45 protein-coding genes and 11 pseudogenes (1 of these 56 running past the window's edge) are annotated in these 56,699 nt (G+C 68.6%); 31 read left to right on the top strand and 25 right to left on the bottom strand.

The genetic code is table 11. The annotated features are described in order from the left end of the window. The 6 genes in view from AB0I23_RS27785 to AB0I23_RS27760 are tightly spaced (at most 51 nt apart) and all read right to left on the bottom strand, a layout consistent with a single transcriptional unit that may run on beyond the window. Window positions 1-1,021, bottom strand: partial view of a hypothetical protein gene (locus AB0I23_RS27785; RefSeq protein WP_359113304.1) — the 5' portion only. 914 nt of this gene lie to the left of the window's left edge; 1,021 of the gene's 1,935 nt are visible here — the first part of the coding sequence; the start codon lies at window positions 1,019-1,021; its stop codon lies beyond the left edge, outside the window. A gap of 51 nt (window positions 1,022-1,072) precedes the next feature. Next, the gene (locus tag AB0I23_RS27780) at window positions 1,073-2,863 is read right to left on the bottom strand and encodes a heparinase II/III domain-containing protein (protein ID WP_359113255.1); all 1,791 of its coding nucleotides are present in this window, start codon (window positions 2,861-2,863) and stop codon (window positions 1,073-1,075) included. After that, window positions 2,851-3,615, bottom strand: coding sequence for an SDR family NAD(P)-dependent oxidoreductase (locus tag AB0I23_RS27775; protein WP_359113253.1), 765 nt, complete (start codon window positions 3,613-3,615; stop codon window positions 2,851-2,853). Before AB0I23_RS27775 ends, AB0I23_RS27780 begins: the two co-directional genes overlap by 13 nt. Before the next feature lie 45 nt (window positions 3,616-3,660). Continuing rightward, entirely contained in the window at window positions 3,661-4,584 is a 924-nt protein-coding gene (locus AB0I23_RS27770; protein ID WP_359113251.1) for a carbohydrate ABC transporter permease, read from the bottom strand. Further along, window positions 4,571-5,548: a carbohydrate ABC transporter permease gene (locus AB0I23_RS27765; protein ID WP_359113249.1), complete on the bottom strand. Its 978-nt coding sequence runs from the start codon at window positions 5,546-5,548 to the stop codon at window positions 4,571-4,573. Before AB0I23_RS27765 ends, AB0I23_RS27770 begins: the two co-directional genes overlap by 14 nt. Window positions 5,549-5,560: 12 nt before the next feature. Further along, a complete protein-coding gene (locus AB0I23_RS27760; RefSeq protein WP_359113247.1) occupies window positions 5,561-6,829 on the bottom strand; it encodes an ABC transporter substrate-binding protein in 1,269 nt (422 codons plus the stop codon). Between the two features lie 226 nt (window positions 6,830-7,055). Here AB0I23_RS27760 and AB0I23_RS27755 point away from each other — a divergent pair, with 226 nt between their 5' ends. Then, a complete protein-coding gene (locus tag AB0I23_RS27755) occupies window positions 7,056-8,126 on the top strand; it encodes a LacI family DNA-binding transcriptional regulator (RefSeq protein WP_359113245.1) in 1,071 nt (356 codons plus the stop codon). A gap of 127 nt (window positions 8,127-8,253) precedes the next feature. Here the strand turns inward: AB0I23_RS27755 and AB0I23_RS27750 are convergent. After that, window positions 8,254-8,444: pseudogene (locus AB0I23_RS27750) on the bottom strand (endo-1,4-beta-xylanase); the annotation flags it as partial. A 248-nt stretch (window positions 8,445-8,692) separates the two neighbouring features. On the opposite strand from AB0I23_RS27750, the gene AB0I23_RS27745 reads away from it, so the two are divergent. Then, window positions 8,693-9,328, top strand: coding sequence for a LysE/ArgO family amino acid transporter (locus tag AB0I23_RS27745; RefSeq protein WP_359113244.1), 636 nt, complete (start codon window positions 8,693-8,695; stop codon window positions 9,326-9,328). Window positions 9,329-9,389: 61 nt separating this feature from the next. Here the strand turns inward: AB0I23_RS27745 and AB0I23_RS27740 are convergent, their stop codons facing one another. Further along, window positions 9,390-11,240: a serine hydrolase gene (locus tag AB0I23_RS27740; protein WP_359113242.1), complete on the bottom strand. Its 1,851-nt coding sequence runs from the start codon at window positions 11,238-11,240 to the stop codon at window positions 9,390-9,392. A 182-nt stretch (window positions 11,241-11,422) separates the two neighbouring features. On the opposite strand from AB0I23_RS27740, the gene AB0I23_RS27735 reads away from it, so the two are divergent. Beyond that, a complete protein-coding gene (locus AB0I23_RS27735; RefSeq protein WP_359113240.1) occupies window positions 11,423-11,668 on the top strand; it encodes a hypothetical protein in 246 nt (81 codons plus the stop codon). A gap of 230 nt (window positions 11,669-11,898) precedes the next feature. On the opposite strand, the gene AB0I23_RS27730 is transcribed toward AB0I23_RS27735, so the two are convergent. After that, complete coding sequence (locus tag AB0I23_RS27730) at window positions 11,899-12,033, bottom strand: hypothetical protein (RefSeq protein WP_359113238.1); 135 nt, start codon at window positions 12,031-12,033, stop codon at window positions 11,899-11,901. A gap of 326 nt (window positions 12,034-12,359) precedes the next feature. Here AB0I23_RS27730 and AB0I23_RS27725 point away from each other — a divergent pair, with 326 nt between their 5' ends. The 6 genes and pseudogenes from AB0I23_RS27725 (at window position 12,360) to AB0I23_RS27700 (ending at window position 17,606) form a co-directional block, all read left to right on the top strand. Continuing rightward, a complete protein-coding gene (locus AB0I23_RS27725; protein ID WP_359113236.1) occupies window positions 12,360-12,515 on the top strand; it encodes a DUF6131 family protein in 156 nt (51 codons plus the stop codon). A gap of 488 nt (window positions 12,516-13,003) precedes the next feature. Continuing rightward, window positions 13,004-13,333, top strand: coding sequence for a hypothetical protein (locus AB0I23_RS27720; protein WP_359113234.1), 330 nt, complete (start codon window positions 13,004-13,006; stop codon window positions 13,331-13,333). A gap of 124 nt (window positions 13,334-13,457) precedes the next feature. Continuing rightward, window positions 13,458-14,303, top strand: a complete 846-nt coding sequence (locus tag AB0I23_RS27715; protein WP_359113232.1) for a histone protein — start codon at window positions 13,458-13,460, stop codon at window positions 14,301-14,303. Window positions 14,304-14,309: 6 nt separating this feature from the next. Then, window positions 14,310-15,362, top strand: a complete 1,053-nt coding sequence (locus AB0I23_RS27710) for an SRPBCC family protein (protein ID WP_359113230.1) — start codon at window positions 14,310-14,312, stop codon at window positions 15,360-15,362. 4 nt (window positions 15,363-15,366) lie between these two features. Beyond that, window positions 15,367-15,598: pseudogene (gene gvpJ, locus AB0I23_RS27705) on the top strand (gas vesicle protein GvpJ); the annotation flags it as partial. A gap of 901 nt (window positions 15,599-16,499) precedes the next feature. After that, window positions 16,500-17,606, top strand: coding sequence for a calcium:proton antiporter (locus tag AB0I23_RS27700; protein ID WP_359113229.1), 1,107 nt, complete (start codon window positions 16,500-16,502; stop codon window positions 17,604-17,606). 85 nt (window positions 17,607-17,691) lie between these two features. On the opposite strand, the pseudogene AB0I23_RS27695 reads toward AB0I23_RS27700, so the two are convergent. Then, window positions 17,692-18,750: pseudogene (locus AB0I23_RS27695) on the bottom strand (penicillin acylase family protein); the annotation flags it as partial. Between AB0I23_RS27695 and AB0I23_RS27690 the strand changes: the two are divergent. Then, window positions 18,716-18,844, top strand: a pseudogene (locus AB0I23_RS27690) (transposase); the annotation flags it as partial. The pseudogenes AB0I23_RS27695 and AB0I23_RS27690 overlap by 35 nt on opposite strands. Before the next feature lie 83 nt (window positions 18,845-18,927). On the opposite strand, the gene AB0I23_RS27685 reads toward AB0I23_RS27690, so the two are convergent. From AB0I23_RS27685 to AB0I23_RS27670, 4 genes are all read right to left on the bottom strand, one after another. Continuing rightward, complete coding sequence (locus AB0I23_RS27685) at window positions 18,928-19,440, bottom strand: hypothetical protein (RefSeq protein WP_359113308.1); 513 nt, start codon at window positions 19,438-19,440, stop codon at window positions 18,928-18,930. 193 nt (window positions 19,441-19,633) lie between these two features. Then, window positions 19,634-25,900, bottom strand: coding sequence for a DNRLRE domain-containing protein (locus AB0I23_RS27680; protein ID WP_359113302.1), 6,267 nt, complete (start codon window positions 25,898-25,900; stop codon window positions 19,634-19,636). Between the two features lie 234 nt (window positions 25,901-26,134). Then, window positions 26,135-26,788 (bottom strand): response regulator transcription factor, encoded by a 654-nt coding sequence (locus AB0I23_RS27675; protein ID WP_359113227.1) that lies wholly within the window; start codon window positions 26,786-26,788, stop codon window positions 26,135-26,137. Then, window positions 26,785-27,741: a HAMP domain-containing sensor histidine kinase gene (locus tag AB0I23_RS27670; RefSeq protein ID WP_359113226.1), complete on the bottom strand. Its 957-nt coding sequence runs from the start codon at window positions 27,739-27,741 to the stop codon at window positions 26,785-26,787. The genes AB0I23_RS27675 and AB0I23_RS27670 overlap by 4 nt, the downstream gene beginning before the upstream one ends. A gap of 549 nt (window positions 27,742-28,290) precedes the next feature. On the opposite strand from AB0I23_RS27670, the pseudogene AB0I23_RS27665 reads away from it, so the two are divergent. Beyond that, window positions 28,291-28,344, top strand: a pseudogene (locus tag AB0I23_RS27665) (hypothetical protein); the annotation flags it as partial. A gap of 180 nt (window positions 28,345-28,524) precedes the next feature. Then, window positions 28,525-28,794, top strand: coding sequence for a hypothetical protein (locus tag AB0I23_RS27660; protein ID WP_359113306.1), 270 nt, complete (start codon window positions 28,525-28,527; stop codon window positions 28,792-28,794). Window positions 28,795-28,809: 15 nt separating this feature from the next. Here AB0I23_RS27660 and AB0I23_RS27655 read toward each other — a convergent pair. Further along, window positions 28,810-29,142, bottom strand: a pseudogene (locus tag AB0I23_RS27655) (penicillin acylase family protein); the annotation flags it as partial. A 151-nt stretch (window positions 29,143-29,293) separates the two neighbouring features. Between AB0I23_RS27655 and AB0I23_RS27650 the strand changes: the two are divergent. Further along, window positions 29,294-30,799 carry an acyl-CoA synthetase gene (locus AB0I23_RS27650; RefSeq protein ID WP_359113224.1) on the top strand — a complete coding sequence of 502 codons (1,506 nt, stop codon included), beginning with the start codon at window positions 29,294-29,296 and terminating at the stop codon, window positions 30,797-30,799. Window positions 30,800-31,035: 236 nt separating this feature from the next. On the opposite strand, the gene paaK is transcribed toward AB0I23_RS27650, so the two are convergent. Continuing rightward, on the bottom strand, window positions 31,036-32,325 hold the full coding sequence (paaK, locus tag AB0I23_RS27645) for a phenylacetate--CoA ligase PaaK (protein WP_359113222.1): 1,290 nt from the start codon (window positions 32,323-32,325) through the stop codon (window positions 31,036-31,038). 177 nt (window positions 32,326-32,502) lie between these two features. Between paaK and AB0I23_RS27640 the strand changes: the two are divergent. Beyond that, window positions 32,503-32,927 (top strand): annotated as a pseudogene (locus AB0I23_RS27640) (alpha/beta fold hydrolase); the annotation flags it as partial. A gap of 34 nt (window positions 32,928-32,961) precedes the next feature. Here AB0I23_RS27640 and AB0I23_RS27635 read toward each other — a convergent pair. After that, window positions 32,962-34,590 carry an FAD-dependent oxidoreductase gene (locus AB0I23_RS27635; RefSeq protein WP_359113221.1) on the bottom strand — a complete coding sequence of 543 codons (1,629 nt, stop codon included), beginning with the start codon at window positions 34,588-34,590 and terminating at the stop codon, window positions 32,962-32,964. 268 nt (window positions 34,591-34,858) lie between these two features. On the opposite strand from AB0I23_RS27635, the gene AB0I23_RS27630 reads away from it, so the two are divergent. The 7 genes from AB0I23_RS27630 (at window position 34,859) to AB0I23_RS27600 (ending at window position 40,163) form a co-directional block, all read left to right on the top strand. Beyond that, complete coding sequence (locus AB0I23_RS27630; protein ID WP_359113219.1) at window positions 34,859-35,977, top strand: SchA/CurD-like domain-containing protein; 1,119 nt, start codon at window positions 34,859-34,861, stop codon at window positions 35,975-35,977. A gap of 76 nt (window positions 35,978-36,053) precedes the next feature. Further along, window positions 36,054-36,488 (top strand): cupin domain-containing protein, encoded by a 435-nt coding sequence (locus tag AB0I23_RS27625; protein WP_359113217.1) that lies wholly within the window; start codon window positions 36,054-36,056, stop codon window positions 36,486-36,488. After that, entirely contained in the window at window positions 36,485-37,753 is a 1,269-nt protein-coding gene (locus AB0I23_RS27620) for a beta-ketoacyl-[acyl-carrier-protein] synthase family protein (RefSeq protein ID WP_359113215.1), read from the top strand. The genes AB0I23_RS27625 and AB0I23_RS27620 overlap by 4 nt, the downstream gene beginning before the upstream one ends. Next, window positions 37,750-39,000: a ketosynthase chain-length factor gene (locus tag AB0I23_RS27615; RefSeq protein ID WP_359113213.1), complete on the top strand. Its 1,251-nt coding sequence runs from the start codon at window positions 37,750-37,752 to the stop codon at window positions 38,998-39,000. The genes AB0I23_RS27620 and AB0I23_RS27615 overlap by 4 nt, the downstream gene beginning before the upstream one ends. Before the next feature lie 15 nt (window positions 39,001-39,015). Beyond that, window positions 39,016-39,273 (top strand): acyl carrier protein, encoded by a 258-nt coding sequence (locus tag AB0I23_RS27610; RefSeq protein WP_266989585.1) that lies wholly within the window; start codon window positions 39,016-39,018, stop codon window positions 39,271-39,273. A 1-nt stretch (window position 39,274) separates the two neighbouring features. Next, window positions 39,275-39,754 carry an SRPBCC family protein gene (locus AB0I23_RS27605; RefSeq protein WP_359113211.1) on the top strand — a complete coding sequence of 160 codons (480 nt, stop codon included), beginning with the start codon at window positions 39,275-39,277 and terminating at the stop codon, window positions 39,752-39,754. A gap of 76 nt (window positions 39,755-39,830) precedes the next feature. Then, a complete protein-coding gene (locus AB0I23_RS27600; protein ID WP_359113209.1) occupies window positions 39,831-40,163 on the top strand; it encodes a TcmI family type II polyketide cyclase in 333 nt (110 codons plus the stop codon). Between the two features lie 69 nt (window positions 40,164-40,232). On the opposite strand, the gene AB0I23_RS27595 is transcribed toward AB0I23_RS27600, so the two are convergent. The 3 genes and pseudogenes from AB0I23_RS27595 to AB0I23_RS27585 form a co-directional block, all read right to left on the bottom strand. Beyond that, window positions 40,233-41,291 carry a methyltransferase gene (locus AB0I23_RS27595; RefSeq protein WP_359113207.1) on the bottom strand — a complete coding sequence of 353 codons (1,059 nt, stop codon included), beginning with the start codon at window positions 41,289-41,291 and terminating at the stop codon, window positions 40,233-40,235. 33 nt (window positions 41,292-41,324) lie between these two features. Next, on the bottom strand, window positions 41,325-42,398 hold the full coding sequence (locus AB0I23_RS27590; RefSeq protein WP_436847009.1) for a right-handed parallel beta-helix repeat-containing protein: 1,074 nt from the start codon (window positions 42,396-42,398) through the stop codon (window positions 41,325-41,327). A gap of 147 nt (window positions 42,399-42,545) precedes the next feature. Continuing rightward, window positions 42,546-42,743 (bottom strand): annotated as a pseudogene (locus AB0I23_RS27585) (acyl-CoA synthetase); the annotation flags it as partial. A 143-nt stretch (window positions 42,744-42,886) separates the two neighbouring features. Between AB0I23_RS27585 and AB0I23_RS27580 the strand changes: the two are divergent. The 6 genes and pseudogenes from AB0I23_RS27580 to AB0I23_RS27555 form a co-directional block, all read left to right on the top strand. Continuing rightward, the gene (locus AB0I23_RS27580; RefSeq protein ID WP_359113203.1) at window positions 42,887-43,129 is read left to right on the top strand and encodes a DUF397 domain-containing protein; all 243 of its coding nucleotides are present in this window, start codon (window positions 42,887-42,889) and stop codon (window positions 43,127-43,129) included. 291 nt (window positions 43,130-43,420) lie between these two features. After that, window positions 43,421-43,851 (top strand): annotated as a pseudogene (locus AB0I23_RS27575) (ABATE domain-containing protein); the annotation flags it as partial. 39 nt (window positions 43,852-43,890) lie between these two features. Then, window positions 43,891-44,322: an ACT domain-containing protein gene (locus AB0I23_RS27570; protein WP_359113200.1), complete on the top strand. Its 432-nt coding sequence runs from the start codon at window positions 43,891-43,893 to the stop codon at window positions 44,320-44,322. Between the two features lie 23 nt (window positions 44,323-44,345). Then, complete coding sequence (locus tag AB0I23_RS27565) at window positions 44,346-44,846, top strand: hypothetical protein (RefSeq protein WP_030928952.1); 501 nt, start codon at window positions 44,346-44,348, stop codon at window positions 44,844-44,846. A gap of 28 nt (window positions 44,847-44,874) precedes the next feature. Continuing rightward, a pseudogene (locus tag AB0I23_RS27560) lies at window positions 44,875-45,219 on the top strand (hypothetical protein); the annotation flags it as partial. Between the two features lie 64 nt (window positions 45,220-45,283). Next, window positions 45,284-45,877, top strand: a pseudogene (locus AB0I23_RS27555) (glycosyl hydrolase family 95 catalytic domain-containing protein); the annotation flags it as partial. Here AB0I23_RS27555 and AB0I23_RS27550 read toward each other — a convergent pair. Further along, entirely contained in the window at window positions 45,853-48,066 is a 2,214-nt protein-coding gene (locus tag AB0I23_RS27550; RefSeq protein ID WP_359113198.1) for a terpene synthase family protein, read from the bottom strand. The pseudogene AB0I23_RS27555 and the gene AB0I23_RS27550 overlap by 25 nt on opposite strands. Before the next feature lie 386 nt (window positions 48,067-48,452). On the opposite strand from AB0I23_RS27550, the gene AB0I23_RS27545 reads away from it, so the two are divergent. Continuing rightward, window positions 48,453-49,787 (top strand): N-acetylmuramoyl-L-alanine amidase, encoded by a 1,335-nt coding sequence (locus tag AB0I23_RS27545; protein WP_359113196.1) that lies wholly within the window; start codon window positions 48,453-48,455, stop codon window positions 49,785-49,787. Window positions 49,788-49,958: 171 nt separating this feature from the next. On the opposite strand, the gene AB0I23_RS27540 is transcribed toward AB0I23_RS27545, so the two are convergent. After that, window positions 49,959-51,095 carry an aminoglycoside phosphotransferase family protein gene (locus tag AB0I23_RS27540; protein ID WP_359113194.1) on the bottom strand — a complete coding sequence of 379 codons (1,137 nt, stop codon included), beginning with the start codon at window positions 51,093-51,095 and terminating at the stop codon, window positions 49,959-49,961. 231 nt (window positions 51,096-51,326) lie between these two features. Between AB0I23_RS27540 and AB0I23_RS27535 the strand changes: the two genes are divergently transcribed. Continuing rightward, a complete protein-coding gene (locus AB0I23_RS27535; RefSeq protein WP_359113192.1) occupies window positions 51,327-52,823 on the top strand; it encodes a DNA-binding protein NsdB in 1,497 nt (498 codons plus the stop codon). A gap of 137 nt (window positions 52,824-52,960) precedes the next feature. On the opposite strand, the gene AB0I23_RS27530 is transcribed toward AB0I23_RS27535, so the two are convergent. After that, window positions 52,961-54,403, bottom strand: coding sequence for a PP2C family protein-serine/threonine phosphatase (locus AB0I23_RS27530; RefSeq protein ID WP_359113300.1), 1,443 nt, complete (start codon window positions 54,401-54,403; stop codon window positions 52,961-52,963). Window positions 54,404-54,722: 319 nt separating this feature from the next. Further along, a complete protein-coding gene (locus AB0I23_RS27525; RefSeq protein ID WP_359113190.1) occupies window positions 54,723-55,016 on the bottom strand; it encodes a hypothetical protein in 294 nt (97 codons plus the stop codon). A 287-nt stretch (window positions 55,017-55,303) separates the two neighbouring features. On the opposite strand from AB0I23_RS27525, the gene rpmG reads away from it, so the two are divergent. Together rpmG and AB0I23_RS27515 are read left to right on the top strand one after the other, a co-directional pair. Next, entirely contained in the window at window positions 55,304-55,468 is a 165-nt protein-coding gene (gene rpmG, locus AB0I23_RS27520) for a 50S ribosomal protein L33 (RefSeq protein WP_267007047.1), read from the top strand. Between the two features lie 59 nt (window positions 55,469-55,527). Continuing rightward, on the top strand, window positions 55,528-55,788 hold the full coding sequence (locus AB0I23_RS27515) for a type B 50S ribosomal protein L31 (RefSeq protein ID WP_359113188.1): 261 nt from the start codon (window positions 55,528-55,530) through the stop codon (window positions 55,786-55,788). Window positions 55,789-55,952: 164 nt separating this feature from the next. Here AB0I23_RS27515 and AB0I23_RS27510 read toward each other — a convergent pair whose 3' ends face one another. Further along, window positions 55,953-56,630 carry a YoaK family protein gene (locus tag AB0I23_RS27510; protein ID WP_359113186.1) on the bottom strand — a complete coding sequence of 226 codons (678 nt, stop codon included), beginning with the start codon at window positions 56,628-56,630 and terminating at the stop codon, window positions 55,953-55,955. Window positions 56,631-56,699: the final 69 nt, after the last annotated feature.

Here is a 56,699-nt window from a genome sequence, read left to right as displayed (position 1 = left end):
ACGCCTTGTGACCGCCGCCCGGACTCGCCTTGAACGAGACGAGCGTGGCGTTGTCGTCCCATCCCGTACGTGCCGCGAGCAGCCCCAGATCCGGGAAGAACGCCCTGGTCCCGGTGGGCCGTGTGGCCGGGACGGACGGGTCGTACCAGAGGTATTCGAGGTACGCCTCCGGCAGGATCCCCGGCCGCACCCCGCTCTCCGACGACTCCTTCCACAGGAGTTCGCCCGACGCCAGATCGCCCATCCACTGCGCCTCCGGGATGCCGTACTGGGCAGCGAGGCGGTAGTACAGACCCGCGCTGTGCCCGCTGCGCCGGTCGTGGCAGTCGCCGTGGTCGACATTGCGGGCGAAGCCGGGGGCGGTCTGGTGCAGCCGGTAGCGGAACGTACGGGAGAGGAAACCACCGCGGTCCCACCAGTCGATGCCCTCCGCCTCGCGGAGGAGGTCCAGTTGGATCGCCAGGAACGGCACACCGTAGCGCCAGTAGACGACGCCCTCGGCGTGCGAACCGTCCTCCGGCATCAGATCGAGGACCGTACCGAGATTGTCCTTGGCGCGCTCGGTCCACTCCTCCTTGCCCAGCACATAGCCGGCCGTCGCGAGCCCCGCGTAGCAGATCCAGTTGTGGTTCTGCCAGTACGACGACGACCACCAGCCGCCCTCGCTCGCCACCGCGAACTCGTACATCCGCCGCCCCTGGAGCAACAGCTTGTACCGCAGCAGCGCCCGCACCCCGTCCGGCAGATCGTCACCGATCCACCGGTAGGTGAGCGACAGATGATGCAGCAGCCAGCCGGCGTCCAGATCGTGGTCCGGCATATGGGCCTTGCCCCAGTGCGGCAGCAGCACCGCCGCCTCGATCCAGCGACGGCTCTCCGCCAGATGGGCCCGGTCGCCGCCGACCCGGTAGGCCAGCGCCGGGTTGGAAGCGGCGGGACCCAGCCAGGTGATGCTGGCCAGGGGATGCGTACGGGGCGGGGTCAGCCCGCGGTGGCGGGCGGCCTCCTCGTACAAGCGCACCTCCTGCGCGGGACGCGGGCCGGGCGGCGGGGTCGCCGAGAGCAACAAGGGTCAGTCCTCCGTACGGAACCGTGCGGTGCCGCCGTCGGCCAGCGCGACCGTCAGCACCCCGTCACCGTCCAGCTGTACATCGGTCACGGCAGGGCCCGCCGACGCCGCCTGATACACCGACGCGAAGGTGATCCGGTCCGACTCCGCGGTGAAGTCGACCCGGGTACGCGTGCGCTGCGGATCGTCGGCCGGACCAGGGCCGGGCCGGGTGACCGGGCGCACCGTCCGCCCCGGTGTGTGGGTGTGCCAGCCGTGCAGGGTCTCGTCGCCGTACCACGTGGTGCGCACCGGACCCGCGGCCCGGAGCTGGATGTCCAGCGCGACACCGGGACGCAGCTGCGCGGTGAACCGCCGCGCGTCCTCGGCGCCCACGGTCAGCAGATCGACCAGATAGCTGTCGCCGAGCGCGACCCGCCGTACCGCACGCACACCCTGGTACGCCGCCGTCACCTCGGCCGCGACGGACGAGCTGTCGGAGCCGAGCAACCGCCCGGCGCACTCGGCCTGTTCGGCGCCGTCCACCCGGAACGCGGGGTGCGCCTCGGTCGACGCGAACAGATCACGGAACTCGGCGTGTGCGTAGGGAACCTGACCGGGGTCGGGCTGCCAGGGCGTGGTGTCCCCGTACAGGTGGAGCGACAGCTTGTCGCGGTGCCCGTGCGAGCCGCCGTGCGGACCGAAGTCCAGCAGCGCGTGGATGCCCGCGTGGTGCAGCACCGCGTATCCGGCCGTCGGGAACACCGTGACGGGACCGGGCGCCGGCCGCTCCGGCAGCGGTGGTCCCGCGAACCAGCCGCCCAGCTCGCGGTCCAGCCCGTCGTCCTGCGCGCCGAGTTCGGCGCGGGCCCGCGCGGCCACCGTGTCGAGCACGGGGGAGGGGACCAGCTGCTGGGCCAGAGCGGTCAGTTCGAGCCACTCCAGGGCGAGCGGACCGCGCAGGTACGGGCCGTCGTGCAGTGCCGGCAGGATGCCGCCAGGCGTGGCGATCGCAGCCAGTACGTCCGTCATCCCGGCCAGTACGTCCACCACATCGGACGGAACGGCCGCAGGGTCGGTGCAGCGCAGCGCCAGCAGCGCGGCCCGCAGCACGAACCCGTGGTAGTAGGTGCTGCCCTCCCACTCCCAGCCGTCATCGGCGACCGCGACCCGCAGATGCGCATACAGCCCGTGCTCGCCCTCCAGCCACTGCTTGGCGCCGTCCCACTCCCGGCCACGGGCCGCGGCGGCGCCCCGGCTCGCCGCCACACCGGCGGCGTTGAGCCACGCGGTGTAGTTGGAGGCGAGATGTCCCTGACCGGTCAGCACGTCCCGGGCATCCAGCGCCGCCCGCTCCAGGCCGTCGAGCAGCGGCAGTACCCGGACCAGGTCGCCGATGGAGTCTTCGGCGAGAGTGATCACGGTGTGCCCGATGTTGACCGCCCAGATGGCGTCGGTCAGCGCCTGGTGGAAGAGCCGGCCGCGCAGCATCCAGGTCTGCGCCTCGCCGTGCCGCTCGGTGGTGAGCTCCGCGTACAGACCGGCGTACTCGACGAGCCGCGCCACCGCCTCCGCCCGCTCGCCCCGGTGGGCGAGCACCCGCAGGTGCCGCGCCCACGCCTGGTGCGACAGCACCAGCCAGGCGCCGCGCACCGCCTCGTCGTCCACCCGGCAGCCGTACGCACAGCGCGCACCGCCCGCCGGGAAGACCCCGGAGAGCAGATCACCGTGATCGAGTTCGACCCCGTGCGCAGGGCAGACGTACGCGTGCCACCAGCCGCCCCGCTCCCGCGCGATCCGCCTCAACGCGGCCATACGCCACCGTCGATGTCCACCGTGGTGGCGGTGAGGAAGCCGGACGACGGCGACGCCAGGTGGACGACGGCCGCGGCGACATCCTCCGGCGTGCCGGCCCGGCCCACCGGGATGCCCGCCTCCATCGCCTGCTGCGCCTCGGGCGTGGTGAACGTGTCGTGGAAGGCGGTGCCCTTGATGAAGCCGGGCGCCACGGTGTTGACCGTGATCCCGGTGCCGCCGAGCTCCTTGGCCAGCCCCTTGGTGAAGCCGCGCACACCGGCCTTGGCCGCCGCGTACGCCACCGAACCGGGGCCGCCACCGTTGTGCGCGGCCAGCGACGACATGGTGATGATGCGCCCGGCCGACGACTGCGTCAGATGTGGCAGCGCGGCCCGCACGGTGCGGAACGTCGATGTCAGATTGGTGGAGAGCACCTGGTCGAAGTGGTCGTCGGACATCTCGGCGATTGTGGCCCGGCCGATCAGATGGCCCGCGTTGCAGACGAGGATGTCCAGGCCGTCGAGGAAGCCGGTCGCCTCCTCGACGAGCCGGTTCACATCGCCGGTCACGGTGACATCGGCCTTGAACGCCTTCGCCCTGCGGCCGAGCGCCTCGATCGCCGAAACCGTCTTCACCGCCTCGTCGGCGGAGGAGTGGTAGTGCACGGCGACATCGGCGCCGGCCTCGGCGAGAGCGACGGCGATGGCGCGGCCGATTCCGTGGCCCGCCCCTGTCACCAGTGCGCGGGAGCCGTTGAGATCAGCAGACATGAGGTGAAGACCTTTCGATAACCGGCCGCTTCGGACCGGAACCGGTCACTTGAGACCGGCAGTTGCGAATCCCTGCACGAAGTAGCGCTGGCCGATGAGGAAGAGAACGACCATGGGAAGGGTGGCCAGCGTGGTGCCGGCCATCAGGAAGTGCCACTGGGGGCCGTTCTCCGTCTTGAAGACGGAGAGCCCGACCTGGATCACCCGCAGGCTGTCCGTACGGGTCACCAGCAGTGGCCAGAGGAAGTTGTTCCACGACGACTCGAAGGTCAGCAGCGCCACGGTGGTGAGCGCTGGCTTGACCTGCGGCGTCATGATCCGGGCGTAGATCCGGAACTCGCCCAGACCGTCGAGCCTGGCCGCCTCCTCCAGCTCCACCGGAAGGTCCAGATAGAACTGACGGAAGAGGAAAACGGCGAAGGGGGTGACGGCGCCGGGAACGATGAGCGCCCACCAGGAGTCGAGCCAGCCGCTGCCGCCCTGGCCGAAGATGTCGTTCCCGCCGGCCAGCGGCATGAAGCGGACGATCAGGAACTCGGGCAGGACCTTGGTGTACGTCGGGATCACCAGCGCGGCGATGAAGGCGTAGAAGATGACCTCGCTGCCACGGAACCTGATCCGGGCCAGTGCGTACCCGGCCATCGACGCCACCACCACATTGATGAGGGTGTGGCTGAACGCGATGACGAAGCTGTTGCGTGCGTACGTCGCGAACGGCGCCGCCTTCAGGGCTTCGAAATAGTTCCCGAACTCCCAGTGTTCCGGGAGGAGTCCGGCATCCTGCGAGGCGATCTCGACCGGCGTCTTGAGTGAGGTGAACACCATCCAGACGAACGGCACCACCATCAGCAGCGAAACGACGGACAGGGTCAGATAGAGCGCGATCCGGCCGGCGGAGAGTGGTTTGCCCTTCGTCCGGAGCCGGGCCTTGTCCGCAATCCCCGTCCTGTGCAGCTCAGTTGTGGCCACGGGTGCCTCCCATGATCCGCCGGTTGACCAGGGTGAAGCCCATCAGCAGAACGAACAGCACCAGTGACTGCGCGCAGGCGTAGCCGACGCGGAATTCCCGGAACGCGGACTTGTAGATCTCGTACGTCATCATCGTGGTGCTGTTGGCGGGGCCGCCGTCGGTAAGGATGTAGATCTGGTCGAAGGACTGGAACGCGGTGATCATCGACGTGATGAGCACGAAGAACGTCGCGGGCTTCAGCAGCGGCAGGGTGATCGAGAAGAACTGCCGCGCCTTGGACGCGCCGTCCACCGAAGCCGCCTCGTACAGCTCCTTCGGCAGGGACTGCAGCGCGGCCAGATAGATGAGCATCTTCATGCCGATGCCCTGCCAGATACCGACCAGGATCACTGACGGCATCGCCCACGAGGTAGAGGCGAGCCAGGCCGGACCGTCGATCCCGACGAACGACAGGAGTGCGTTCAGCAGCCCATTGCCCGGGTTGTAGATCCACAGCCAGACCAGCGCGATCGCGACGGTGGCCGTCACCTGGGGAATGAAGACCGCGGTACGGAAGATGCCTTGCGCCTTGAGCCCGGTGTGCAACGCCAGGGCCACGAGCAGCCCCAGCATCATGCCGAACGGCACGGTGAAGAAGGTGTAGACGACGGTGTTGATGATGGACTTGCGGAAGACCGCATCGCCCAGCAGCTCCCGGAAGTTGTCCAGGCCCACGAACTGCGGCGCTGTCAGCACGTCGTACTTCGTGAAGGCCAGAACCACCGACGCGACGACCGGCAGGCCGATCCAGAGCGAGGCGTGCAGCAGCGCGGGCGCCACCATGAGCATGCCGGCGCGTTGCCTGCGGCGCCCCGGGCCGGTGGGTGCCCGGCCGGTGCGCTTCTTCGCGACCGTGTGCCCGGTCGGGGAAGGGGGCCGCGCGGGCCGCGCGGGCCGCGCCTTCAATACGGATGTCGCTCCCACAGTGACGGGTCCTTACATCCGGCCGATGGCGGCCTCGGCTAGCCGGCCGAGTTCCGCGATGGCGTCCTTCGCTGACTGGCCGCCCACGATGGCAGGCTCAAGCGTGGGCTTGATCTTTTCGCGGATCTCCATCCAGGCAGCGGTGCCGCCCTCCGAACACGCGTCGCCCATGCTCTGCAGGGAGAGATCGACGAACTTGTTCTCCTTCACATAGCTGGAGTCACTGAGATCCTTCAGCCCGGGCACCGATCCTCGCTGCCTGGCCGCACCGAGGATCGACTCGGGCGTCGCGAGGTACTCGACGAGCGCACGGGCCGCCGCAGGGTGCTTCGAACTCGCGGACTGGGTGACGAGGGTGCCGCCCTGGAGCATCGCGGGTTTGCGGTTGGCGAGGATGAACGCGCCGAGCTTGTCGTCCTTGATCAGGTCCGGTGCCTGGTCCCCGACCTGCTTCCACAGCCCGCTGGTCGTCATCATCATCGACGCCTTGCCGGTCTGTACGTTGGTCGGGGCGAGGGGGTCCGTCTTCTTGGCGTAGACGGCGGAGCCGTCCTTGACGAGGTCCTTGAAGAACTGCAGCGCCTCGACCCCACGGGCGTCGGTGAACAGCACCTTCTTGCCGTCCGCGCTGAACAACTGGCCGCCGTTGGCGAAGAGGAAGGTCTCCCAGCACTGACGCAGATCGATGGAGAACGGGTCGAATCCAATCCGGCCGTCCTTGGTCAACTGCTTGGCCACCGCGCGTAGTTCGGCCCAGTTCGCCGGGGTCTTCCGGATCCCGGCCGCGGCGAAGTGGTCCTTGCGGTAGACGACGATGCGGGTGTCGAGGACGATCGGCAACGCGTACAGCCTGCCGTCGTACCGGGACGGCGCCAGGACCCGCTTCTCGTAGTCGTGCGCCGTGGCGAACTTCTCAGGCAGCTCGGCGATGGCCTTCTTTGCCGCGAACGGTGGGATCCAGCCCACGCCCATCATCATCACGTCGGGGAGCAGGCCGCCCGCGAGACCCGTCGTGATCTTCTCGTTGAGCTGCAGGTACGTCGTGTAGTCCACGTTCACCTTGACGTCCGGATACTTCTTCCGGAACCCGCCGAGGATCTCCTTCTCCAGCAGCGTCTTGCCGTCGGCACCCTCGAAGATCGGGGTGAGCAGCGTGATCTCGCCTTCGGCGGGGCCGTTGGCCGAGCCGGACGCCGCAGTGCCTGTACCGCAGCCACTGAGGGCGGCGGCAGCGGTGCCGGCACCGATGGCAGCAAGCAGCGACCGTCTTTTGAGTTCCATGGGACACCCCTTTTGAGGTGGAGGTTGTGGATCGATCCAGCAATGACAACTCGGCCATGGCTGAGAAGCGCTGGTAAATCGATGCACTGATGCTAAGAACGCTCCGAGAGGGACGTCAACAGCTGATGCACATGAATTTTCGGGGATGTTAACCGGTGTACCGGTCAACAGTGTTCAGTAAATCGATACACTGTTAGGGTCAGACGCGTTTCGAACCGGAGGTGGCATGAGCGGGGTAACGATCCATCAGGTCGCGGAGGCTGCGGGGGTCTCCGCGAGCACGGTCTCCAACGTCCTCAACGGGCGTACGGACCGTATGCAGGCGGCCACGCTGGCCCGCGTGGAGCAGGTGATCGAGCAGCTCAGCTACCGGCCGAACCGTGCGGCACGGATGCTGCGCACCGGCCGGATCAAGGTCATCGGTCTGATCGTGCCGTCGGTGGCCAACCCCTTCTGGGGGGCGCTCGCCCGCGAGCTGGAGGCCGTTGCGCTCGCCGAGGGCTACCACGTGCTGCTCTGCAACAGCGAGCGCGATCCGGCGCGTGAACTCAAGTACGGCGAGGAGCTGCTGGCCGACGGGGTGAGCGGAGTGGTGCTCTGTTCCTCACTGCCGTCGCTCGACCATGTGGCGCCGTTGCTCAGCCGCGGTCTGAAGATGGTCGCCTTCGACCGCACCGCTCAGGCGGGTGACCCGTCCTCGCTGGCCAGCATCAGCGTGGACAACGCGATGGGCGCCGAGCTCGCCACGCGTCATCTCATCGAACTGGGCCACCGGCGCCTCGCGTTCGTCTCCGGCTCGGTCAACAGTGTCAACCGTCGTGAGCGGCTGCGCGGCTTCCGCGCGGCCCTGGAGTCCGCAGGGCTCGACCCGGCCGACGCGGTGGTCTGGCCGGGTGCCGACACCACCGAGTTCGGCGACAAGGACGCCGCCGAGCTGGGCCGTAACGCCGCCCGGGAGCTGCTGTCCGGACCGCGCCCGCCCACCGCGTTCGTCGCCATCAACGACATGTGCGCGATCGGGGTCTGCCGGGGCGCGAAGGACGCCGGGCGCACCGCCGGACAGGACGTCTCGGTGGTCGGCTTCGACGACATCCTGCTCGCCGACCTCTTCGAACCGCCACTCACGACGGTCCGCCAGCCGCTTCCGGAGATGGCCGCCGAGACGTTCCAGCAGCTGCGGGCCCGGATCGACTCGGCGCCTGTGGCCGGGCGCTCGCTGCTCATCCGGCCGCGCCTGGTCGTACGGGAGTCGACGGCGTCGGCGCCGGCTGCCGTGCCTGCCTCCGCACCCGCCTGAGCCCGACAGTGGGCCGGGCTGCGAGGAACAGCGAGGTCCGGGCAGCCGCGCCGGCCGGGAATGGACAGAGCGAGGCGCGACGATCCGGAGAACGCCGCGCCCTGCGGCAAGCGGTGACGGGTGCCCAGGAGGCTGTGCAGGCGCCGATGGGGGCGTCGACGAGATCCCGTTCGTCATGACGGTGAACCCGAAGGTCGTCGACGCTCCCGCCGCCGGACTGCCGTTGCCGTTCGGTTTCACGGTCATGACGTTGCCGCTGGTGTCCCAGCTGGGGGTGCCGTTCCAGGTCGTGGAAACTTTCTGCGGCGCGGTCCTGGTGTTCGGCGGGCCGCCGAGCGCGGCGCCGAGGGTGTCGATGGCTTGGACCCCACATCAACAGATCGCAGCACGGAGACCCATGTCGATGCGACCCCACGCCCGAAAAAATGTGTTGCCCCCGCTCCCGCACGGCCCCACCATCTGCTCATGAACTCGATGCCCGCCCTCCTGCCGCCGCCCCCTGTCACCCGACCGGTGCGGGTCCAGCAGCAGTCCGGCCGACCACGGAGGCCGATTCCCCTCCCCGCGTGATCGCCGCCCTGGTGGCGGGGCTGCTGGCCGGCTTCGGTATTGCCATGCCGGTCGGAGCGGTCGCGACCTATCTGGTTGCTCTCACCGCACGGACCTCCCTGAGGACCGGCGTCGCCGCCGCGCTCGGAGTCGCGACCGCCGACGGCCTCTATGCGCTGATCGCGGTCGTCGGAGGCTCCTCACTCACCCGTGTCATCGAGCCGCTCGCCCTGCCGCTGCGCTGGGCCTCTGCCTTGGTGCTCGTCGTACTTGCGCTCCGGAGCGCCACTACCGCGATCGGCCAGTACCGCAAGCGGCATGCGGTCTCCGGGTCCGACCGGACCCCGATCGGTCCCGCGCGCGCCTATCTGGGACTGACGGGGATGACCCTGCTGAACCCCACCACCGTCGTCTACTTCACGGCGCTGGTGCTGGGCAGCCGGGCGACCGCCGCCGAACCGGACCGACTGGAACAGTCCGTGTTCGTCCTCGCAGCCTTCGCCGCGTCCGCCGGCTGGCAGTTGCTGCTGGTCGGCGGGGGAGTGCTGCTCGGTCGCGTACTGACCGGCCGCCGGGGACGGCTCGTCACCGCCCTGGCGTCATCCGTGCTGATCACCGCGCTCGCCGTCCATCTGCTCCTACCGGCGTCCTGACGCGCAACCAACCCGTCGAACCGACGGCTGCCGGCCGGTCGGAACCGGCCGGCAGCCGTTCTCAGTCCGCGGACATTGTCCACCCGTTGGCCTCGATGCGCCCCGCGTCGCCCGACCGGTTGTCGTCGAAGACCGTTCGCCCGTCGTCCTCGACCCGGATGCCGTCCACGTACGCCCCGCGTCCGACGTACAGCTGATCGGTGGTGTACCGCCACCGCAGCCGCAGCTCCTTGTCCCGCCAGGCGGCCAGGTCCGCGTCGAGACGGTGCCAGATCCGGTCCGACCAGCCGGAGACGGACCCCGCCGGATGCGGTTCCGGATCCGGCCGCTGGGGGCCGGACGTCGTCGGTACGGTGGTGAAGGGCACCGGCTGCCAGGTCGCCCCGGCGTCCGACGAGGCCTCCAGGAAGAGGAAGTCGGAGCCCGGCTCGGTGTCCCACCACACCGCGCAGCTCAGCGCGGCACGCGAGGACGCCGGACGCAGCGTGGGCAGCGCGAGCGTGGCGGAGGCGGCGCTCGCCATGCCGGAGAACCATGCGGTACGGCCCCGGGCGGGGTGCACCGCCACCGCCCGTGCCATCTGGTTCGCGGTGGCGACCCGGGGCGCACTGCCGGAGCGCCATGTGCGCACCGGATGAACGGAGTTGCCGAGCACGATCAGGAACGAGTCGGTCGTCGGATCGAGGACCAGGCTCGTCCCGGTGAATCCGGTGTGGCCGGCGGTGCTCGGGGTGGCCATCGCCCCCATGTACCAGTGCTGGTAGAGCTCGAAGCCGAGCCCGTGAGCATCTCCCGGGAACGCGGTGTTGAAGTCGGTGAACAGGAGGTCCACCGACTCCTCGGAGAGGATCCTCGCGTCTCCGTAGACACCACCGTTGAGCAGCGTACGGGCAAGGACCGCGAGGTCCCAGGCGCAGGAGAAGACTCCGGCGTGGCCCGCCACACCGTCCAGGCTGTACGCGTTCTCGTCGTGCACCTCGCCCCAGACCAGCCCGCGGTCCAGCCCGGACCAGGGCAGCCGGGCATCCTCGGTGGCCGCGATCTTCGGCCTCCACGCTGCGGGCGGGTTGTAACGAGTGCGGTGCATCCCGAGCGGAGCCGTGATCTCCTCGCGGAGCAGAACATCCTGGCTCCGTCCGGTGATTTTCTCCAGGACCAGTTGCAGCGAGATGAGATTGAGGTCGGAGTAGAGATACACCGTGCCCGGCGGATTGGCCGGTACCTCGTTCCACAGCAGCCGCAGCTTCCCCTCCCGGGTCGGCTCCTTGTAGAGCGGGATCCAGGCACGGAACCCCGAGGTGTGCGTGAGCAGCTGACGGATCGTGACGTCCTGCTTGCCGGCACCCGCGAAGTCGGGCAGATACGAGGCGACTTTCGCCTCCAGTTCCAGCGCCCCGCACTCGATCTGCTGCACGGCCAGGATCGAGGTGAAGAGCTTCGACACCGACGCCAGGTCGAAGACCGTGTCCTCGGCCATCGCGATCTGCTGGTCCGCCGGGAACTCCACCCCGGTGTCGGTTTTCGCGTCGTACGCCGCGTACCGCACCGCCTTCCCGATCGGCCGGTGCAGTGCCACCGTGCCACCGCGCCCGGCGAGCAGCACCGCGCCTGCGTACCACGGGTGTTTGGGGGACGCGGAGAGGAACCGCTCCGCCTCGGCGACCAGTTGGTCCAGCGGTCCCTGCAACAGCCCTGCGCGGGCGGCGGAACCGCGCCGCAGCGTCGGCCGCCCGTCGGCAGCCACATCCGAAGCGTCCACGACGCCTGCTCCGGACGATCCCGCCCCCGATTCCATGGCCGACGCCGTCTCCGCGAAGGGAATCGGTGCGAGGGCGAGTGCTCCGCCCAGTGCGAGCATCCCACCGCTCAGCCTGCGTCGGCTGATCCCCCTGCCGGTCGCGTCCTCGGTCATCCGGAACCCCTTCCTACCGGGTGAAAGTAACTTTCGTCATCCAGTCCTACGGTGAAACTTCCTGCCGCCGCAGAGATTACTGTCACCCCTGCCCTCTCGGAGGCCCCTGGCGCCACAAAGAATCTGACACTGCATCAGGAATTCTCTTCCTTCGGGTGTCCGGCTGCGGCATCCTGCCGCCCATGGAGACGGAGCAGCTCGCGCTGGCCGCTCTCGCGCACAATCCGACCCGCGCCGCCGGCGCCCTGGCGTCCGCTTTCCACGCCAAGGCCACCACCGCAACGATCCGCGACCACCTGATCAACGTGCCCGCCCGCCTGGCCCGCTTCGCCCGGCGCCGCACCCTCCACCTGCCCGAACACTGGCCCTGGGCCGACGACTTCACCCAGCTCTTCGACCTCGTGCACGTGCCACCACCCACCTCCTGAGAAGCCCTGACCACCCGCCCGCAAGGGCCCGAGACCGCCGAACACGTGGAAGAGCTGGACAGGCCAGCAGACAATCCCTGCCCGAACAGCCAGATCATCTCGCCGACCGCCAGGACAACCCCGAAACGATCACTCCGGAATCAAGCCGGTGGATCCGGGTTCAGTGGAACGCCCTCGGTCTGAGTTCGGCTCACCAACTCGTCGACCAACTCCTGATCCGCGACTGTGGACTACTGCGGGTCAGCCGCCTGAGCCTCCTCGGGCTCGATCACGTTGTCGCTGGTCATCGACGCATCTTCCTTGATCAGGGTCGCACCGTTCGTTTTGCGTGCACCGGGATTGACCTGCTGACGTATCTTGTTCACTTTCTGTGACCAGCTGTGCTGTTTGATATCGGGCCTGCCCTTCGTCTCTCTGCCGCTGCGCGGCGACGCGACGCGGCATGGCGGCACCACTTCCTTCTCTTTGAACCGCGCTTTTCAGGATGATGGATGATCGCCGGAAGTTGATGGGTTGCGTCATGGTGCCGAGCGCACTGGCGATGACGACGGCCAGGCGGAAGCGCAGGATGTGCCTGCCCTCGCGGCAAGGCCTTTTCCCCGGTTTGGTGGACGCTCTCCTCGCACAGTCTGCCTCGCCGTGTGTATGTGTGAGGCGCATACTGAAATGACCTGGGAGAACGGAGGGCGCCATGATCATCCTCGGCGTCATTCTGCTGGTCATCGGTCTGGTGGCCGGCATATCGATCCTGTGGACCGTCGGTATCGTGCTCGTCGCGATCGGCATCGTTCTTTGGATCCTGGGTGCCGTCGGGCATGCGGTGGGCGGTCGACGGCATTACTGGTAGGACTGCTTGTTCCGGCTCCCTGCGCACGCGGCCCATGTGATGTCCAGCGGTGACTGTGGAATCTCGGTGTGCTCGGGCGCGATGCAGATATTGGTGCCGGTCCGCAGATCGCTACCAGGGTCGGGAATTCAGTGTCCCGGATGGGAGCACACATGTCTGTGCGTCATCAGCTCATCGCCCGGGAACCGTCCGTACTCTGGGCGGTTCCGGAGGACGAGAGCCGTTACGCGGACTGGGTGGTGGGGACCTTCGACTCCGCCCCGGGCAGCGGGCGTTGGCCGGAACTTGGATCGTCGATCACATACACGGTACGTGTGGGGCCGAAGGAGTTCCGGGAGGAACTGCCTTGCGGCCGTTGCCGGGCGAGTGGTGGTCGTTACGCCATCGCTCGCCCGTGCGGCGGTTGATCCCGACGGCCTATCCACCCTGGCAGGTGCGTCCGATGTCTCCGCTCAAGGTGCGAGGCGCCCCATACCGATCAGACTTGAATGCATGGCAGAAGAACGTCGGCCGCGCGGTGGGAAATCCTCGACGACAGCCGCGCGGCGAAAGCGGCGGCTTCCGAAGTGCGGCGGAGCGATTCGGAAGCGCGCACCGCGCACGTCTCGCTGCGTCTTGCGGGCCCGCTGCCCTGTTGCAACTTCGTCACCGCTGCAGGCACTCACGTTCAGGCCGCCGGAGGAGGACTGATCACAGGACTGTTCACGCTTCCCATCGCACCGGTCCGCGGTGTGATCTGCGGGGCGGAGAAGCTCAACGACGTTGCCGAGCGCGGGCTGTACGCCCGGGAGTGCTCCGTGCCCAGCTGGCTGTACTGAACCGGGAACTTGCAGAAGGAGATATCGGCCCGGAGGAGTTCGAACCGGGAAGAGGAAAGGCTGCTCGACCGGTTGCAGGCTGCACAGGTCGGCCCCGCACCGAACGATCGAAAGTGACGCAATCATGGATGACACAGCCAAGGTGACCCTTGCGGCCGCAGTAGTGGGCGGCTATGTGTTGGGCCGGACGAAGAAGGGCCGGCTGGCGCTGACCATTGCGACGTATCTGGCAGGCAGACGATTCGGCCTTGAACCCCGACAACTTGCCGCCGAAGGGATGCGCAGACTCGGAGAGATTCCCCAGTTCGCCGAGCTGCAGGAGCAGCTGAAAGGGGAAGTCTTCGACGCGGGTCGTAAGGCAGTGGCTGCCGCCGCCGACCGGGGCATGAGTTCGCTGGCCGACGCCCTCAGCGACCGCACGGCCCGGCTCGATGAGAAGCGGGAAGAGGGGGAGGAAGAGGGGGAGGAGGAGTACGAGCCGGAAGAGGGAGGCGCGGAGTACGAGGAAGAGGAGGAACCGGAAGAGGAAGAGCCGGAGGCCGAGTACGAAGAGGACCACGCTGAGGAAGAGGAGGAACAACCGGAAGGCGAATACGAGGAAGAGGAAGAGGAAGAGGAAGAGCCGGAAGAGGCGCGGCCGAAGGCGCGCCGCAGTTCTCGACCATCGGCCCGGCCCGGAGGGGGCGCGGCACGCAAGAAGGCCGTTCCCGCCCACCGAGAGAAGTCTCGGACGGCCAAGAAGTCCACGGCCCGGAAGACGGCTCCGGCGAAGAAGGCGACTGAGAAGAAGACGGCTGCGAAGAAAACGGCTGCGAAGAAAACTGCTCCGGCCAGGAAGTCCGCCGCCCGGAAGGCGGCTCCGCCTAAGAAGACGGCTGCGAAGAAAACTGCTCCGGCCAAGAAGTCCGCCGCCCGGAAGACGACGTCGTCAAAGCGAGCAGCATCCAAGCGCGCCGATCGTCGGAGGTAGCCAGTCATGACCAGGACGGAAACAGACCAGACCACGGCAGAAAAGTCGGGTGCGGACCGGCTTCGCGAGGAGGCGTCCAACTTCCTCAGTGCACAGGTGGAGAAGCTCGCCGAGAAAGCGGGCGACAAACTGACCGGTATCACCGGGCAGCTGACTGATGTAGCCGAGAGCGGATCGCTTCCCGCGATCGGCTCCCGTATTCTCCAGGGCGACTCCCCCTTGAAGGCATTCGTCGGGGAGAAAGCCAAGGGCCTCAAGGACAACGTCGTGGGGAAGGTCAAGGAAGCGTTCGGCGGCGGAAAGGGGAAACGCAAGTCGAGCGGCGGCAAAGTCATGAACATCATCGAGGTTCTCGATGTGGGAGTGCCCCTGCGTGTCGCGTACGACTACTGGACGCAGTACGACCAGTTCAGCAGCTTCGCGAAGGGCGTTCGCGACGTCTCGAAGAGCGACGAGATGTCCAGCGACTGGAAGGTCAAAGTCGGCCCTTCCTCGCGCAGCTTCAAAGCGACTGTCCAGGAACAGATTCCCGACGACCGGATCGTATGGACATCCGAGGGCGCCAAGGGCACTACCCGTGGTGCGGTCAGCTTCCATGAGCTGGCACCCAGCCTGACTCGAATCGTCCTGGTCGTGGAGTACTACCCGTCCGGGTTCTTCGAGAAGACGGGCAACCTATGGCGCGCCCAAGGACGCCGAATGCGACTCGACTTCAAGCACTTTCAGCGATACGTCACCCTCACCCAGGAAGAGCCCGAGGGCTGGCGCGGCGAAATCCGGGACGGTGAAGTCGTCGTGTCCCACGAAGACGCCATGGAAGAAGAAGCCGCTGAGCAGGAGGACGCAGAAGGCGAGGAGCCCGGGGACGAGAACTACGAGGACTACGAGGACGAAGACGAGCCCGGGGGCTACGAGGACGAAGACTACGAGGACGAAGACGAGCCTGAGGACGAGGACGAGGACGAGGACGAAGGCGAAGGCGAATACGAGGAAGGGGAAGGGGAAGAAGGAGAGGAAGAGGACGTAACCCCCTCCAGGAAGCAAAGAGGACAGAGGTGACGCCGTGACTGACGTCGACTTCAGGCAGGGGGGCTACCCGTTTCGGGGCCGCCGACCACCAATCCTGCCCACATCCTCGAACGCGTTCTCGGCACGGGCATCGTGATCTGCTGGTGACATCGAGACTGCTCGACATCGAGCTACTCGCCATCCAGCTCCGTCTGTTCGTTGCGTTCGTGGACACGACGATGAAGGGCGGAATCGACTGGTGGGAAACCGATCCGGGCTCCACCAGTTCAAACGACTCCGGACCCGCTACGAGATACGCGCCGACCTCTCTCGGCATGCTCCAACTCGCCTGCAGCATCATCTGCTTGAGACGACACCGAAGCCCATTCTGAAACGATCGGTGAGAGAGCATGCGAAGGGCTGGTCACAGCCTTGGTTTGCTTGGATGATCGGCGGTGTGGGGCGGCTCGTGGACCGGATACGGACGCCTGTGGTCAGGAGGGGCCCATGGCATGGGTCGTTGGAACTGGGATGCTCGGGGGATTGCTGCTGATCGCCTTGGGCACGGCGTCAATGCGCACGGGTTGGACGCTGCCCTGGATCGGCCGCAGAGTCACCCGGCCTTCGGTCTATGGACTCGGAGCGCTGCTCGTGGGCGCGTCCTGTGTGATACAGGGCTTGTTCTACTTCGGAATCGCGCCGATCCCGTCATGGGAGGTGCGCTTCTTCGGTGCGAACGCTCTTGTATTCTCCGGGCTGGTCCTCATCGGAGTCGGTCAGATGCGGCCGTGGCGTCGTAGGGGGTAATCGTCTGCTCTCAGCCTTGGGGCATCGTTACTCCTCGCCGCCCTGCGGCCTCTTGCACTGCTGAGGATCAGGACGGCGCCGGGCCATCGGAGTGATGAGGGAACAGGTCAGATGGGCTTCGCCGTGCCGTGGCAGCCTCTCGTACTTCCTCACGCTGCGACGGGCGTGCAAGATCCAGCCCGAGATCCACCTTCCAACGGCGTGGCACAACGGCGAACCCCCTGACGTCCTTGGGGCGGGAGACGGTCCGGAGAGAGTGAGGTGGATACCGCCTTGGGCCCAGTCAACGAGCTGGCCGATATAGGCCGAGTCGGCCCGGACCTGGTTGATCCGGACTGATCCGCCGAGCGCACCCCGGCCACCTCTGGCAGCGTGTGGCCCATGAAAACGAGCGAGACGGTCCGGTCCCTGGCTACCCAGTGGACCGTGGTCGTGCCGATCGTCGCGGCGGTGGCGCTGGTGTTCAGCTGGGGGCGGGAGCTGCCGGCCTTCGCCGTCGCCGTCGTCGCGCTCTGTCTCGCGGGCGCCGTGCTCGCCGCCGTCCACCATGCCGAGGTGATCGCCCACAGGGTCGGCGAACCGTTCGGCTCGCTCGTCCTGGCCGTCGCCGTGACCATCATCGAGGTGGCCCTGATCGTCACCCTGATGGTGGACGGCGGCCCCAAGACGTCCGCGCTCGCACGCGACACCGTCTTCGCCGCCGTGATGATCACCTGCAACGGCATCGTCGGACTGGTCCTGCTGGTGGGCGCGGTCCGTTCCCGCGTCGCCGTCTTCAACGCCGAAGGTTCCGGCGCCGCCCTCGCCACCGTCGCGACCCTCGCCACCCTCAGTCTGGTGCTGCCGACCTTCACCATCGGCAGACCGGGCCCCGAGTTCTCCACCGCTCAGCTCACCTTCGCCGCCGTCGCGTCCCTCTTCCTGTATGGGCTGTTCGTCGCCGTACAGACCGTCCGGCACCGCGAGTACTTCCTGCCGCTCAACCAGGACGGCCGGCTCAAGGAGGACGACCAGCACGCGGCGCTACCCGGCCGGGGCGCCACCGCGCTCAGCGTCGCCATGCTGCTGATCGCGCTCGTCGCCGTCGTCGGCGACGCCAAGTCCGTCTCGCCGACGATCGAGTCCGGCGTGGCTGCCGCCGGGCTGCCGCAGGCGGTGGTCGGTGTCGTCATCGCCCTGCTGGTGCTGCTGCCCGAGACCCTCGCCGCGGTCCGGGCCGCCCACCGCGAACGCGTGCAGACCAGCCTCAACCTCGCCCTCGGGTCGGCCATGGCCAGCATCGGGCTGACCATCCCGGCCATCGCCCTGGCCTCCATCTGGCTGCCCGGACCGCTTCATCTCGGCCTCGGCGCCACCCATATGGTGCTGCTTGCGCTGACCGTGGTGGTCGGCGCGCTGACCGTCGTACCGGGACGGGCCACGTTGCTGCAGGGGGGCGTCCACCTGGCGATCTTCGCAGCGTTCGTCGTCCTCGCGATCAGCCCCTGACCGCATGCGATGACCGGACTCTGACCGTCCGCGGCGACGGGCCCCTGACCGCCCGGAAACGGTCAGGGGGTGCCTCCGGAGCGTGCTACCGGTGCTCGCGCACCCGCACCACCCGCACCACCCGCACCACCCGCAGCGCCGGCGAGCGCGCGATGTCCTTCTCACAGAACCGGGAGGTCACCCAGCGCTCGCCGGAGTACAGCTCGGTCTGGTCGCTGTAGTGCGGTGAGTTCGGGTTCGAGGACTGGGAGTACGTGAGCAGGGTGCGGGCCACCGGGCACGAGGAGCCGTCCCAGCCGACCGCCTGGATGTAGCTGGAGCCGGCCGAGACCTCCGTGTACCCGCCGGCCGCGGCGTCCCACACCGGTTCGGTCTTGTTCCAGACGCCGAGGGACTCCGTGCCACCGCCGACCGGGATGTGTTTCCCGTTCCGTACGACCACCTGGTTCGCGCCCAGCGGCGCGTCCGGAGCGATCCCCGCCACCCGCAGTTCGGCCACCGCGTCGGCGAGCGCCGCGGTGTTCAGAGTGTGCGGGGTACCGACCGGGTCGGTGAGGGAGAAGGGCACCTTCCACAGCTCGGCCGCCGGCACCGCGGTGGCCCTGCGCCAGAACCGGTCGAAGAGCAGTGCCCCCCGGCTGCCGGTGTCGAACTTCCGGTCCCAGCGTGCAAGCACGTCGCACGCCGCCGACACATCGACCGCCCTGCCGTCGCTGCCGGCCGCGGTTCCGCCGGGCAGCGCCGCACAGGCGCGCGCCAGGTCGGCCGCTGCCCGGTCACCGGCAGGGGCGCGGTTCGCGTACTGCTGTTCCTGCAGGTCGCCGACTGTCAGCCGGCCCTTCGCCGCCATCGCCGACACATCCTCGATCGCGCCGCGGGTCCGCATCGAGCGGGGAGTGCCGATGGTGCCGAAGACCCGTTCGTAGCCGGTCAGCGGTGCGTCGGCGTTGGTCAGCCAGGCGCTGTTGTTGGAGTTCTCGACGTACGGAGCATCCTTGACGGTCGGCATCCGGCCCGGCCCGAAGATGCCCGGCGGCACCGCGTCCGGGTCCGAACCGAGCGCGCAGTCGCTCCTCGAACCGTCCAGCACCGCGAGCCCAAACTCGGCCCACCGTTCGAAGGCCGTCTGGGCCCGGCTCGCCAACCACAAGGACGAGATCGAGCTGCACTTCCTGCCCTCCTACTCACCCGGACTGAACCCTGACGAGCTGGTCAACGCCGACCTGAAACGCAGGCTGCCCACACCCACCTATCCAGTAACCAGGCCGAACTTGCCGCCGAGACCCGCTGAGCATGCCCGTCGATGCAGAGGGATTCCCGTCTACGGAAGAAAAGCCCAGACAAGAGCAGCGGCAAAAGGCACAATAAGGAGATCGAACCACCCGAAGCGGGCTTTCCGGGACGACGTGAACGCCGGGTCCCCTTTCTTTGATGTAAGAACCGCGTGCCGCAAATCTCGACGCGCCGCATTTGCTCTCTTTCCGTCAAAGATGGACCGTGTCATAGCCCAAGGTAGGACTACTCCAATTCCCTCAATCTTGAAGGCGCCGCCTCTACCCTCCCTGCCCAGCAGTCGGACGCTACCCAGACTCGCCCTATAGGTGAAGAACGGGTTGCAGACCGTGATGCACCCCTTCCCCCATTCGACGTACGGAGTCAGGCCAACGCGAATCAGTGTCCATGTAACTACGCCGGGCACCGCAAGGGCTAGGCACACGTCCCAGAAATTGCGGGGCGCTCCTGAATCGAAGAACAGGAAGTAGACGGCGACCGCCAACATGGCCAGGACCATTGCCAGCGAAGCGAAATATACGGCTCTGTTTCTGTAGCGCATGGCGCCTCCGAATGTGAGGACAGTCGCGCTGGGATTTTAATCCCGCAGTCACGATTGCGTTCAAAGTCAGCCATCAAGTGCATCTCGAGGCATACGGAACTGACCGTTGACGCAGCCCTTCCGCCCCAGAAGTCAACCAAAGTACACGGGGGTGCCGCGCGGACCGCACGGCACCCCCGTCAGCGGAATCTGCCTAGCAGTAGCGCATCTTCCAACTCATTCCACAGGTCAGCGTGCCTGTCCAGGAGTTGCCTGCGTAGTTCCACGCTGTGCGCCGGTAGGAGAAGCGCTTGGCGTGGCTGCTTCGGCCTGCGGCGTGGCGGCCTCCGCGTGAGAATCCGCGGCTGGACTTCCACCAGGAGCCCGCCGCGAATCGGCCTGCGCCGACGCCGACGGCGGTCCAGGCGGCCGACTTGGCCGTCGACTTCCAGTACTTCTTCGTACGCCATCTGCCCCCGCGGCCGTCCGCCACCGACGTGGCGGCGAAGACCGCGACACTGGCGACGGCGCAGGTGCCTGCGGAGGCAATGATGCAGGCTGCCGTTGCGCCGTATCCGGCGTAGGTGCGCCAGTTCTTGCGGACGTGGCGGGCTGCGCGCTTGAAGCCGCGCTTGACCTTCTTCCAGCTCCACCACTTGCCGTCGAGGTCGAAGCGGTTGAGCGGATCGGCGTTGACGTACTCGTAGGCGTTGGCACCGCCGCCGTAAACCGGGTCCATGGACAGGAAGCGGCCGGTAGCGGGGTTGTACAGGCGGACGCCCATGAGGGTGAGGCCGGTGAGGGTCTCGCTGGAACGCTGCTTCGCGCCGAGCCAGTTGTAACGGGTGGTCGCCTGGCCGGTGCGGGGGTTGCCGTACTCGTCACTGTCCAGGGCGACGGGAGCCTTGCTGGTGTCCAGCGGCAGTTGCAGGGCCACGTCCCCGTGGATGCTGCTGAGCTGCAGGATCGTGTCGCCGGTCTTGCTGGTGATGGCGCCAAGGTCGCCGGAGGCCGAGTCGACGTTACGGGTAAGTGCCCCGCTGGCGGTGTCCTCGACGATCCAGCGCGGGTTGTCACCGTCACTGTCGTAGTGGTTGAGCTTGGATCCGGTCTGGGTCCACGTGGTGCCGCTGCCGGTCTCGGTTTTCCAGGAGCGGAAGCGCAGTGCGGCGTCGAGCTGCCACGTCTGACGCTTGCCGTCCGCGGTCTGCTGGTAGGCAAGATCGTTGGCGTAGTAGCCGATCGTGCCGTTGCCGGGGACTGCGGTGGTGCGGCCGAATGCGTCGTAGGTGTAGCCGGTGTCGACGATGCGGTCGGCGCTGTCGTAGGTGTGACTGCTGGTGGTGCCTCCTGTAGTGGGGCAGTCGGCGCCCGGGGTGCCGGTCGCCGAGGTGAGGGATTTGCGGTTGGTGCGCTGGTCGAAGGCGTAGCTCCGGCGGGTGCACAGAGTTTCGGTCGTGTCCTCGACCGTGGTGAGACGGCCTGTGGCGTCGTAGCGGTAGGTCTCATCCGACCAGCTCGCGTGGGAGGCGACCTGGCCGTGGATGGACTCGGTCACGGTGTCGGAGTAGACGATCGTGCCGTCGCTGTCCCGGGTGTAGGTGCGGTCCGTGGCCGAGCCGGTGGTGTCCTCGTTCTGCCTGAGGGTGTAGCCGCCGGGCAGTCTCTCCGAGCTGACCGAGCCGTCGGCGTCGTAGGTGGCCTGGAAGCTGCCGGCTACGGAGTCAGTCGTCTTCGTCGCCATGCCGCGGGGCTCGATGGCGGTGTCGTAGGTGTACGTGGTGGTGGACGGTACCGAGTCGGAGACCTTGACCGGGCGGCCGAGCAGGTCGTACTCGGTCGTGGTGGTGCCGCCGTCGACGTCCGTGTAGGAGATCGGGCGGCCGAGCTTGTCGTACGCCCTGGTGATGGTGCCGCCGGTTGGCGAGCTGGTCTTGACAGTCTGCCCGGTGGCCGGGTCGTACTCGGTGGTCGATTCAGGGACGCTCTGTCCGACGCCGCCGCTGATGGCGACCTTCGTCTGACGTCCCGCGCTGTCGTAGGTGGTTGTGGTGGTGCGGGTGACGCCGTTGGCAGTCTCGATCACCTTGGCCGGGCTGCCCCACCAGTCGTACTCGGTGGTGGTGGTCGGCAGACCGGTCGGGTTGGAACCGCCTCCGGTGATCGCTCCGCCGGGAGAAATGGAGCAGACCAGGTCGGCCCACTCCGGGCGCCCCTGGCAGGTGCCCGTGCCGGTCGCGGACCAGTAGGTGGTGACTCGCGTGGCCGCGTCGGTGCCGTTCGCGCCGGGGAGGAGCTGTTTGATGGTGCGGCCCTGGCCGTCATACTCGGTCTTGGTGGCGATGGCCAGACCGCCGGGGTCCTGGATCGTCTGGGTCGGCAGCCCCTTGGCCCAGTCGTACACGGTCTGGGAGACGCGAGTCTCACCGTGCACCGTGGGGTGTTCGCGCACCTGAGCGCCGGTCGTGGTCCTTGTGACCTGGTCCTTGACCTTGGCGGTGCCGTCCGTGGGGCGGCCGGCATCGTACTCGTTGACCGTCCAGGTCCGAGCGGTGACCGACGTACCCGCAGGGACCAGGGTGGTGGTGCCCGACTTCAGGTCGGCCGTGAGATCGATGCGGCGCAGCGGGCCGTACTCCTCGAGCTCGCGGGTTCCGGCGTCGTTGTAGACGGAGCGGGTGGCCAGCAGGTCGGCGCGCTCTGCCGGGGTTAGCTGGCCGATGCCCAGGTCTGCTTGGGCGGCCTTGTCGTCGGCGGTGAGGCCGAGGGCCAGGGCCCGGTTGGCGGCCGACAGTTCATGGACAGTGTTGCCGAAGCGGTCGTACTCGGTGGTGGAGACGTGGCCGCCGGGAGTGACGGAGTTGCTCTCGCGGCCGGAGATGCCCAGATAGTGGACCTCGGCCCGCTTGTAGCTGGTGGCGGTGAGTGAGGTGCCGGAGTGCGATGTGGGTACGGCGTCGGCGGGGAAGACCGCTGTCGCGTCTGTGGGCGCGTCCAGCTGGCCCCATGCCGTCACATCGGCAGCGCCCATCTTGTACGGAGCGGTGGTGCCGGTGAGCGGCACGTCGTAGACGATGCTGGTGGCAGCGGTGCCCTCGACCGTGTCGGTGGTGCCCTGCTTCAGGCCCGGGCGGGATGCCTTGAGCAGCATGCCCTCGCCGGCGGTGTCCGCGCTGCCGGCCTTGCCGTAGGTGAAGGTCCACGGCAGTTCGCCGGGCGGGGTGAACGTCGTGACCCGGCCGGCGCCGTCGTAGGCGTACTCGGACTTCAGCGAGGGGCTGATCTGCGGGTTCCACGCCTGGCGCAGACGGCCGGAGCCGTCGTACAGGTACATCTGCACGGACTTGGAGGTTGCCGTAGCCGCGCCCGGCGCGGTGGACCACAGGCGGATTTCCTTCACCTGGCCGCTGTAGTCGCCGAAGGTGGTGTCGGTTGCGGTGGTGGAGGTGCCGTAGACGAACTCGACTGTCCGGCAGCCCTTGGTCGCCGGGTCTGCGGTACAGGTGGCCGTCGTCGCTGCGGACGTGGCGCCGATGATCCGCTTGGGTCTGGCCAGCTTCTTGCCGTCGACCGTGACCGTTTCGGAGACCACGGTCGTGGTGGAGTTGGACAGGCCGTCCAGCAGCGTGCTGGAAACCTGCCAGGTGGTGGTCGCCGGGTCGGGCTTGGTGAACTCGGTCACCGTGCCTTCGGTGTCGGTGAGCGTGAACGAGGTCGTCACGCTGCCCTTGAGGGTCAGGTCCTCGGAGCCGGGCTCTGCGATCCAGCCGGTCTTCGCGGCGTTCGCAGCGAAGTGGGTCTCCTCGCCTTCGGAGTCGACGACAGCCACGGCCGTGTCGGACACTTTCCTGATGTGGGAGAAATCGGAGTCGGTCATCTCGGCGACGGTGCCGGTGACCCATTCCTTGCCGAAAATTGGTGCCTGGCCCTCCTGCTTGGCGCCCTTGTCCGGAGTCCGCGACGAGATGGTACGAGACACCGACAGATCGAACGCCGACGCATCCGTAGCCGAAAGGGTGTAGTCACCCGTCAGCAAGTTCACCGAACCCGGGCCCACATCCTCGGCCGCAGCACCCGAAGCCGTCCGGTCCACCACGACAGCCAACGGCTCGGTGCTGCCTGAGGCAGAGTTCGGACCGGTGAAGTCGGCCTTGATCTGAACCGTGCCGTCCGGGTCGACCGTGCTCGTGGCGTTCCAGACCAGCGTGGCGTTCTTGCCACTGCTCATCGGCACCGGCCACGCAGACAGTGGCGTACCGCCGGATGTCACGTCACCTGCGGGGATCTTCACCCACGGATCGGCTTCCGAGCGCCGCCAGGAGAAGGAGACGGAGTTGTATGTGCCCGCGTCGGCTTCCGCTGCCAGCGGCAGCCGGCGTGCGGTGCGCTCGCCTTCGGAGGGCTGGATGAAACCGCCCGGCCCGGCGTGGAAGGTGTAGTCGATGGGCTCGGACTTGTTGTCGGCCTTGTCGACCTGCCGGACCTGGAGGGTGTGGGTGCCGTCCTTCGGCGGGGTGATGCTGATGGCCTTGGCGGCGGTGGAGCCGGCGGTGGCGACCTTGGTCCAGGTCACGCCGTCGAGTGACCACTCCAGCCAGTTGTGGTCGGTGCCGTTCGGGGTGACGGTGAAGGTGCCGGCCTGGCCCGCGCCCTTGATCCATGCGGTGGCCGGGTAGTCCGTCGAGGTGATACCCGTCGGCGCGATGGGCGAGGTGGTGTCGACCGTGAAGGTCTTCCACTCCGACCAGCCCGTGTTGTAGTGGGTGCCGTCATACGGACTGGTGCGGAACTTGTACGACTTGCCGTTGGCCAGCACCCCGGCCGGGACGGTCACGGAGGCGACCTGTCCGGATTTCACCCAGGGAGAGACGATGACGTTGCCGACCTGGGTGTTGGTGGCGGAGTCGAAGATCTGGAAGGTGCCGTTGACCTTGTCGCCGTTGGGGTCGACGAACGTGTCCCGCAGCGTCGGGGTGACGGTGTTGACGACGTAGGCGCCGCCGTAGGAGAAGAACGGCGGGCCGGCTTCCTGCTTGGTTCCGGTACGCGGCCGGTAGTTGTAGGTCACGACCAGTTTGGGTGGGTTGGAGGCCGCGTTGGCGGAGTTGACCCGCTTCCACTGCCCCGTGATGGCCTCGTCAGAGGCGCGCAGACCCATGTGCGACTTGGCCGCCTTGGCCGACGCCCATTCCTGCACCATCGTCGTCACATTGGCGTTGATCCAGCCGTCCGGCTGCGTGGTGCAGGAGGAATTGCCCCTCGTCTCCGAGGACGTGGCCTTCTTTGCGGTCCACGCCGGCTGGTTGGGCGCGGCCCAGCGCGAAGACGTGGACGGGGCGCCGGTGGACCACACCTCCCACGGCTGCAAGGGACACGAGGACCCGGTGTAGTTGCCGGAATGGAAGTTCCACAGCGACAGCTTCGCGTCCATCACCAGCGCGTCGGCGATCGGGGCGGTGTTCCAGGTGATGAAGGAACGTGCGGTGCGGTACGTGCCGTCGGCGTTCTTCGTGCCCGGGTTGCCCAGGTCCAGTTCGACGTCGTTGGACCAGTCGACCGTCTCACCCTGCTGGACGTAGGTGTCGAAGACGTTCGACAGGGACGAGGTGGACGGGTCCACCGTCACCGGGTACTTCGTCGCCGGATCGGCGAGGAATCCCGCGTCCGGGGTTATGCCGAGGTCGACGCCGCCCTTGGTCCTGACGACCTTCATGGCGACCTTGACCCGGCGCGTGTGCTCGCCGGAGACCGGGTCGACCGTCGCGTCCCACATGACCGGGGTGGGCATGACCGCGGTCTTCTTGGACTTCTTGTCGGTGAAAAGCACGCTGCCGTCGGCCTGCTGTTCGACCTTCAGCCCCTTGGTCCGCAGCGGCAGGGTGTAGGCGAAGCCGTCGGCGGGCTTCTCCTTGATCTCGACGAACTGCTCGAAGCCCGTACGGGTGGCCTCGACCACGACGTCGGCGCCGGGGACCGCGTTCCCGTAGGTGGCGCGGGTGCCGTCGAGCTGCGGTGCGGGCAGACCGCCCCGCCACTGGAGGGTGATCTGCTCGTCTCCCCGGCCGAGGGTGACCAGGTCGGTGGCCGGGGTGGACTGGGCCGCTTGCATGGATCGTGCGGGCGTGCCGGTTTTGCCGGCGAGGGTCAGGCCCTGCGGGTGGGCCTTGGCGGCTACCGAGCCGTCCTGCTGCGCGGCGAGCGCGACGTCGATGTCGCGCCAGTCATCCGTGGTCGGGTCCTGGAAGCGGACCGGTCCGGCTGACAGTTCGGTGGTCAGTGAGCCGTCCTTGTTGGCCCAGGTGGTCGACGTCTCGGTCCGCTCGGAAAGCGCCTCCACTCGCTGCCCGGACAGGCGGGCCGCCACGCGCGCCGAGGTGATGTCGGCCGCGGCGGTGACCGGCTGTGCGGCCGGCTTCTTTTGCGCCTGGGCGGCCGGGGCGGCGGCAGCGGCTTCCGCCCCGTTGATCATGGAGAGGGACATCAGCAGGGCGACGCCGACCGCGGTGCCGCGCAGACCTCTGGACCGGTCGAGTCTTGACCGTCCGCGACGCCCTGGCGGGAGCGCCGGTATGTGGCTTTTCACGTTTCCCCTTGTACGTGTATCAGTGCATGGTGGTACGGGATCCGGTGCATGGGGCACCGGACCGACGCCGGCCCATTGGAAGACAACGGTTGGGCCGGCGAGGTCTGGGAGGCGGCGGCACCCGACGCCGGGCTATGGCTCGATGAGGCCGGTCCTGATGGCGTAGCGGGTGAGCTCGACCCGGTCGCGCATGCCCAGTTTCTGCAGCAGGTTGGCGCGATGGCGGTCGACGGTCTTGACGCTGATCACCAGCAGTTCGGAGATCTCCCTCGATGTGCGGCCCTCGGCGACGAGTTTGAGGATCTCCTCCTCGCGCTCGGTGATCGGCTTCCTCGGCAGGCCCTCGCCGCGCCGGACCAGGTCCAGGTAGTGGCGGATCAGCGCGGTCTCCGTGCCCGGGTAGAGGAACGGCTCGTCGCGCATCGCCGCCCGGCAGGCGTCCACCAGGTCCCGGTCGGCCACCGACTTCAGGACGTATCCGCAGGCGCCCACCTTCAGCGCCTCGAAGAAGTACTGCTCGCTGTCGTGCATCGTCAGGAACAGGATCCTGAGTTCAGGCCGGGACTTCGCCAGGGCACGGGCGGCCTGGAGCCCGGTCATACGCGGCATCGTGACATCGAGGACGACGAGGTCGGCGTCCACGTCCCGGGCCAGCTCGATCACGTGGGCGCCGTCGTCGGCCTCGCCGACCACGGTCAGGTCCGGCTCCGACTCGAGGACGAGGCATACGCCCCGTCGTACGAGGGCGTGGTCGTCGGCCAGGAGGATGCGTACAGGGGTGTTCATATGGCTCCGCCCGTCGGTAGCGGGACTCGCAGCCGTACGGTGGTGCCGCCGGAACCGTGGGAGCCGAGGGTGAGCGTCGCGCCGAGGAGAAGGGCGCGTTCGCGCATGCCTTGCAGTCCTGCCCCCTCCGTTGCCCGGTGGAAGCCCTTGCCGTTGTCGCTGACCGTCAGTTCCACGGCCCGCGCACCGGCCGCACGCAGTTTGAGATCGATCCTGCTCGCCCCGGAGTGGCGGGCCGCGTTTGTCGTGGCTTCCTGGGCCACGCGGTACAGCACGAGCTCGGCCTCCGCTCCCAGCGCTGTCAGGGAGCCGTCCACCCGGTGGCTGACGGTGACGCCGGGCGCGGAGAATTCCGTCACGAGGGCCCTGAGGGCGCTGGGCAGGCCGAGGTCCTCGAGCACGCCCGGCCGCAGTCTGCGGGCGATGCGCCGCACTTCGTCCAGACTGCTCCGTACCGCCTCCTGCGCGGTGATGACTTCCTCGTGCAGGGCCCTCGGAACGCGGTCGGCGAGGCTCTTGAACTGCAGGATGACGGCGGTCAAGGTTTGGCCGACCTCGTCATGCAGCTCGCGGGCGACCCGTCGGCGCTCGGACTCCTGCGCCGACAGGGCCCTGCCGCTGCTCTCGGCGCGCTCGGTCTCCAGCCGGCTGAGCATGACGTTGAACGTCTCCGTCAGCTCCGCCAGTTCGCCGCCTCCCGTGACCCGGGTGCGCTGGCCGGGCTCCAACAGATTCGCATCCGCCATCGCTTTGGTCAGACGCTTCAGAGGAGCGAGGCCGATGCGAAACAGCAGCGCGTTGGCCACCAGCATCGCGATCAGGCCTCCGCCCAGCACAAGCGCCTCGTGCATGAGAACCGGGCTGGACACCGTGACCCACGGGCCTACGAGCAGCCCGGTTGCGAGCATGAGCACTGCGGCGTTCGACAGGAACATCCGCCAGAACAGCGACATGCCCCATCTCCCCCTTGCCCCGGTCGGTGCTTTCGGCACAGCGTCGACCTCCCCCGGACCGGGGAGCCGTTTTCGGAGCAAGTCTTGTCGACCGTGATCGACGATTCCATACATGCTGTCACCCATCTTTCGGTCCCGCGCCTACCGCTGACGTGGCCCTTCGCGTAGGCCGGGCGCAATGACGCTCGTGAGTGAAGAACCCGTCCGTATGATCGATCACCTGTGGTAGATCGTTGATCACGTGGGTAGCGTGGCGCGCGGGGCAGCTTTCCGATCAGGGACACGAGGGCGTCGACGATGTCGTTCCAGGACGAGTGGGCCGCGGAGAAGGCGGCCGTCGCCATGAGGCTGAACCAGGCCGACCGACAGCACGGGGGGTTCGACGCCGGCGAAGGGGTCGGCCGACTATGTGGTCGCGTAGGACGAGTTGGGGGACATCGGCCACGCCGCCCACAACCTCTTGAACGTTCTCAAAACGGGAGGCAAGCACGCGAACGCGGCCAGTGAGACCGCGGGTCCGAGCCGCAGTTCAAGGCGGACGCGGTCGCGCTGTACACCTCACGGCCAGGAGCGACGATCAGGCAGGTCGCCGCTGATCTGGGGATCAACCCGGAGGCCTTGCGGAACTGGGTAGACGACGCGGACGCCGGGCGGAGGTGTCGGCGGAGCCGCCCACGCCGCTGGAGGCGGAGAACGCCGCCTCGCGGAAGAAGGTCCGTGAGCTGGAGGAGGAATGCGAGATCCTACGGAAGGCGTCGAAGTATTTCGCCGGGAGACGCGCTGGTGAACCGCTGCCAGTTCGCCGCCGACCACCAGCGCCGCTTCGGCGTGAAGCGGCTGTGCACCACCGGTGCGGTCCTCATCGGCCGAGCCGCGCTGGACGCACTCCTACCCACCCGGCGCAGGTCCCGGACCAAAGCCCGCACCCGCAAGAACCCCACCAGCAAGTACGGGCCGAACGCCGGACAGCACCCCGCGACCACGCAGACCTACAGTTTCCATGCCGAGATCACGTTCCTCGAACACGGGCTCGCGACCCGCCGCCGAAGCTAAACGCAACGGCGTTGGATTGTTCGTCGCGGAGGACAGCGAACCGTCCGGAGTCGCGTCCGGACCGAAGCACCGCGACCGTTCGCCGCGCAGCGTCACGAAGCTGTCGGCGAGCGTGCACACCTGGTCGGCGGCCTGCGCCCAGCCGTTCCCGAACCCGAGATCCGCGTAGTCCTTCGCCACGATGTGCGGGATGCCGTACTCGGTGTAGCGGATCACGGCGGACAGCCCGCCGCCCGACGGATGCCGGGTGTGCGAGGCGTCGAGCACGGCCGGAGGCAGGGACCCCGACACGGTGAACAGTGCGAGACCGGACACCGTGAGAAGTCCCAGACGGTTACGGAGGGGCAAGGGTCCTCCCAACTGTGCGGGTGAGAAAGGCGGTTGCTCGGATGCCCCGAGACACCACGCGCAACTCAGCCAGCACGTCCGTGGCCCTGTCAACGACTCGGCAGGTAACAGAACCCTTGACCGCCCGGTCCCGGCCGCCCAGGATCACGCCATGACAGGTGTACGCAGCTCCACAGTCGACGGCGTCGTGACCCGCAGCGCACGGCGCACCCCCGAGCGCACCGCCGTGCGGTACGCCGACCGGTCCTGGACCTACCGGACGCTGGACACGGCAGTCAGTACCGCGGCGGCCGTCCTCCTCTCCGACCACGGCCTGCACCCCGGTGACCGGGTCGCCTCCTACGCGCACAACTCCGACGCGTACCTGATCGCGTACCTCGCCTGCGCCCGCGCCGGGCTGGTCCATGTGCCGGTCAACCGGAACCTCACCGGCGACGACCTGACGTACATACTGCGGCAGTCGGGCAGCGCCCTCGTCCTCACCGACCCGGCACTCACCGACCGCATCCCGGCCGGATTCGCCGTACGGGTGCTGCGCGACGCACCGGATTCCCTGCTCGGCGCGCTCGCCACCCCGCGCCCCTTCACCCCCGAGCGCGAACCCGCCGTCGGTGACCTCGTGCAACTGCTGTACACCTCGGGCACCACCGCGCTCCCCAAGGGCGCGATGATGACGCACGGCGCCCTCGTCCACGAGTACGTCAGCGCGATCACCGCCCTCGACCTGCGCCCGACCGACCGGCCCGTCCACTCGCTACCGCTCTACCACTCCGCGCAGATGCATGTGTTTTTGCTGCCCTACCTCGCGGTCGGGGCGGAGAACACCATCCTCGACGCGCCCGAAGCGGGCCGGATCTTCGACCTCGTCGAGGCCGGGCAGGCTGACAGCCTGTTCGCCCCGCCCACCGTCTGGATCGGGCTCGCCAACCACCCGGAGTTCGCCTTCCGCGAGCTCGGTGGGCTGCGCAAGGCGTACTACGGCGCGTCGATCATGCCGGTCCCGGTGCTGGAACGGCTTCGTGAGCGGTTGCCCGCGCTGGCCTTCTACAACTGCTTCGGACAGAGCGAGATCGGCCCGCTCGCCACCGTCCTCGGGCCGGAGGAGCACGAAGGCCGGATGGACTCCTGCGGCCGTCCGGTGCTCTTCGTCGAGGCACGGGTCGTCGACGACCACGGCAAGGAGGTCCCCGACGGCACGGCGGGCGAAGTCGTCTACCGGTCACCGCAGCTGTGCGAGGGCTACTGGAACAAGCCGGAGGAGACCGCCGAGGCGTTCCGCGACGGCTGGTTCCACTCCGGCGACCTCGCTGTCCGCGACCCGGAAGGCTTCTTCACGGTCGTCGACCGGGTGAAGGACGTCATCAACTCCGGCGGAGTCCTGGTCGCCTCCCGCCAGGTCGAGGACGCCCTCTACACCCATCCCGCCGTCGCCGAGACAGCCGTCGTGGGGCTGCCCGACGAACGCTGGATCGAGGCCGTCACCGCGGTCGTCGTGCTGCGCGAGGACGCCACCGAGCAGCAGCTTCTCGACCATGTACGGGAACGGCTCGCCCATTTCAAGGCCCCGAAGAAGGTCCTCTTCGTGGACGAGCTCCCCCGCAACGCGAGCGGAAAGATCCTCAAGCGTGAGCTCAGGGACCGGTTCGCGCAGCCGTAACTCCGGGGCCCTTTCGGAAGAAGGGTCGTCCTCGGCGACTGCGCCGCAGCTGACGTCGACGGCGGACCCCCCTCGGGGCGGCGGTCCGAGCGGACGCCAGGAACACCGCGGTGTCCGCCACGTCGACGAGGGACGGTGACCGGACCGGCAGGGCGCCGGGCGCGCCGGGCGACTCGACTCGACGGCCCGGCGTCCCGGGAACACGCGACAGGAGCGGGCGCCGCCGTTCCGGCGTCTCAGCGCTCGCCGCGGTCGTCCACGATCCGCTTGAACTTGCCGACCGACCGCTCCAGCGTCTCGGGATCGACGATCTCGACCCCGACCGACACCCCGATGCCGTCCTTGACCGCCCCCGCGATCGACCGCGCAGCGGCTGCCCGCTGGTCCGGTGACGACTCCGCCCGCGCCTCCGCCCGTACCGTCAGCGCGTCGAGACGGCCCTCGCGGGTCAGCCGCAGCTGGAAGTGTGGTGCCACCCCTGGCGTACGCAGCACGATTTCCTCGATCTGGGTCGGGAAGAGATTCACCCCGCGCAGGATCACCAGATCGTCGCTCCGCCCGGTGACCTTCTCCATCCGACGGAAGGCCCGGGCCGTGCCGGGCAGCAGCCGGGTCAGATCCCGGGTCCGGTACCGGATCACCGGCATGGCTTCCTTGGTCAGCGACGTGAAGGCCAGCTCACCCTTCTCGCCCTCCGGCAGCACCTCGCCGGTGAACGGGTCGACGACCTCCGGATAGAAGTGGTCCTCCCAGATGTGCAGCCCGTCCTTGGTCTCCACGCACTCCTGGGCGACCCCTGGGCCCATCACCTCCGACAGGCCGTAGATGTCGACCGCGTCGATCGCGAACCGCTCCTCGATCTCCCGACGCATCTCCTGTGTCCACGGCTCGGCGCCGAAGATGCCTACCTTGAGCGAGGTGGTGCGCGGATCGACGCCCTGACGCTCGAACTCGTCGAGCAGTGTCAGCATGTACGAGGGCGTGATCATGATGATGTCGGGCCGGAAGTCCTGGATCAGCTGCACCTGGCGCGACGTCATGCCGCCGGATGCCGGGATGACCGTACAGCCGAGCCGTTCCGCCCCGTAGTGCGCGCCGAGACCGCCGGTGAACAGGCCGTATCCGTAAGCCACATGGACCTTCTGCCCGGGACGGCCGCCCGCGGCCCGGATCGAGCGGGCGACCACGTCCGCCCAGGTGTCCAGGTCCCGCTGCGTGTAGCCTACGACCGTGGGGCGACCCGTCGTCCCACTGGACGCGTGGATACGCCGCACCTGGTCCTCCGGCACGGCGAACATGCCGAACGGGTAGTTGTCCCGCAGATCCGCCTTCGTCGTGAACGGGAATCGGCCCAGGTCGGCAAGCGAACGGCAGTCGTCCGGGCGCAGCCCCGCCTTGTCGAATGCCGCCCGGTAGAAGCCGACATGGTCGTACGCGTGCTGCAGTGTGGCGCGCAGCCGCTCCAGCTGCAACGCCTGCAGCTCCGGGCGGCCGAGTCGCTCCGCCGCGTCCAGCAGAGCAGTCATCCGTGATCTCCCTCTCCCCGAGCGGACGACCGACCATTCGGTCGAACGTTACGGGAGCAGTAATTCAGGAGGTTCCCCGGCCTGGCAAGAGGGGAGACGCATTTCGTCCGTCGCCCCTCCCGGATCCTCCGGTTACGCGCGGACCGGTGAAGTTGCCTCGTGGCGGACCACGGCTGCGATCTGTCCGGCGCGACCGTCGTCGGGCACTCGGCGGGCGGCGTCGCCGCGTTCCTGCTCGCCGGACAGGAACCAGCGCTGATCGGCAGGCTCGTCATCGAGGAGGCCCCGCCGCTCTTCCCGCTCGCCGACCCGCCGCGCCCGCCCGTCGCCCCGACACGGAACTCGACTTCGACCGGCCGGTCGTCCCGTCGATCGATGCCCAGCTGAACGACCCCGACCCTGCGGCCCGTGAGCGGCTCGGCGAGATCACCGCCCCGACACTCATCATCGGCGGGGAGCCCGACAGCCATCTCGCGCAGGACCGACTCGTCTGGATGGCCCGGCAGATCCCCGACTGCCGGCTGGTCACCATCGACGCCGGACATCGCGTCCACACCGCCCGGCCGGCAGAATTCCTTGCGGCGCTGTGGTCGTTCGGCATGGACCGGGACATCGGCGAAACGTTGGCCGGTGGCGTCAGTCCCGGCGGAGCAGGGAGGACAGCACCTCGTGCAACGTCGTCTCCGGGTCGCTGACGGAACCTTCCGACCGCCAGGCCACGAAGCCGTCGGGGCGCACCAGCACCGCGCCCTCGGCGCTCGTGCCGTGCGCCTGCGCCCAGTCCACCCCGTTCTCCGGCTCCAGGTCGGAGCCGGCGCCGATGCCGAACGCGTCGACCCGCACCGAAAGCCGGTCGGCCACGCGCGCGGCCGCCCGGCGCCACGCCACATCCGCGCCGTCGCTCAGCAACACGAACGACCGCTCGTACAGGTCCAGCGTCGACCTGCGCTCACCCGCCTGATGGACCCACAGATGCGGCGCCCGGGAGCCCGGTTCGCCGTTCAGCCGGAGCCCTTGCGGTACCACCGGCTGTTCGGCGTCGGCACCCACCACGGCGCCGCGGACATAGCGGTAGCCCAGCGCCACCGGCAGCAGGCCGCCCTGCTTCCCGCCGCCCGCACCGGGAGGCGGGGCATATCCGGGGTGGCTGTGCTCCGCGGAACGGGACGAGGCCCGCTCGCTCGTCGCCCGCGCCACGGGCAGCCGCTCCGCCCCGTACGTGTCCAGCAGCCCCGGACCGGCCTCGCCGCGCAGCACGGCGGCGAGCTTCCAGGCGAGGTTGTGCGCGTCCTGGATACCGGTGTTGGAGCCGAACGCCCCGGTCGGCGACATCTCATGGGCGGAGTCCCCGGCGAGGAAGACCCTGCCTCGGCTGTAGCGTTCGGCGACCCGCTCCGCGGCATGCCACGGGGCCTTCCCGGTGATCTCCACGTCGATGTCCGGTGCACCGGTCGCCCGGCGGATGTGTTCCGCGCACCGCTCGTCCGTGAAGTCCTCCAGCGTCTCGCCCCGCTCGGGCTGCCACGGCGCGTGGAACACCCACTCCTTCTCGTTGTCCACCGGCAGCAGAGCACCGTCCGCCGCGGGGTTGGTCAGGTAGCACACGATGAAACGCCGGTCGCCCAGCACGTCGGCGAGCTTCCGCGACCGGAAGGTGATGCTCACGTTGTGGAACAGGTCGCCGGGTCCCGACTGACCGATCCGCAGCTGCTCCCGGATGGGGCTGCGCGGACCGTCGGCCGCGATGAGGTAGTCCGCACGGACGCTGATGTGCTCACCGGTCTCCCGGTTCTTCAACGCGGCTTCCACCCCTGAGTCATCCGGGTCGAACGTCATCATTTCGGTGGAGAACCGGATGTCGCCGCCCTGCTCGCGGGCCTGTGCCAGCAGCACCGGCTCCAGATCGTTCTGGCTGCACAGGCACCAGCCGCTCGGGCTGAACCGCGCCAGTCCGCCGCCCGGGTCGATCTCCTTGAACAGCCACTCCTGGTCGTCGCCGGTCAGCGAACCCGCCTGCAGAATCCCGTGATTGTCCGCGAGCACCGCAGCGGCCTCCCGGATCCGCTGTTCGGCTCCCGCCGTGCGGAACACCTCCATGGTCCGTACGTTGTTGCCGCGACCGCGCGGGTGTGTGGAGGTGGCCGCGTGCTTCTCGACCAGAAGATGCTCGATGCCGAGGCGGCCGAGGAAAAGTGATGCGGACAGACCCACCAGGGAGCCGCCCACGATGAGGACGGGTACACGGAGATCGACGTTCTCGTTCATCAGTTGCTCCAGCTCCGACGCCGTACAGATGCCTTGACCATGCCCGTACGGGAGCCGTTCGGACGGCTCCCGGACGGCCGCTCACCTGAACGGTTCACAAATCTCGCGTCGGCCGGACCAGCGTTTCACGATCGGTCACGGGGACGCAGCCCGCGGCGCGGGGGCGGACGTCACGCATCCGCCGGGAGATTCCCCGCTCCGATTCCATTCGACAACCGACGGCAGGCCATCCACGTGGACGCCACGCCGTCTCGAAGGAGAACGACACATGACCACCCTTTCGGAACGGATCTCGCAGTCCGCCTTCGACGGCTCCAGGCTACGGGTCGTTCTGCTGCTGGATCTGCACGACGGAGCCCAGAACCAATTCCTTGAGGCGTACGAGCATCTGCGCAATCAGGTGGCGTCCGTACCCGGGCACATCAGCGACCAGCTGTGCCAGTCGATCGAGAACCCCTCGCAGTGGCTCATCACCAGCGAGTGGGAGAGCGCACCGCCCTTCCTCGCCTGGGTCAACAGCGAGGAGCACGTCGAGACGGTCCAGCCCCTGCACAGCTGCGTACGCGACACCCGGTCACTGCGCTTCTCCGTCCTGCGGGAGACCGGGACCGCGTTCGAGAGCACCCCCGAGGCCGCCAAGGGCCACCTGCAGTCTGCCCCCCGGCTGGGCGACGGTGTGGTCCGCCACGCCCTCACTTTCACCGTGAAGCCCGGCAGCGAGGACGTCGTCGCGAAGATCCTCGCCGACTACGACTCCCCGAAGGCCCGGGTCGACGAGCACACCCGGTTGCGCCGCACCTCGCTCTTCATGCACGGAAACCGGGTCGTCCGGGCCGTGGAGGTCGAGGGGGACCTCCTCGCGGCGCTGCGCCACGTGTCCCGTCAGCCCGAGGTCAGGGCCGTCGAGGAGGCCATCAACCCGTACCTGGAGCAGGACCGGGACCTCAGCGACTCGAACTCCGCTCGGGTGTTCTTCACGCGGGCGGCGCTGCCCACGGTCCACCACGTGACCGCCGGTCGGCACAACGCCGCGGACATCCGCCGGCACGCGCTGTTCTACCAGGCCAAGGAAGGCTGTGGAATGGCTCTCGCGCGGCTGCTCGCCGGAAACGACGAGGAGGCGGCAGAGGACCGGACCAGTCCGATCGACAGCAGCACCATCTTCCAGCGCGACGACATCGTCGTGCGGCTCCTCGAAATTGTCGGTCCGCTCGACGCGCAGCCCGCCCAGGCGCTGGGCATCGACGACCCCGCCAAGGTGACCAGGCTCGGACGACTCCTCGACGTCGGCGTCAACGCCGCGCCGACCAATGACCAGGAGATCTCGCGCTTCCTCAAGAAGTCCGAGATGACCCTGATCACCGATCGGCGGGCCGCGGATTCCTGAGCCGCGCGTCAGCACCCTGGGGGGTTCTCGCTCAACCCGTCAACACCACGCGCACTGCGCCAGGAGGAAAGCAGTCATGACCACGCATCGGCCACGCATCGTGGACCTCAGTGAGACCCAGCCCAACCGCAGGCGCGGAGGTGACCTGCGCGCCCTGCTCACGCCGACTGCGGTGGGTGCCACCAGCGGCTTCATGGGGCTGGCCATCGTGCAGCCCGGCGACCGCATCGGCGAGCACTACCACCCGTACTCGGAGGAGTTCGTGTACGTCGTGAACGGTCTCCTGGAGGTGGACCTGGACGGTGAACCGCACGCCATGCGGCCCGACCAGGGCCTGCTGATCCCTCCGCATGTACGTCACCGGTTCCGCAACGTGGGCGACGTGGAAGCGCGCATGGTCTTCCACCTCGGTCCGCTCGCCCCGCGCCCGGAACTCGGTCACGTCGACACCGAGCACACCGAGACCGTCGACCGGGCCGCGCCGCCAGAACGAACCGAGGCTGCTTCATGACCCGGCGCGTGGCGGTCACCGGAGTCGGGGTCGTCGCCCCGGGCGGAATCGGCGCGCCGGCCTTCTGGGACCTCCTCGCCAACGGACGCACCGCGACGCGCGGCATCACCCTGTTCGACCCGGTGGGATTCCGCTCCCGGATCGCCGCCGAGTGCGACTTCGACCCCGCGGCCCACGGCTTCGGCGAGGACGAGATCGCCCGCTCGGACCGGTACGTCCAGTTCGCGCTCGTCGCCGCCAGGGAAGCCCTCGGCGACGCGGGGCTCGACCCGGAGAAGGTGGACCCCTGGCGCATCGGGGTGTCCCTCGGCACCGCCGTCGGCGGTACCACCCGGCTGGAGCACGACTACGTTGCCGTCAGTGGCGGCGGCGCCCGCTGGGATGTCGACCACCGCCCGGCCGGCCGCCATCTGGAGCGGGCCTTCTCACCCAGCGCCCTCGCCTCGGCGGTCGCCGAACAGGTCGGCGCGCACGGTCCGGTGCAGACCGTCTCGACGGGCTGCACCTCCGGCCTCGACGCGATCGGGTACGCCTTTCACTCCATCGAGGAGGGCCGGGTCGACGTCTGCATCGCCGGGGCGTCGGACTCGCCGATCACCCCGATCACGGTGGCCTGCTTCGACGCGATCAAGGCGACGTCCGCGAACAACGATGACCCGGAGCACGCCTCCCGACCGTTCGACGCCCGCCGGGACGGCTTCGTCATGGGCGAGGGCGGAGCCGTACTCGTCCTGGAGGAGCTGGAACACGCCCGCGCCCGCGGCGCCACCGTGTATTGCGAGATCGCAGGCTACGCCACCTTCGGCAACGCCTATCACATGACCGGGCTGACCCCCGAGGGACTGGAGATGGCCGAAGCCATCAACAGGGCCCTCGGACATGCCCGGATAGACAGCTCACAGATCGACTACGTCAACGCGCACGGATCCGGAACCAAGCAGAACGACCGCCACGAGACGGCCGCTGTGAAGCGGGCCCTGGGCGCGCACGCCTACGACGTGCCCATGAGCTCGATCAAGTCCATGGTCGGTCACTCGCTCGGCGCCATCGGCGCCATTGAGATCGCCGCCTGCGTGCTGGCCCTGGTCAACCAGACAGTGCCGCCGACGGCGAACTACGAAGCCCCGGACCCGGAGTGCGACCTCGACTACGTGCCGCGTACCGCGCGGCCCCAGAAGCTGCGCAGCGTCCTGTCGGTCGGCAGCGGATTCGGTGGATTCCAGTCCGCCGTGGCCCTGACCAGAACAGGTGGGAGGACACCATGAGCACCCGAAAGGCCCGGCGCACCGTCGTCACCGGCATCGGTGTCGTTGCCCCCAACGGCACGACCACGGAGTCGTTCTGGAAGAGGACGCAGGAAGGGGTGAGCGTTCTCGACCGCGTCACCCGTGAGGGCTGCGAGCACCTGCCGCTGCGGGTCGCGGGCGAGATCAGGGGCTTCGACCCCGTGGATCTGATCGAGGAACGTTACCTCGTGCAGACCGACCGGTTCACGCACTTCGCGATGGCCGCAGCGGATCTCGCCCTCGACGACGCCCGGTTCGGCCGGGCCGACTACGAGGGCGACCCGTTCGCCGTGGGAGTGGTGACCGCCGCCGGCTCCGGCGGCGGCGAGTTCGGCCAGCGCGAACTGCAACGGCTGTGGGGACAGGGGTCCAAGTACGTCGGCCCCTACCAGTCCATCGCCTGGTTCTATGCGGCCAGCACCGGCCAGATCTCGATCCGGGGCGGATTCAAGGGGCCGTGCGCCGTCGTGGCCAGCGACGAAGCGGGCGGCCTGGACGCTTTGGCGCATGCCGCCCGGTCCATCCGCGGCGGCGCCGACGCAGTGGTCGTCGGTGCCGCCGAGGCGCCACTGGCCCCGTACTCGGTCGTCTGCCAGCTCGGGTACGAGGACCTCAGCGTCTGCGACGACCCCGCCCGGGCCTACCGCCCCTTCACCTCGGAAGCGTGCGGCTTCGTACCCGCCGAGGGCGGCGCCATGCTCGTGGTCGAGGAGGAGGCCGCGGCGAACCGCCGCGGGGCCCGGGTCAGGGCCGAACTGGCAGGCCACTCGGCGACGTTCACCGGGGCGTCCCGGTGGAAGGAGTCCCGGGAGGGGCTCGCCCGGGCGATCAGCGGTGCCCTGCGGGAGGCCCGCTGTGCGCCGGAGGAGATCGACGTGGTCTTCGCCGATGCCTTCGGCGTGCCCATCGCCGACCGTGCCGAGGCACTGGCCATCGCCGACGCGCTCGGTGTCCACGGCAAGCGGGTACCCGTGACGGCGCCCAAGACCGGCATCGGCCGTGCCTACTGCGGAGCGCCGGTGCTGGACGCCGCGACCGCCGTACTGGCCATGGAGAACGGCCTCATACCTCCCACCCCGAACGTCGTCGAGGTGTGCCACGAACTCGATGTCGTCACCGGCCGGGCGCGCCCCGCCGAACTCAGGACGGCGCTCGTGCTGAGCCGTGGCCTCATGGGTTCGAACGCGGCCATCGTGCTGCGACGCCCCACCGCTACCCACGTGTGACAAGGAGAAGCCCTCATGAACGATCCACTGACCTACCAGGAGCTGGCCGCACTGATGAAGAAGGGCGCGGGAGTGAGCGTCGACCCGCAGGAGATGGAGAGCCGGCCCGCGTCCGGTTTCGACGAGTACGGCCTGGACTCGCTCGGCCTCCTCGGCATCGTGGGCGTGCTGGAGAACCGGCACGGCAGGCCGCTCCCGGCCGACGCCGACCGGTGCAAGACGCCCCGTGAATTCCTCGACCTCGTCAACCACACCCTCATGACAGGAGCCTGAAGTGTCCGGACACACCGAGAACGAGATCACCATCGCCGCCCCCCTCGACCTGGTCTGGGACGTGACGAACGATCTGGAGAACTGGCCGCGGCTGTTCAGTGAGTACGCGGCCGTCGAGGTCATCGAACGGGAGGGCGAGAGGACGACGTTCCGCCTGACCATGCACCCCGACGAGAACGGCAAGGTGTGGAGCTGGGTCTCCGAGCGCACCACCGACCGCGCCGGACGCAAGGTCGTCGCGCGCCGTGTCGAGCCGGGTCCGTTCCAGCACATGAACATCCGCTGGGAGTACTCGGAGGTCCCCGGCGGCACGAAGCTGCGCTGGGCGCAGGACTTCGCGATGCGGCCCGACGCACCCGTCGACGACGCGTGGATGACCGACAACATCAACCGGAACTCGCGCGTCCAGATGGAGCTCATCCGGGACAAGATCGAGCAGCGCGACCGCGAGCGCCGTACCGCCCCGGTCAGCGCCCGCTGATCCCCGGCCCGTCCGCGTCCGGCCACCCCGCCACCCCGGCGGGGTACCGGCCGGATATCAGAAAGGCACCCTGCCCATGCACCACGCTCTGATCGTCGCCCGGATGGCGCCGGAGTCGGCGCCGGACATCGCTGCACTGTTCGCCGCCTCCGACAGCAGCGAACTGCCGCACCTCGTCGGGGTCAACCGGCGCAAGCTGTTCCAGTTCGGCGACGTCTATCTGCATCTGATCGAATCCGACCGCCCACCGGGCCCGCAGATCGCCAAGGTGCACCAGCACCCGGAGTTCCAGGACCTCAGCGAGAAGCTCACCGCGTTCATCAGTCCGTACGACCCGCAGACCTGGCGTGGTCCGAAGGACGCGATGGCCCATGAGTTCTACCGGTGGGAGCGCGACTCCAGCACCTGAGAGACGAAGGATCGCCCCGGGGCCGGCCGAAGAGCCGGGCCCGGGGCGATTCCGTTGTGGCGAAACGGTTCAGCTGGGCACGATGCACTCGAACGCGTGCAGATATCCGTTGACCGGACTGATGTCGTCGACGATCAGCCCCGCTTCCTCCATCCGCCCGATCAGGCTTTCCTTGGTGTGCTTCGCGCCGCCGACGTTGAGGAGCAGCAGCAGGTCCATGGCGGTGGTGAACCGCATCGACGGGGTGTCGTCGACCAGGTTCTCGATGATCACGACCCGGGCACCCGGGCGGGCCGCCGCCATGACGTTGCGCAGGGTCCTGCGCGTGCTCTCGTCGTCCCATTCCAGGATGTTCTTGATGACGTAGAGATCCGCCTCGACCGGGATCGCCTCGCGGCAGTCCCCGGCGACGATGCTCGTCCGTCCGGCGAGCGTCCCGCCGTCCCGCAGCCGGGCATCGGCGCGCGCGACCACACCCGGCAGATCCATCAGCGTGCCGTGGACCCTCGGGTGCTTCTCCAGCAGGCTGGCGAGCACGTGCCCCTGACCGCCGCCGATGTCCGCGACCTCGGACACCCCGGCGAGGTCGAGGAGTTCGGCGACATCCAGCGCGGACTGCATGCTGGAGGTGGTCATGGCGCGGTTGAAGATGTGCGCCGACTCGTGCGCGTCCTGGTGGAGGTAGTCGAAGAACCCTTTCCCGTACACGTCGGGGAAGACGCTCGTGCCGGAGCGTACCGCGTCGTCCAGCCGTGGCCAGACCTCCCAGGTCCAGGGCTCGGTGCACCACAGGGAGATGTACCGCAAGCTGTTCGGGTCGTCCTCGCGCAGCAGCCGGGACATGTCGGTGTGGACGAAGCCTCCGTCCGCGGTCTCGGCGAAGATTCCGTAGCAGGACAGGGCGCGCAGCAGCCGGCGCAGTGGCTCCGGCTCGACTTTCACCTCCGCCGCCAGCTCGGCCGCGGTGGCCGGCGTCTCGCCGAGCGCGTCGGCGATGCCCAGCCGGGCTGCCGCGCGCACAGCCGCGGCGCAGGCCGCGCCGAAGACGATCTCGCGCAGCCGCATTCCCGGTTGCGGGGTGTGCAGGGGAGTGGTGGGGATGGGGTTGGTGGTGCTCACGGTGGTCATACCGTCTCGCTTCTTCTCGTGCGGGGGTCGCGGTCAGCACATGCCGGTCGGTGCGGACGTCGCGCATGTGTTGCCGACGAAGGTGTTGTTCCGTCCGGCTTCCTGGTTGGCCAGGTCCGCGGGCCGGTTGCCCAGCACCACATTGCGGCTGATGGTGTTGCCGCTGTTGTGGGCGCCCACGAAGCTCTTGAACAGCACGAGGCCGCCGGAGAGCGGAGTGGCGCCCACGTTGTTCCGGATCGTGTTGTCGTGCACCTTGGTGTCCACGGTGCCGGTGAGGACGATTCCGGAGCCCTGGATGGCGGGCAGCCGGGGGGTCGCCGCGCAGAACTTGTTGTTGCCGGTGATCCGGTTGTTGTGGATGGTCATCGCCCCGGCCTGTGGCTTGCCCTCGTCGCCGACGACGAACACGCCGCTGCAATTGCTCGTGAAGGTGTTGTCCTGGACGGTGAGGTTGCGGACGCGGCGGGCGGTGACGCCGATCCGGTTGTTCGTCAGCGTGTTGCCACGGAGCTGCGTTCCATGGGTATCGGTGGCTCCGCCTTCCTCGGCCACGGTGTTCGCGACGAAGATGCCGGCGTCGCCGTTGCCGCGGGCGGTGTTGCTCCGCAGCTCGGAGCGGGTCGACCTCTCCTGGGCGATACCCCAGACGCCGTTCGTCTCGGAGGTCACCTGCCGGATCTTCAGACCGTTGGTCCAGGACGCCCAGATGCCGTTCTTCTTGAAACCGGAGACGGTGAGGGAGCGGATGCTCACACCGTCGACGGCGTGGGCGGACGTGCCGAGCACGCAGATACCGTTGCCGGCTTTCGCGCAGGCGTTGCCGGCCTTGGTCCCGGTCGCGCCCGGCTTGATGACGGTCCGGGCCGCGGTGCCGCGCAGGGTCAGACCCTGCTTCTTGATCAGGACACTCTCGTGGTAGGTGCCGGGCTCGATGACGATGGTGTCACCCGTCCGGGCGGCGTCCACGGCGGCCTGGATCGACTGGCCCGGATGGACCGTGCGCACGGCCGGGGTGGCGGCGGAGACGGACGGTTCGGCGCAGGCCACCGCGGTGGCCGAGACGACTGCCATGCATACGAGGCTGGTGATGTGTCGTTTCCTCATGAGCCGAAGCTATGGGCGATCGCCGCCCATTGCCACGCAGGGTGAGCGGATGAGCGTATCCCGTGCCCGAATGGCTTACGACCGGACGGCCGCGTCGCACGTCCGGGAGTGGTCGCGGGGTGACGCACTCGGGTGACTCGGCGCGTCTCAGCCCTGAGACCCGCTGCCGGACTCCACGACGGAGCGGGCCCACCGGTAGTCGGCCTTGCCGCTCGGTGAGCGCTGGATCTGCGGGGCGATCACCAGCTGCCGGGGGATCTTGTATCCGGCGAGACGGCTCCGGCAGTGGACCTGGAGGTCGTCGAGCGAGGGCTCGGCCGCCCCGGCGGCGGGGCGCAGTTCTTCTCCATGTGGCTGGTCGGAACCGAACCGCCCACCGGTTGATCCGGCTGCCGTCCCGGATCGGCCGAACGACTTGGCCGCGGCCTGTCCGGGACCGCCGACGGTGGCTAGGCTTTGGGCCGGGATGGCGAGCGGGAGGAGCCGACGTGGCGGAGAGCACCACCACCCAGCAGTCCTTTGCCGGCTGGGACAAGCCGGACCTCGATCTCAGCAACGCGGACTGGCAGCCGGGCACCCAGGGGGCCGGGGATGTCCAGATCGCCTTCGTCGAGGGATTCATCGCGATGCGCAACGCCGGTAAACCCGGCAGCCCCTCGCTGATCTTCAGCCCGGCCGAATGGCGGGCCTTCGTGGTGAACGCCCGCGACGGCGAGTTCGACCTCACCTGACGTCCGGCCTCGCCCGACGGCCGCTCACCCACCTGCACCTCGGCTGCTGGTGGAAGCGTGGACCGCTCCGGGCCCGTCCGCGTGTGCGCAATCCGTTTGGCTTCCCGCGACCGACAGGCGGTTGTCCCGGTTCGAGGGTCCATCTGCAGTTACCCGAGGCCAGGTAGATGGTTCCGCTCGTCGACGCGGACAGCCCGACCACACCACTGTGACACCACGGCGGGGCTGATTGTCCGGGTGCGCGAGCGGCTCGTCCTGCTCGGGCTTGCCCAGGCAGGTGAGGGCTGGACAGCCGACGAGGATGTCCTTGCCGCCCTACGGTCACTGCGCGCCGCCGTCCGGGCGCTCTTCGCGCGCGCCGTCCGCCCCGACGAGCCGAGCCCCGACGACGCGGGCAGCCTGATGCCCGTGCCCGTGGCACTCGACCGGCTCAACGCCGCGGCCGCCGCTGTCCCGGCCGTCCCGTGCCTGGCCTGGCCGGACGGCGGCACACCCCTCGCCTCCCCTCGCCCGACCGGAGGTACGCCGCGAGGGAAGGCCCTGCCCGCGACCCCGCCCCGCGCCGCGATCGGCTTCCTCGCCGGACCGGTCCGTGCCGCACTGCGCGCCTGCCACGCCCCACGGTGCGTCCGCTGCTTCGTCGAGGAGCACCCCCGCCAGGAGTGGTGCACACCGTCGTGCGGCAACCGCGCCCGATGGTCCGCCACCACGAGCGGCACCGCACCCGCACCCCCGGAACGTGCCGCAGTAGCGTGGTGATCATGACTGTCGAGCGTGATCTTCGAACCCTGCTGAGCGGCCTGCGACCGGAGCTGAATCCTGGCCGGTACGTCTTTACCACGGTGCCCGGTGGCGCAGTCCCCGCCGGAGTCGCTCCCGTGGTCACGGTCGCCGAACATGAAGGGCTGACCCTCGTGCTCCCCGAAGCGGAAGCCCTCGCCGCGGAGCTTGAGTACGACTTCGTGGCGGCCTGGATCACTCTCCGCGTCCACTCCGCCCTGGACGCCGTCGGACTCACCGCCGCCGTGGCACTCGCCCTGACGGACGCGGGGGTGAGCTGCAATGTGGTGGCGGGTTACCACCACGACCACCTGTTCGTTCCCCATGGACGTGGCACCGAGGCGGTAGGGGTGCTGCAGGCCCTTGCCGCGGAGTCCGACGGGAGGGTCTCCGGGCCCGACTCCGCAAGGTGAGCCGGGACACGTAACATGTCTGCATGTCCTTCCTCCGCCGCCGTAGCGCCGCCACACCCGCGGGCCCGGATTTCGACGTCCTGGCCATGGACCCGGGCGACTGGCCCGGAAATCTCGGCGCCGGTCTGCTTCCCGCCCCCGACGGGAGCTGTCAGGGCGTCTTCCTGCGGTACGACCTGTTCGGCGGCCGCGGACCCGCGATGATCATCGGTAATCTCCCGGAGGGCTCGCCCGCCCGCGAGACCGAGGAGGGCCAGGTCCCCTTCGAGGTCGCGCAGCTGCTGCTCGCACTGGAGAACGACGAGCCGGTCGAGGTGACCGGCACCGATGACATGCCTGTGATGCAGGGCGACAACCTGCTGATCGTCCGGCGCGTCAAGCTCTCCGAGACCCGGATTTCCTGCGTCCAGTTCGACCGCAGCGACGGCGTGCTCGTCACCATCGCCAGCTGGGACCGGCCGATCACCGACGATCTGTACACCCTGCTGAAGCCGCTGCCGGCCGAGCTGTTCCAGCAGGGCTGAAACGTCCCTGCTCCTCCTCCCGCATCCTATGGGGCCGTCCGTACTGATCGGGCGGCCATGGGGTCACTTCTGTCCATGTAGTCGCAGCCTCTGTCCAAGAGGCTGCTTTGTCATGCGTCTTGTCCGGCCATTCGTCGGACCTTCAGCCTCATGCGGTAGGACACCTGGGGTCACGCGATGTACGACGATCACGTTCCAGGTCTTCGGCGACCTGCTGCTGGACCTGGCGAAGGCCCCCGACGCCTACACCCACCAGGACGCCCGCCGCACCAGAGAGTTCTTCGTTTCCCACCCCGGCAGGGTCATCGTCGGCCGCCTCGCCGCGGACCGTCCGGGACAGGTCTCTTTCACGCTCCGCTGCACCTTGCCGCGCAGCGACTTCTCGGCCACCGCCGCGGGGGTCCGGCTCACCGTACGGGGCGTGTTCCAGGACAACGGGCCAGCTCCAGGAGTGGAAGACCGACCGCGACGACCCGGCCGACGAACACCGTCAGGTCTCGCCCCTGTTCGCCCTGCATCCCGGGCGGCAGATCGAACCCGGCAGCAAGTGGGCCCAGGCCGCCAGGGTCTCCCTCGGGGCGCGCGGTGACGGCGGCACCGGCCGGTCCAAGGCGTGGAGGATCAACTTCTGGGCGCGGCTGCGCGACGGCGACCACTCCCACACGATGCTTTCGGAACAGCTGAAGAGCTCCACCCTCCCCAACCTCTGGGACACCCACTCGCCGTTCCAGATCGACGGCAACGTCGGTGCCACCTCGGGCACTGCCGAGATGCTGCTGCAGAGCCCGTACGGCGAGGTCGAGATCCTCCCCGCCCTCCCGGCCGGCCGGCCGGAAGGGTCGGTCCGCGGACTGCGCGCCCGGCGAGGCTTCACCGTCGGCATCGAATGGTCCGCGGGGCAGGCCCGCCGTGTGGTGATCACGGCGAGCCGCAGCCGCGAAGTGACCGTCCGCAGCTCACTGTTCGCGAACGGCAAGAAGGTCTTCAAGGTCCGTGCGGGTGGTCGCTACACGCTGGTCGCCGAGGGCTGAGCGAACAGCGCGGTCACCCGCGCCGCCGAGATGCCGAGCCCCGTGGGACCACTGAGGTGCCACGGGGCGCCGGTACCGCGCCGCAGATCCTCCTCGCGGTAGCGCCGGCAGCCCCGGTGCCAGATCAGGATGCCCGCGATCCAGTGCTTGAGCTCCTGGACATAGTCCGCCAGGATCTCCTTCGCCTCGGCGTCCAGCCCGAAGTCGTCGTACAGGACGGGGAGTTCCTGTTCGGCGACATGGAGGAACTGGCGGAGCCGGGAGTTCATCAGGTCGTGCACGATCGCCACCCCGGTCGGATAGTCGACCCCGAAGAAGTTCTGCACGACCAGGACGCCGTTGTGCACCTCCCCCTCGTACTCGATCTCCTTCTGGTACGAGAAAAGGTCGTTGAGCAGGCATGCGTAGTCGGCGGCGGCGTTCTCGAGGGAGCACAGCGGACCGCTGCGGTAGATCTCTTCCGGCACCTTCCTGCCGTGACCGAGCCGGGACAGACTCATCGTGAGATCCGAACCGAACGTCAGACGCCGCATCTCGATGTAGTCCACCGGATCCGGGATCCGGTTCTGTGCCTGATTGGCCAGTTCCCACAGCCAGCTCGCCGTCATCGACTCGATGGCCGTACGGAACGCGCGTCGTGCGCTGTCGTCCATCGGGGCCGAGGTCCGCTCCCAGAGATCGGCGAGACCGCGCTCCAGCGCGTTCACGGGTTCCGGCCTCGCGGAACCGTCCAATGGCATGAACAGCGACAGTCGCTCGTTGGCCAGCCGCGCCCCGGCCAGGTCACGCGGCCGCCCGTGCACCACCGGGAACCAGTCGTCGCCGTACGTCCCCCAGGCCAGCCACTGCGAGGAGAGGTCCAGCTCGTCCGGCGTCGCGTCCGGATGCAGACCCGCCGCGCACAGCGGCAGATCGATCGCGACGAGCCGCTTCTCGTCCCAGATGTGCGATCCCGGCACGCCCGGCTGTGCCTCCAGGATCCCCATCCGGCGCGCCCAGTCGACGATTCGGACCCGGGACCCGTCCAGATGCGGACTGAGCGTCGTGCCGAACGGCAGGTCGAAGTCGGGCAGCAGCGACGGACCGACGTGCCGGTACGGCACATGGGTGTGGCTGCGCAGCCGGGCCGACTCCGAACGCGGAGTGAACCGGATCGACGCCGCGGACATACCGAAGCCGAGGACGGCCTCACCGGCCCCGTCGTTGTTCATGTAGCGGCTGGAGCGCATGTGCCACTCATGACCACCGGACTGCCAGTCCTGCAACCCCTTGACATAGGCGAGCACCGCGGCGGTTTCCGCCGGGCCGAGCCCCTTCTCCGCGCACAGCGGCCCGAGTTCGGTGAGCGCGGTGTTCTCGAACTGCTGGAGCCGCGAGGTCAGCAGATCGTTCACCGCCTCGGCCGCCTCCTGAGTGGAGCAGCCCAGGAACGTCTCCAGCACCAGCACACCGTTGCTGTTCTCGCCCTCGTCCTCGACCTCCCGCTGGTACGAGAAGAGGTCGTTGCGCAGATGCACTCCGTCGGAGAAGGCGTCCCGCAGCACCCGCAGCGCACGCTCGTCGGCCAGCGGCTCGGGCACCTCGGCGCCCGCCGCGTACTCCACCAGACCCGCGGACCAGGGGGCTCCGCCCACCTTGCGGCGCATCTCGATGTACTCGACGGGATTGGCGATGCGTCCCTCGGTGATATTGGCGAGCTCCCACAGCGACTCGTTGAGCAGATTCCTTGTCGCCTCCGCGAACCGGGCCCGCCAGGCGTCGGACATGCCCGGCACCGTCCGCGCCCACAGGTCGGCCAGCCCAGCCTCAACCGGATTCGTCGGTTCCGGTGTCGGCGCCCCGCGCTCCATCGGCATGAAGGCGGGCAGCCGGTCCAGATACTCCTTTCCGCCCTCCCGGTCCGGGGTGCGCTTGAACAGCTCCAGGAAGTGGTCGTCGAAGAAGAACACCCACACATACCAGTCGGTGACCAGCGACAGGGCCTCCGCCGAGCAGTCGGGATGGGTGTACGCGCAGAGCAGCGCGTAGTCATGGGAGTCGAGGTCCTTCTCCTCCCAGATGCCGGACCCCTCCAGCATCCCTATGCTGCGCGCCCAGGACCTGGTGTGCTGTCGGGCCTCCTCGACATGGGGGTTGAGCCGCGCCGGATACGGAACGTAGAAGTCCGGCAGGGTGAAGGGCTGAGTCATGTGCGTCCGGCCTTTCCGGGAGGTCTCCGCGCAGGGTCGCGCGTACCTGTCGTGTCCGCGCGAGCACTACCCCTGGGCAGTCCGGGGCACGCACACCCGGAATTAGTCACACAAAAAGTACGTCCTGAGGGAAGGTGCCGACGCGCTCCGGCGCCGGGTCCCCGTTCCGTAAAACCCAGGTAACGGCCCACCGCCAGAACCAGGTTGCCGCTTTCCCGTCACAGGTCAGAGCCCGTGCCAGTGGTCTGGGCCAGTGGCTCGACCGGCAACCCCCGCTGTGGTCTTGACGCGCCATCACCTCAGGTCACAGAGTGTGCGCCCATAGCGGAACAGTGAGATCGGACCACGTACGACATTCCATGCGCACAGCTCCAAGAAGGGTTGTCATGACGTCCAAGCAGAGGACCAGACTCACGCTCGCCCTGACCACCGTCGGCGCCCTGAGTCTCGCGCTGCTCACCCCCGCGGCGCAGGCCGGCGCGGACGGGGTGCGGCCCGAGTGTCCGCGCGACCTCGACTGCGACTGGGTCCCGGCGGCCTACCGGCAGACCGGCGATCCGGCCGACAAGGAGACGTACGGCAACTACGACACCGCGGACCGACCGCACAGCAACAAGATCAAATTCATTGTTCTGCATGACACCGAGGAAGACTTCGATACCACCCTGAAAATCTTTCAGAACCCGTTGAAGCAGGCCTCCGCCCACTACGTGGTGCGCTCTGGCGATGGTCATGTCACCCAGATGGTCAAGGACAAGGACGTCGCCTGGCAGGCGGGCAACTGGTACGTCAACACCCACTCCATCGGCATCGAACAGGAGGGGGTCGCCGTCGAGGGTGCGAAGTGGTACACCCCCGAGATGTACAACTCGACGGCGAAACTGGTGCGTTACCTCGCCGACAAGTACGACATCCCGCTCGACCGGCAGCACATCATCGGCCACGACGGCGTGCCGCCCACCAGTGCGGCCGGTACCGTGAAGATGCACTGGGACCCGGGTCCCTACTGGGACTGGAACCGCTTCATGGCACTGCTCGGCAAGCCGACGACCGTGCCGAGCGCCCCGAAGAGCAGTCCGCTCGTCACCGTCAGCCCCCGGTTCCAGGACAACCAGCAGGCCTTCCGCGACTGCGAGAAGGGCGTCGACCTGCCGGTTCAGGGCAGCAGCGCCGTCCCGCTCCACACCGAACCCTCCACCGACGCACCGCTCTTCTCCGACCCCGGCCTGCACACCGACGGCTCGCCCGGCACGAACTGCGCGGCCGACTGGGGAAGCAAGATCAGTGCGACCCACCAGGCGGTCGTCGCGGACCACGCACCCGGCTGGACGGCGATCTGGTGGTACGGCAAGAAGGCCTGGTTCCAGACCCCGGCGCACACCCGTACCACCGTCCCGACCGCCGGCTACGTCCTACGCCCGAAGGAGGGCCGGGCCGAGGTGCCGGTGTACGGGGTGGCCTACCCGGAGAAGTCCGAGTACCCCGCGGACTTCGCGGACAAGCGGGTCGGAACGGCGCTGCCGTACACGATCAAGGCCGGGCAGTCGTATCCCGGCGGCGGCGAGGCGCCGACCGGGTTCTTCTACGCCCCGACGATCGACGCGTCGTACCCACTGGACCACTCGTACTTCCAGGGCCAGGAGAAGTATGTGACGGTGCAGATCGGGCACCGGGTGGCCTTCGTGAAGGCTTCCGACGTGGACATCGTGCGGGTCCGATGACGGCCGGCGGGCAGAGTGAGTCCTGCGGGGCTCGCCCTGCCCGCCCCTTCCCGCAGCCTTCGGCCCGTTCAGTGCGTGAGGACGGACCGGGACCCGGGGTGGAGCCCGCATGCCGCGGGCCCGGTATGTCGGCACCGGACCCGCGGCACGTATCCCCCGGAGAGAGCCGCGTCAGCGAGTGCCGACCGCGGCACGCACAGCGCGTCGGGCCATCGCGCAGTCGTCATGCAGCCGACGCAGCAGCAGCCGCTGCTCCTCGCCCGACGACAGCGCACCCGGCCGGTCCTGACCACCGCCCGTGGGCACGCCGTCCCGGATGGCCCGCTGCACTGCCGTCTCGTACGTACGGATCTCCCGTGTCAGTACGATCATCAGGTTCACCAGGAACGCATCCCGCGCCGCGGGCCCTGCCGCCTGCGCCAGTTGGCTGATCTGCCGCCGCGCCACCGGCGCGTCACCCAGCACCGTCCACAGCGTCGCCAGGTCGTACCCCGGCAGATACCAGCCCGCGTGCTCCCAGTCCACCAGCACCGGACCCGTGGGCGACAGCAGGATGTTGGAGAGCAGTGCGTCACCGTGGCAGAACTGCCCCATGCCCTGGCGGCCGCCCGCATGCGCCAGACCGTGCAACAGCTTCTGCAGGTCGCCCAGATCGCGGTCGGTGAAGAGCCCCAGCGCGTGGTAGCGGGCGATGCGTGAGGCGTAGTCCAGCGGGGAGTCGAAGAGCCCCGCGGCCGGCCGCCACGCGTTGACCCGGCTGATCGCGCCGAGCGCGGCCCTCACATCGGCGCGGGGCGGAGCCTCCGCCGGGTGTCTCGTCAGCGCCGCCACCCGTCCCGGCATCCGCTCGATGACCAGGGTGCAGTTCTCGGGATCCGCGGCGATGAGCCGCGGTACCCGGACCGGCGGGCGGTGCCGGACGAACACCCGGTACGCCGCTATCTCGTGGCGGAACCGCTCGGACCAGGCGGGGGAGTGGTCCAGTAAACACTTGGCGACCGCGGTGGCGCGCCCGGTGGTACCGACGATGAGCACTGAACGCCCGCTGCGCCGCAGCACCTGGACCGGATTGAACTCCGGGCAGATCCGGTGCACGGAGGCGATCGCCATCCTCAGCTGTGCACCCTGCGGGCCGGACAGGTCCAGCCTTCCGCTGAGCCGTGCGGCACCCGGTCCCGCAGGCCGCCTGGGCCGGACCGTGCCCGGAGCCGACGGTACGGCACGGGGGTCGAGGTACGGTCCGCCGCCCGCTCCCATGGGACGCAGCGGCCGGGGCGGGACGGACACGGAGGACGATGCTGTGTACATGGGCGAGACAGATCCCTTCGTGCGCCGACTGGTTGCGTACGCCGCCCCGGCCGGCGGCCGTTCGGCACCCTGGGGAGTACCTAGGGCTGCCGGACGGGGTGGCGCTTTCCTACCTGACACCGGACCGCGGGTTGCGGACCATCTGGCGAACCCTGGCGAACCCTGGCGAATAGTCGCAACGCATCTGACAGGGGGTTAGTGTCAACACAGCCGAGAACCTGGGGGCTTGACGTGACCGGAGAACCCAACACCCGCCTGTCCGACCTGTTCGGCCTTGCCGGCTGGTCCAAGGGCGAACTCGCGAGAATGGTGAACCGGCAGGCGGCGGCCATGGGCCACCCGCAGCTGGCCACCGACACCTCGCGGGTGAGGCGTTGGATCGACATGGGGGAATCCCCCCGCGATCCCGTGCCCAAAGTGCTGGCTGCCCTGTTCACCGAGCGGCTCGGTCGTGTCGTGACCATCGAGGACCTCGGGTTCGGCCGGCGCGGGCGTGTGGGGAAGCAGCAAGAGGTCGGGACGCAGAACAATCCCGACGGACTGCCGTGGGCGCCCGAACGGACGGCAGCGGTCCTCACCGAATTCACGGGAATGGACCTCATGCTCAACCGACGCGGCTTGGTGAGCGCGGGCGCCGCGCTCGCCGCAGGATCGACCATCACCGGACCCATGCACGACTGGCTGCACACCGACCCTGTTCTGGCGGCCGACGCTCCACGGAACGACGATCCCCTCCACGCGGACCAGGCCGGCTTCGACCGGTACGAGGCCGCCCCCATCGGATCGGAGGAGATCGAGGCACTGGAGCGGTCCGTCGAGGTGTTCCGCGCCTGGGACGCCTCCCGGGGCGGCGGACTCCAGCGCAAGGCCGTCGTGGGCCAGCTCAATGAGGTGGGGGGCATTCTCGCCTACCGCCACCCCGACCATCTGCAGCGCCGCCTCTGGGGCGTCGCTGCCAACCTCGCCGTTCTCGCGGGGTGGATGTCCCACGACATCGGTCTGGAACCCACCGCCCAGAAGTACTTCGTCATCGCCGCCCATGCGGCGCGCGAGGGAGGCGACCGTCCGCGCGCGGGCGAGGCGCTCTCCCGGGCGGCCCGTCAGATGGTCCACCTGGGCCGTCCCGACGACGCCCTGGACCTGATGAAGCTGGCCAAGTCCGGCTCAGGGGACATGGTGCTGCGACGCACCCAGGCGATGCTCCAGACCATCGAGGCGTGGGCACAGGCATCCATGGGCCGGGGGCAGGCCATGCGCCGTACCCTCGGCGAGGCCGAGGAGCTCTTCGTATCGGACAAGGAGGATGTGCCGCCGCCCAGTTGGATGCAGATGTTCGACGAGGCGGATATGCACGGCATGCAGGCCCTGGCGTTCCGTACGCTCGCCGAGCACGAACCGGCGGTGGCGATCATTGCCCAGCGCCATGCCAAGCAGGCACTGGAGCTGCGCGTCAACGGGCGCCAGCGTTCCAAGATCTTCGACTACATCTCGCTCGCCTCGGCGTGCTTCATCGCCGACGACCCGGAGCAGGCCGACCGTTACGCACGGCTCGCCCTGGTGACGATGGGGGAGACTTCCTCGCACCGCACCTGGGACCGACTGCGCGAAATGTACCGGCTCACCGGTCAGTTCGCGGGATACGCGAAGATCCAGGACCTGCGCGAAGAGATCGAGCTCGCCATGCCGCAGAGCTCGGTCATCAAGCGGCCCAGACGTTCGGAGATCTGATCCGCCGGCGCCGCGAAGAAGGGGCGCGCCGACAACCGACCGTCCGAGCACCGCATGCGTAGGCATCTCGTCCGCCTGCGTTCCCGTGCCGTGCCGCTATGCGCTCCGCTCGCGTGCTTCTGCGGACTGCGGGGCGCTCACGCCGCGACGCGGGCGATCAGCACGCATCCGTCGTCCAGGCGCTCGGTCCCACCGAACTCCTCTACGACGGTACGTACGCACTCCTGTGCCGTACGGGCCTCGGCGAAGCGCGGCGCGAGACCGAGCAGTGCCTCCGGGCCCGTACTCCGGTCACTGCGACGGGTCAGTCCGTCGGTGTGCAGAACCAGCACGTCACCGGGCAGCAGGTGCACTTCGTCCTGCTCGTACGCGACTCCGGACGCGGCTCCGAGCAGCACCCCGTCCGGCGGGGGCAGCGGGCGTCCCGCTCCGTCGCGGAAGAGCAACGGCGCGGGGTGGCCCGCCTGCGACCAGGCGAGGGTGCCGGTCGCCGGGTCGAAACGGCAGCACACCGTGCTCCCGAGAGCGGGCTGGGCCGACGATTGGAGCAACTGGTTGAGATGGCCCATCAGAGCGCCAGGCTCGATGCCGGCGACGGCCATGCCCCGTAGTGCGCCCAGCAGCATCGCCATGGCCGTGGTGGCCGGGATGCCATGACCGGTCAGATCACCGACCGTGAGGAGCGTCCTGCCGTCGGGCAGCTCCAGCGCGTCGTACCAGTCGCCGCCGATCAGGGCGCTGGAATCCGACGGCAGATAGTGTGCCGCCACATCCAGTGCGTCGGGTCCCTGCCGCGGGAGCCGCAGTGAGCCGCGCCACGGGGGCAGCACGGTCTCCTGCAGCTCGACCGCCATCCGTCGTTCGGTCTGCGCCATGTGCTGCTGGCGCCGGATCGAATCACGGGTCCGGCTCACCACGCGCTGGCTGCGCCGCAGTTCGCTCACATCGCGCAGGACCGCCCACATGGAGGCGGTACAGCCGTCCGCGTCGAGGACGGGTTCGCCCATCATGTGCAGGGTGCGCGTCCGGCCGTCGGTCCGCAGAATGCGGAACTCGCCGTCTATCGGCTTTCCGTCGACCAGACAGGACGTCACCAGGGACGTGAGCAAGGGCTGGTCCTCGGGAAACAGCACGGACGGAAGTTCGTCCAGCGACAGCGGTCCCGCCTGCGGGGACCGGCCGAAGATCTGGAAAAGCTCCTCCGACCAGCTGACCTCGTCGGTCAGCAGATTCCACTCGGCGCTGCCCACGCGGCTGAGCAGTGAACCGGGCTGTGGCTCGTCGAGGGCTTCCTGTCGGGCGGGCTCCGGCTCATCGACGAGCTGCTCCGTGGTCCCGGGCGGCAGACCTTCCTTCAGCTGTCCCAGATGCGTGCCGAGATCATCGAGGTGATGGACCGCCAGTTCGCAGAGCGCACGCTGCCAGCGCAGCAGCGGATCGTCCTCGTCGATCAGGACGGCGTCCTGCCGCACCGCGTCCACGTCTCCGCGCAGCCGAAGGGTCCGGTTGATGAGCACGTCGACGGCATCGCGCTGGGGTGGCTGTGGGGCGGGGAGGTCCGCGGACAGATGGGGCGGCATCTCGTACTCCGATACAGGCACGGCACAACCAGGTCTGGGGGGTGACCGATGACGACTGTGGCACAGGCCGAGGAGGCCCGTAAGTGATTTGGCAACACTCGATACGTTGTTGCGTCTGACATATGCCACAGGCTGCCTGAGTCGCGGATTCTTCGAACAGCCTTGCTTTTGCCGGGTGTTGATGCAAGTCATTCGGCGTGCACGACGCTGCGCGCGCCCGTGCGCGCCGGTGCCGCACGTCGCACCGCACCCGATAGGGGCATATGCGAGGAGCCCCCGCGGATGCGCAGGGGCTCCGGCGGCCGGGAGGCGGCCTCGGCTAACAGACGGCGATACGCCCGTACGAGCCCACCTTCCACTTCCATTCCAGGGTCTCGCCCGGGAGCGTGGTCCAGCACTGCTGGTCCGGACCGTTCTTGATGACCAGCTGGATGTGCATGTTCTTGCCGCAGTTGTTGGTCGTCCAGGCGGTCTTGTTCTGCTTGACGACCTCACGCGCGATACAGGCGGGCGCGGTGCCACCCGCGGCGGCCGCCGGGCCCGCCGTGGTCAGTGCGGAAACGGCGATCATCGCCGTGGCGGCTGCGGTCGTCAGGGTGTTCTTGAAGCGCATGGCTGTCGTTCCTCCGGCAGTCGTTGCTGTGCTTGGCATAGCGATCAACGAGCGTCGTCGCTCATCGTGGCGCCGTCCGCGAAAGTCGCGGGTCTCTGCGAAAAGGGTCTCTGCGGGATTGCGGCAGCCGGCATTCAAGACCGCCGACACGCCCGATCCTCGTCGCCGCGCGCCGGTGCGCGGAGCGGGAATGCCACCGGACCCACTCGCGTTACAGCATCAGAACGAAAACGACACTCATTCCCACAAGATCGGGATGGGGTCGGCGGAATCGACCGGAGGTGCCCATGGCACGCAGTGAAGCCCGCCCCGTCGTCACTCTGAGGTCGACGGCCGGTACCGGACAGACCTACGTGACCCGCAAGAGCCGTCGCAACAACCCCGACCGACTGGTGCTGCGCAAGTTCGACCCCGCCGCGGGGCAGCACGTCCTCTTCCGCGAGGAGCGCTGACCCGTCGAGTCCGACCGCCAGGAGCAGCCCGTCCCCACAGCAGCAAGGAAGGAACGCGTATGAAGCCCCGCATCCACCCCGTCTCCCGGTCGGTCGTCTTCCGCGACCGCGCCGCGGGAATCGCCTTCCTGACCCGTTCGACCGCCGACTCCGACCGGAGCGTGGAGTGGGAGGACGGCGCCAGTTACCCGGTCATCGATGTGGAGACCTCGTCGGCGAGCCACCCCTTTTACACCGGCACTCATCGGGTACTGGACACGGCGGGCCGGATCGAACAGTTCCGGCGCCGCTACGGGACCGCGGTGCACGCCGCGCGCTGAGGAGGCGGTGTGCCGCGTCACAGTGGGCGGTGCGGATTCCGGGGAACAGGATCCAATGGTTTATCGTTCACCTATATGTGGATGACGCGCACAGCGCCCACTCCCAGGCTGCCCCGGCTGGATTCCCCCGATCCGGCCGGGGCTTCTCTCCGTCCGCCCGACCCTCACTTCCGGGACGCGCGCCCCGACACCACCTCGACCAGCAACGCACCGGCCGCCGGCACCGCCGCGACCACGGCTGCGGCGCCCGGCCAGAGCCGTACCGTCAACGCGGTCACCGCCGCGCCCGCCACGACGGCGAGCAGCCGGCCGATCACCCAGCCGTCCCCCTCGCGCAACGCACGCAGCGCCACGCGACCGACGAGGGACGTCAGTGTGCCGGTGAAGTAATTGGTCGGCGTCGCGCGGATACGGCCCTGAATCCCCATCGCCAGGGCAATGATCGCCAGCAGCCCCAGCCGGTCCCTGGCGGACGGGACCAGGTCGAGCCCCCACACCACGGCGCCCGCCGCGAGCAGCGCCACCTCGACCAGCAATATCAACGACAGCCGGTATTGCAGCCGCTCACTCATCCACGCACCGCACGCGACCCCGAAGCCGTACGCGACGAGCGCGGTCACGACACGCAGCGCCACCCCGTCCTCCCCGGCACCGGCGGCGGAAGCACCCAGCAGCACCAGATTGCCCGTCATCACCCCGGCGAAGACCTGGCCGACACAGATGAAGACGAAGGCATCCGCCGCCCCGGACGCGGCGGAGAGCAGTATCAGTGCCCATTCGCTTCGTGGATCGCGCACGGAGCCCGTGCTCGGCCGGCCGGTGGGCACAGTGGGAGTGGACACGGCTGACACCCTAGGTCCTGGCGTCAAACTGCCGTCGTCGCTCCAAGGGCGGCCGCGGCAGTTTGACGC

This window comes from Streptomyces atratus, from assembly GCF_040655115.1.
GTDB lineage: Bacteria > Actinomycetota > Actinomycetes > Streptomycetales > Streptomycetaceae > Streptomyces > Streptomyces atratus_D.
The sequence above is the reverse complement of the archived record's forward strand: the minus strand, read 5'-3'. Positions and strand labels throughout refer to the sequence as shown.

Bases quoted from the DNA above. Each gene is read 5' to 3' on its own strand.
- AB0I23_RS27780 (WP_359113255.1), bottom strand. From the start codon at position 2,863: ATGGCCGCGTTGAGGCGGATCGCGCGGGAGCGGGGCGGCTGGTGGCAC.
- AB0I23_RS27775 (WP_359113253.1), bottom strand. From the start codon at position 3,615: ATGTCTGCTGATCTCAACGGCTCCCGCGCACTGGTGACAGGGGCGGGC.
- AB0I23_RS27760 (WP_359113247.1), bottom strand. From the start codon at position 6,829: ATGGAACTCAAAAGACGGTCGCTGCTTGCTGCCATCGGTGCCGGCACC.
- AB0I23_RS27755 (WP_359113245.1), top strand. From the start codon at position 7,056: ATGAGCGGGGTAACGATCCATCAGGTCGCGGAGGCTGCGGGGGTCTCC.
- AB0I23_RS27740 (WP_359113242.1), bottom strand. From the start codon at position 11,240: ATGACCGAGGACGCGACCGGCAGGGGGATCAGCCGACGCAGGCTGAGC.
- AB0I23_RS27735 (WP_359113240.1), top strand. From the start codon at position 11,423: ATGGAGACGGAGCAGCTCGCGCTGGCCGCTCTCGCGCACAATCCGACC.
- AB0I23_RS27725 (WP_359113236.1), top strand. From the start codon at position 12,360: ATGATCATCCTCGGCGTCATTCTGCTGGTCATCGGTCTGGTGGCCGGC.
- AB0I23_RS27720 (WP_359113234.1), top strand. From the start codon at position 13,004: ATGCATGGCAGAAGAACGTCGGCCGCGCGGTGGGAAATCCTCGACGAC.
- AB0I23_RS27715 (WP_359113232.1), top strand. From the start codon at position 13,458: ATGGATGACACAGCCAAGGTGACCCTTGCGGCCGCAGTAGTGGGCGGC.
- AB0I23_RS27710 (WP_359113230.1), top strand. From the start codon at position 14,310: ATGACCAGGACGGAAACAGACCAGACCACGGCAGAAAAGTCGGGTGCG.
- AB0I23_RS27700 (WP_359113229.1), top strand. From the start codon at position 16,500: ATGAAAACGAGCGAGACGGTCCGGTCCCTGGCTACCCAGTGGACCGTG.
- AB0I23_RS27685 (WP_359113308.1), bottom strand. From the start codon at position 19,440: ATGCGCTACAGAAACAGAGCCGTATATTTCGCTTCGCTGGCAATGGTC.
- AB0I23_RS27680 (WP_359113302.1), bottom strand. From the start codon at position 25,900: ATGTCCCTCTCCATGATCAACGGGGCGGAAGCCGCTGCCGCCGCCCCG.
- AB0I23_RS27675 (WP_359113227.1), bottom strand. From the start codon at position 26,788: ATGAACACCCCTGTACGCATCCTCCTGGCCGACGACCACGCCCTCGTA.
- AB0I23_RS27670 (WP_359113226.1), bottom strand. From the start codon at position 27,741: ATGTCGCTGTTCTGGCGGATGTTCCTGTCGAACGCCGCAGTGCTCATG.
- AB0I23_RS27650 (WP_359113224.1), top strand. From the start codon at position 29,294: ATGACAGGTGTACGCAGCTCCACAGTCGACGGCGTCGTGACCCGCAGC.
- paaK (WP_359113222.1), bottom strand. From the start codon at position 32,325: ATGACTGCTCTGCTGGACGCGGCGGAGCGACTCGGCCGCCCGGAGCTG.
- AB0I23_RS27635 (WP_359113221.1), bottom strand. From the start codon at position 34,590: ATGAACGAGAACGTCGATCTCCGTGTACCCGTCCTCATCGTGGGCGGC.
- AB0I23_RS27630 (WP_359113219.1), top strand. From the start codon at position 34,859: ATGACCACCCTTTCGGAACGGATCTCGCAGTCCGCCTTCGACGGCTCC.
- AB0I23_RS27625 (WP_359113217.1), top strand. From the start codon at position 36,054: ATGACCACGCATCGGCCACGCATCGTGGACCTCAGTGAGACCCAGCCC.
- AB0I23_RS27620 (WP_359113215.1), top strand. From the start codon at position 36,485: ATGACCCGGCGCGTGGCGGTCACCGGAGTCGGGGTCGTCGCCCCGGGC.
- AB0I23_RS27615 (WP_359113213.1), top strand. From the start codon at position 37,750: ATGAGCACCCGAAAGGCCCGGCGCACCGTCGTCACCGGCATCGGTGTC.
- AB0I23_RS27610 (WP_266989585.1), top strand. From the start codon at position 39,016: ATGAACGATCCACTGACCTACCAGGAGCTGGCCGCACTGATGAAGAAG.
- AB0I23_RS27600 (WP_359113209.1), top strand. From the start codon at position 39,831: ATGCACCACGCTCTGATCGTCGCCCGGATGGCGCCGGAGTCGGCGCCG.
- AB0I23_RS27595 (WP_359113207.1), bottom strand. From the start codon at position 41,291: ATGACCACCGTGAGCACCACCAACCCCATCCCCACCACTCCCCTGCAC.
- AB0I23_RS27590 (WP_436847009.1), bottom strand. From the start codon at position 42,398: ATGAGGAAACGACACATCACCAGCCTCGTATGCATGGCAGTCGTCTCG.
- AB0I23_RS27570 (WP_359113200.1), top strand. From the start codon at position 43,891: ATGACTGTCGAGCGTGATCTTCGAACCCTGCTGAGCGGCCTGCGACCG.
- AB0I23_RS27565 (WP_030928952.1), top strand. From the start codon at position 44,346: ATGTCCTTCCTCCGCCGCCGTAGCGCCGCCACACCCGCGGGCCCGGAT.
- AB0I23_RS27550 (WP_359113198.1), bottom strand. From the start codon at position 48,066: ATGACTCAGCCCTTCACCCTGCCGGACTTCTACGTTCCGTATCCGGCG.
- AB0I23_RS27545 (WP_359113196.1), top strand. From the start codon at position 48,453: ATGACGTCCAAGCAGAGGACCAGACTCACGCTCGCCCTGACCACCGTC.
- AB0I23_RS27540 (WP_359113194.1), bottom strand. From the start codon at position 51,095: ATGTACACAGCATCGTCCTCCGTGTCCGTCCCGCCCCGGCCGCTGCGT.
- AB0I23_RS27530 (WP_359113300.1), bottom strand. From the start codon at position 54,403: ATGCCGCCCCATCTGTCCGCGGACCTCCCCGCCCCACAGCCACCCCAG.
- AB0I23_RS27525 (WP_359113190.1), bottom strand. From the start codon at position 55,016: ATGCGCTTCAAGAACACCCTGACGACCGCAGCCGCCACGGCGATGATC.
- rpmG (WP_267007047.1), top strand. From the start codon at position 55,304: ATGGCACGCAGTGAAGCCCGCCCCGTCGTCACTCTGAGGTCGACGGCC.
- AB0I23_RS27515 (WP_359113188.1), top strand. From the start codon at position 55,528: ATGAAGCCCCGCATCCACCCCGTCTCCCGGTCGGTCGTCTTCCGCGAC.